This is a genomic window from Sporosarcina ureae DSM 2281 (genome assembly GCF_000425545.1).
GTDB classification, from domain to species: Bacteria; Bacillota; Bacilli; order Bacillales_A; family Planococcaceae; genus Sporosarcina; species Sporosarcina ureae.
Genome location: NZ_AUDQ01000023.1, coordinates 1 through 41,737, shown reverse-complemented (window position 1 = coordinate 41,737; position 41,737 = coordinate 1). Strand labels below are relative to the sequence as shown.

Annotated in this window: 34 protein-coding genes, 1 tRNA gene, 2 rRNA genes, 2 pseudogenes and 1 riboswitch; of the genes and pseudogenes, 30 read left to right on the top strand and 9 right to left on the bottom strand. The window is 40.6% G+C overall.

Translation table 11 applies throughout. The features are described from left to right. The 7 genes from H605_RS0115560 to tsaD all read left to right on the top strand — a co-directional run. A 23S ribosomal RNA gene (locus H605_RS0115560) occupies nt 1-139 on the top strand; the annotation flags it as partial. 73 nt (nt 140-212) lie between these two features. Then, nucleotides 213-328 (top strand): 5S ribosomal RNA (gene rrf, locus H605_RS0115555). A 25-nt stretch (nt 329-353) separates the two neighbouring features. Further along, a tRNA-Asp gene (locus H605_RS0115550) sits at nt 354-429 on the top strand. A 144-nt stretch (nt 430-573) separates the two neighbouring features. Beyond that, nucleotides 574-1,023 (top strand): tRNA (adenosine(37)-N6)-threonylcarbamoyltransferase complex ATPase subunit type 1 TsaE, encoded by a 450-nt coding sequence (gene tsaE / locus H605_RS0115545; protein WP_029055058.1) that lies wholly within the window; start codon nt 574-576, stop codon nt 1,021-1,023. Continuing rightward, nucleotides 1,020-1,721 carry a tRNA (adenosine(37)-N6)-threonylcarbamoyltransferase complex dimerization subunit type 1 TsaB gene (gene tsaB, locus H605_RS0115540; protein ID WP_029055057.1) on the top strand — a complete coding sequence of 234 codons (702 nt, stop codon included), beginning with the start codon at nt 1,020-1,022 and terminating at the stop codon, nt 1,719-1,721. Before tsaE ends, tsaB begins: the two co-directional genes overlap by 4 nt. Further along, nucleotides 1,714-2,163, top strand: a complete 450-nt coding sequence (gene rimI, locus H605_RS0115535; protein ID WP_029055056.1) for a ribosomal protein S18-alanine N-acetyltransferase — start codon at nt 1,714-1,716, stop codon at nt 2,161-2,163. Before tsaB ends, rimI begins: the two co-directional genes overlap by 8 nt. Then, entirely contained in the window at nt 2,163-3,185 is a 1,023-nt protein-coding gene (gene tsaD / locus H605_RS0115530) for a tRNA (adenosine(37)-N6)-threonylcarbamoyltransferase complex transferase subunit TsaD (RefSeq protein WP_029055055.1), read from the top strand. The genes rimI and tsaD overlap by 1 nt, the downstream gene beginning before the upstream one ends. Before the next feature lie 827 nt (nt 3,186-4,012). Here the strand turns inward: tsaD and H605_RS0115525 are convergent. Next, nucleotides 4,013-5,938: an ABC-F family ATP-binding cassette domain-containing protein gene (locus H605_RS0115525; RefSeq protein WP_029055054.1), complete on the bottom strand. Its 1,926-nt coding sequence runs from the start codon at nt 5,936-5,938 to the stop codon at nt 4,013-4,015. 153 nt (nt 5,939-6,091) lie between these two features. Between H605_RS0115525 and H605_RS0115520 the strand changes: the two genes are divergently transcribed. The 4 genes from H605_RS0115520 to dacB all read left to right on the top strand — a co-directional run bounded on the left by H605_RS0115520 (nt 6,092) and on the right by dacB (nt 9,440). Then, nucleotides 6,092-6,739, top strand: a complete 648-nt coding sequence (locus H605_RS0115520) for a redox-sensing transcriptional repressor Rex (protein WP_029055053.1) — start codon at nt 6,092-6,094, stop codon at nt 6,737-6,739. 63 nt (nt 6,740-6,802) lie between these two features. Next, entirely contained in the window at nt 6,803-6,994 is a 192-nt protein-coding gene (locus H605_RS0115515) for a twin-arginine translocase TatA/TatE family subunit (protein WP_029055052.1), read from the top strand. Between the two features lie 17 nt (nt 6,995-7,011). Beyond that, nucleotides 7,012-7,815 (top strand): twin-arginine translocase subunit TatC, encoded by an 804-nt coding sequence (gene tatC / locus H605_RS0115510; RefSeq protein WP_029055051.1) that lies wholly within the window; start codon nt 7,012-7,014, stop codon nt 7,813-7,815. Nucleotides 7,816-7,949: 134 nt separating this feature from the next. Next, on the top strand, nt 7,950-9,440 hold the full coding sequence (gene dacB / locus H605_RS0115505; protein ID WP_029055050.1) for a D-alanyl-D-alanine carboxypeptidase/D-alanyl-D-alanine endopeptidase: 1,491 nt from the start codon (nt 7,950-7,952) through the stop codon (nt 9,438-9,440). Nucleotides 9,441-9,757: 317 nt separating this feature from the next. On the opposite strand, the gene H605_RS0115495 is transcribed toward dacB, so the two are convergent. Then, a complete protein-coding gene (locus H605_RS0115495) occupies nt 9,758-10,489 on the bottom strand; it encodes a CPBP family intramembrane glutamic endopeptidase (protein WP_029055049.1) in 732 nt (243 codons plus the stop codon). A gap of 186 nt (nt 10,490-10,675) precedes the next feature. Between H605_RS0115495 and groES the strand changes: the two genes are divergently transcribed. Both groES and groL read left to right on the top strand, forming a co-directional pair. Beyond that, nucleotides 10,676-10,960, top strand: coding sequence for a co-chaperone GroES (groES, locus tag H605_RS0115490; RefSeq protein ID WP_029055048.1), 285 nt, complete (start codon nt 10,676-10,678; stop codon nt 10,958-10,960). A 57-nt stretch (nt 10,961-11,017) separates the two neighbouring features. Further along, nucleotides 11,018-12,655, top strand: coding sequence for a chaperonin GroEL (gene groL / locus H605_RS0115485; RefSeq protein WP_029055047.1), 1,638 nt, complete (start codon nt 11,018-11,020; stop codon nt 12,653-12,655). 196 nt (nt 12,656-12,851) lie between these two features. On the opposite strand, the gene H605_RS0115480 is transcribed toward groL, so the two are convergent. Both H605_RS0115480 and H605_RS0115475 read right to left on the bottom strand, forming a co-directional pair. Beyond that, the gene (locus tag H605_RS0115480) at nt 12,852-13,487 is read right to left on the bottom strand and encodes a 2OG-Fe(II) oxygenase (protein WP_029055046.1); all 636 of its coding nucleotides are present in this window, start codon (nt 13,485-13,487) and stop codon (nt 12,852-12,854) included. A 680-nt stretch (nt 13,488-14,167) separates the two neighbouring features. Continuing rightward, on the bottom strand, nt 14,168-16,204 hold the full coding sequence (locus tag H605_RS0115475; RefSeq protein WP_029055045.1) for a molybdopterin oxidoreductase family protein: 2,037 nt from the start codon (nt 16,202-16,204) through the stop codon (nt 14,168-14,170). Nucleotides 16,205-16,544: 340 nt separating this feature from the next. Continuing rightward, nucleotides 16,545-16,635: riboswitch (SAM riboswitch) on the top strand. Between the two features lie 122 nt (nt 16,636-16,757). Here H605_RS0115475 and H605_RS0115470 point away from each other — a divergent pair. Continuing rightward, nucleotides 16,758-18,008, top strand: a complete 1,251-nt coding sequence (locus H605_RS0115470; protein WP_029055044.1) for an MFS transporter — start codon at nt 16,758-16,760, stop codon at nt 18,006-18,008. A gap of 313 nt (nt 18,009-18,321) precedes the next feature. Beyond that, nucleotides 18,322-18,852, top strand: coding sequence for a peptide-methionine (S)-S-oxide reductase MsrA (gene msrA, locus H605_RS0115465; protein ID WP_037562243.1), 531 nt, complete (start codon nt 18,322-18,324; stop codon nt 18,850-18,852). Between the two features lie 183 nt (nt 18,853-19,035). Here the strand turns inward: msrA and H605_RS0115460 are convergent, their stop codons facing one another. After that, complete coding sequence (locus H605_RS0115460) at nt 19,036-19,551, bottom strand: DUF421 domain-containing protein (protein ID WP_029055042.1); 516 nt, start codon at nt 19,549-19,551, stop codon at nt 19,036-19,038. A gap of 365 nt (nt 19,552-19,916) precedes the next feature. Between H605_RS0115460 and H605_RS0115455 the strand changes: the two genes are divergently transcribed. Continuing rightward, nucleotides 19,917-22,676, top strand: a complete 2,760-nt coding sequence (locus H605_RS0115455) for a bifunctional diguanylate cyclase/phosphodiesterase (protein WP_029055041.1) — start codon at nt 19,917-19,919, stop codon at nt 22,674-22,676. Continuing rightward, on the top strand, nt 22,673-24,310 hold the full coding sequence (locus H605_RS0115450) for a thiamine pyrophosphate-binding protein (RefSeq protein WP_029055040.1): 1,638 nt from the start codon (nt 22,673-22,675) through the stop codon (nt 24,308-24,310). The genes H605_RS0115455 and H605_RS0115450 overlap by 4 nt, the downstream gene beginning before the upstream one ends. A gap of 61 nt (nt 24,311-24,371) precedes the next feature. On the opposite strand, the gene H605_RS0115445 is transcribed toward H605_RS0115450, so the two are convergent. Both H605_RS0115445 and H605_RS0115440 read right to left on the bottom strand, forming a co-directional pair. Then, on the bottom strand, nt 24,372-25,100 hold the full coding sequence (locus H605_RS0115445) for a hypothetical protein (protein ID WP_051210630.1): 729 nt from the start codon (nt 25,098-25,100) through the stop codon (nt 24,372-24,374). Between the two features lie 212 nt (nt 25,101-25,312). Next, nucleotides 25,313-26,632: an LLM class flavin-dependent oxidoreductase gene (locus H605_RS0115440; protein WP_029055038.1), complete on the bottom strand. Its 1,320-nt coding sequence runs from the start codon at nt 26,630-26,632 to the stop codon at nt 25,313-25,315. A gap of 529 nt (nt 26,633-27,161) precedes the next feature. Between H605_RS0115440 and H605_RS0115435 the strand changes: the two genes are divergently transcribed. The 4 genes from H605_RS0115435 to H605_RS0115420 all read left to right on the top strand — a co-directional run bounded on the left by H605_RS0115435 (nt 27,162) and on the right by H605_RS0115420 (nt 31,687). Next, nucleotides 27,162-27,920 carry a DeoR/GlpR family DNA-binding transcription regulator gene (locus H605_RS0115435; RefSeq protein WP_029055037.1) on the top strand — a complete coding sequence of 253 codons (759 nt, stop codon included), beginning with the start codon at nt 27,162-27,164 and terminating at the stop codon, nt 27,918-27,920. A gap of 8 nt (nt 27,921-27,928) precedes the next feature. Further along, nucleotides 27,929-29,230 (top strand): four-carbon acid sugar kinase family protein, encoded by a 1,302-nt coding sequence (locus tag H605_RS0115430; RefSeq protein WP_029055036.1) that lies wholly within the window; start codon nt 27,929-27,931, stop codon nt 29,228-29,230. A 1-nt stretch (nt 29,231) separates the two neighbouring features. Next, entirely contained in the window at nt 29,232-30,245 is a 1,014-nt protein-coding gene (gene pdxA / locus H605_RS0115425; RefSeq protein WP_029055035.1) for a 4-hydroxythreonine-4-phosphate dehydrogenase PdxA, read from the top strand. Nucleotides 30,246-30,313: 68 nt separating this feature from the next. Beyond that, on the top strand, nt 30,314-31,687 hold the full coding sequence (locus H605_RS0115420) for a GntP family permease (protein WP_029055034.1): 1,374 nt from the start codon (nt 30,314-30,316) through the stop codon (nt 31,685-31,687). A 251-nt stretch (nt 31,688-31,938) separates the two neighbouring features. Here the strand turns inward: H605_RS0115420 and H605_RS18145 are convergent. Further along, a pseudogene (locus H605_RS18145) lies at nt 31,939-32,531 on the bottom strand (IS4 family transposase); the annotation flags it as partial. Between H605_RS18145 and H605_RS19495 the strand changes: the two are divergent. The 9 genes and pseudogenes from H605_RS19495 to H605_RS0115370 form a co-directional block, all read left to right on the top strand. After that, nucleotides 32,526-33,286: pseudogene (locus H605_RS19495) on the top strand (transposase); the annotation flags it as partial. The pseudogenes H605_RS18145 and H605_RS19495 overlap by 6 nt on opposite strands. 436 nt (nt 33,287-33,722) lie before the next feature. Further along, a complete protein-coding gene (locus H605_RS0115405) occupies nt 33,723-34,508 on the top strand; it encodes a dioxygenase family protein (protein ID WP_029055032.1) in 786 nt (261 codons plus the stop codon). Nucleotides 34,509-34,887: 379 nt separating this feature from the next. Continuing rightward, nucleotides 34,888-35,232, top strand: coding sequence for a hypothetical protein (locus H605_RS18140; RefSeq protein ID WP_051210629.1), 345 nt, complete (start codon nt 34,888-34,890; stop codon nt 35,230-35,232). Then, entirely contained in the window at nt 35,222-37,108 is a 1,887-nt protein-coding gene (locus H605_RS0115395; RefSeq protein WP_029055031.1) for a XylR N-terminal domain-containing protein, read from the top strand. Before H605_RS18140 ends, H605_RS0115395 begins: the two co-directional genes overlap by 11 nt. Nucleotides 37,109-37,126: 18 nt before the next feature. Further along, a complete protein-coding gene (locus H605_RS18135) occupies nt 37,127-37,612 on the top strand; it encodes a flavin reductase family protein (RefSeq protein WP_051210628.1) in 486 nt (161 codons plus the stop codon). A 42-nt stretch (nt 37,613-37,654) separates the two neighbouring features. After that, complete coding sequence (locus H605_RS0115385; RefSeq protein WP_029055030.1) at nt 37,655-38,938, top strand: Rieske 2Fe-2S domain-containing protein; 1,284 nt, start codon at nt 37,655-37,657, stop codon at nt 38,936-38,938. 61 nt (nt 38,939-38,999) lie between these two features. Continuing rightward, nucleotides 39,000-39,257 carry a ferredoxin gene (locus H605_RS0115380; RefSeq protein WP_029055029.1) on the top strand — a complete coding sequence of 86 codons (258 nt, stop codon included), beginning with the start codon at nt 39,000-39,002 and terminating at the stop codon, nt 39,255-39,257. 133 nt (nt 39,258-39,390) lie between these two features. Continuing rightward, nucleotides 39,391-40,416 (top strand): NAD(P)/FAD-dependent oxidoreductase, encoded by a 1,026-nt coding sequence (locus H605_RS0115375; protein ID WP_029055028.1) that lies wholly within the window; start codon nt 39,391-39,393, stop codon nt 40,414-40,416. Nucleotides 40,417-40,552: 136 nt separating this feature from the next. Continuing rightward, nucleotides 40,553-40,942: a VOC family protein gene (locus tag H605_RS0115370; RefSeq protein ID WP_029055027.1), complete on the top strand. Its 390-nt coding sequence runs from the start codon at nt 40,553-40,555 to the stop codon at nt 40,940-40,942. Nucleotides 40,943-41,454: 512 nt separating this feature from the next. Here the strand turns inward: H605_RS0115370 and H605_RS0115365 are convergent. Beyond that, nucleotides 41,455-41,737, bottom strand: a 283-nt coding sequence (locus H605_RS0115365; RefSeq protein WP_029055026.1) for an ATP-binding protein, incomplete at its 5' end; no start/stop codon positions are given.

The following is a 41,737-nucleotide window of genomic DNA, read 5'->3' as shown; positions in this document are numbered from 1 at the left end:
ATGAAGCCCCCTTCAAGATGAGATTTCCCATTACGCAAGTAAGTAAGATCCCTCAAAGATGATGAGGTGGATAGGTCTGGGGTGTAAGTACGGCGACGTATGTAGCTGACAGATACTAATCGATCGAGGACTTAACCTATTTTAAAAAGTAGTTACTTGAACTACACAATGTCTTTTATTCAGTTTTGAGTGAACAAGCTTTACTCAAAGAGTCTAGTAACGATGGCGAAGAGGTCACACCCGTTCCCATACCGAACACGGAAGTTAAGCTCTTCAGCGCCGATGGTAGTTGGGGGTTTCCCCCTGTGAGAGTAGGACGTTGCTAGGCTTTATTTTTTTGGTTTCTTTTCAGTGGTCCCGTGGTGTAGCGGTTAACATGCCTGCCTGTCACGCAGGAGATCGCGGGTTCGATTCCCGTCGGGACCGCCATATTTTAACATTCCAAAACGATTTCACCTTAACGGGTGTGATCGTTTTTTTATTGTAAATAAACGAGGCTGTCTTCTTAGCTTTTGTTTTCTAAGGTTTTTCTGTACACTAGTACTATAATAGGAAAAGAAGGGTGAGTTAGCTGTGTGGGAGAAAGAAATTGAGACCGTTGAGGAGATGGAGAAGCTAGCTGCCCAGATCGGTGGGTATCTAAGACCTCCTGACGTGCTGACACTTGAAGGTGATCTTGGAGCTGGTAAGACAACATTCACAAAAGCACTTGCAAAAGCAATTGGTATCACACGGACAGTCAGCAGTCCTACTTTTACGATTATCAAGCAGTATGAAGGGGATTTCCCTTTCAATCATTTGGATGTATATCGATTAGCCAATAGCGAGGAAGACTTAGGTTGGGACGAACTGTTTTATGGAGATGCGATTTCTGTGGTGGAATGGGCTCAATTTATTCATGAAGAGTTGCCTGAACATCGGTTGGAATTAGTCATCCATCATACGGGGCCTGATTCCCGCAGAGTTGAGTGTACGCCAAAAGGTGAACGATTTACACGTATTTGTGAGGAGATTTTTACATGATATGGTTAGGTATAGATACAGCAAATTCACCTTTATCTGTAGCAATTGTTAAAGATGATGGATTACTGATCGAAGAGTCAAGCATGATGAAGGTCAATCATTCGCTTCGCGCGATGCTAGCAGTAGAAGAAGCGTGTCGTAAAGCAGACATTACTCCTTCGGAAATAGATGCGATTGCTGTTTCAGAGGGACCAGGTTCCTATACTGGTGTCCGCATTGGCGTGACAATTGCAAAGACACTAGCCTGGACGCTTGATAAACCACTTTATGGTGTATCGAGTCTGAAGGCTTTAGCGGTGAATGGACAACTGTTTAACGGTCTAATCTGTTCCGTGATTGACGCGAGAAGATCTAACGTCTACGCAGGTGTCTATCGTGCGAAGGGGACTGAACTGATCAATGTTCTAGAAGATCAGCACTGTGCGCTTGCAGAGTTGCTGGAGAAGTTACGAGAGTATAACGAAGCAATCTTATTTGTTGGAGAAGATGTAAAATTGCATGAATCAACTATTCGTGAACATCTTGGAGAGCTAGCACATGTAGCTCCGTTTGCATTGAATGTGCCACGTGCATCTTCTGCTATATTACTGGCTCAAAGTGCAGATCAACCGGAAACAGTGCATACGTTTACGCCACAGTATAAGCGGATAACTGAGGCAGAAGCCAATTTGGTGAAGAAGGGGTCTTCCCATGAGTAATGAAGTACTATTTAGAAAGATGACGCATGATGATATACCGGCAGTTGCAGGTATAGAACTCGAATCATTTGCGACGCCTTGGACAGAAGAGATTTTTGATCATGAATTAACAGGAAATGCATATGCTCATTATATTGTAGCGGAACTTGACGGTGAAGTAATTGGGCATTGCGGTATGTGGATTGTTCTCGATGAATGTCATATTACCAATGTGGCTGTACTCTCGGCTTACCGAGGTAAAGGATACGGAGAAGATCTGATGCGTCAGGCGATGGAGCTGTGCCGCTTGAATGAAGTGAAAACCATGACACTTGAAGTACGTGTGAGCAATGAACCAGCACGGACATTATATCGTAAGCTAGGTTTTCAAGAAGGCAGCATAAGGAAAAACTATTATACAGACGACCATGAAGATGGGCTTGTCATGTGGGTGGAATTCTAATGGATAAAAATCATTATATTTTAGGTATTGAAACGAGCTGTGATGAAACCGCAGCTTCTATAGTCAAAAATGGAACGGAGATTATCTCTTCTATAGTATCGTCACAAATCCAGCAGCAAAAGCAATTCGGCGGTGTGGTTCCCGAAATAGCTTCGCGTCTGCATGTGGAACAAATCACACTGGTGATTCAGGAAGCTTTGAATGAAGCGAAGCTTGTACCAAGTGATTTGGAAGCCGTCACTGTGACAGAAGGACCTGGGTTAGTGGGGGCACTGTTGATCGGTATCAATGCAGCGAAGGCTTTCGCCTTTGCAAATCAGTTACCGTTGATAGGTGTCCATCATATTGCAGGACATGTTTATGCCAATCAATTGATCCATGAGATGGAGTTCCCTTTGCTGGCGCTCATCGTCTCAGGTGGTCATACGGAGCTTGTCGTTATGAAGTCGCATGGGTCATTCGAATTGATTGGTGAAACGCGTGATGACGCAGCAGGTGAAGCCTATGACAAAGTAGCTCGTGTACTTGGTTTGCCTTATCCAGGAGGACCGCAAGTAGATCAGCTAGCACTGGCGAGTGATGAGAGTATTGATTTCCCGCGCGCTTGGCTCGAAAAAGATTCGTATGACTTCAGTTTTAGCGGATTGAAATCTTCGGTTATTAATTATAAGCATAATATCGAGCAAAAAGGCGGAAAGATCAATCATAATCATGTTGCGGCGGGCTTTCAACAAAGTGTTGTCGATGTACTGACTGTCAAGACAGTGAAAGCAGCAAAAGAATATGATGTGAAGCAAGTGATTGCAGCAGGCGGTGTAGCTGCCAATCAAGGACTACGCAAATCGTTAACTACTGCGCTTGAAAAAGAGGGAATTCCTTTTTATGTTCCACCTATTTCATTGTGTACAGATAATGCGGCTATGATTGCTGCGGCTGGCTATGAGATGTGGAAAAGCGGCGTTCGAAGTGATTTAAGTATGAATGGTCGTCCTGGTATGCCATTAAAATCATGGAATTATTGAAGATACACACAGTTTGCTAACTTTCAGCAAATTGTGTGTTTTTTTGTTAGACGAAAATTAGATTGTCAAGAGGGAACATTCGTACTTATGCACAATTTGTGGATAGAATGTGGGTAACATTCGTAACCTGTGAATGGTAAACGGATACATTTTGGATAACTATGTGGACTAATAAACAGGTAATTGTGGATAAGGTGGATAACTATGTTCATATGTGTTCAAATGGGGATTTACTCTGTGGAGAAGATTGTGGAGAAATAAAGTGTGTTTTAGCTTACAATTTTAAGTAAAAGTATGAAAATGACGAATGATAGGAGGAAAGGAATGATTCTTGTCGTAATTTGTCGTGAGATTGTCCGGATAATATAGTTGAAGCATCATATTTTTACACAAGCGCTCTATAGAATGTGACGACCGCTCTATGCGAAGTTGTCACCGCTCATACTTTCTGCGCTACCGCTCTATGCGAAGTCGTCACCGCTCATACTTTCTGCGCTACCGCTCTATGTGAAGCTGTAACCGCTCATACTTTCTGCGCTACCGCTCTATGCGAAGTCGTAACCGCTCATACTTTCTGCGCTACCGCTCTATGCGAAGTCGTAACCGCTCATACTTTCTGCGGGACCGCTCTATGTAATGCCATAACCGCTCATACTTCTCCCGTGACCGCTCTATGTAATGCCGTAACCGCTCATACTTCCCCCGCAACCGCTCTATACAATACCACCATCGCTCATAACCAATGCAATATAAACAAAAAAGCATCAAGAACCAATCAGTTCTCAATGCTCATTTTGTATTACATTAATTCAAAGATCCAGACGTCTTTATAAGTTTTCTAACTCATCTTGAAGTAACAGCCACTCTTCTGATTGTTCGTCATGGACGGCTTGGATTTCATCGATTTGGCGTTGGATATTCATTAGCTCAATATGGTCGTTCGCCAGTTCGGGTTCTAGTAATTTTGCTTGCAACGTTTCAATTTCTTCGTCGAAAGCTTCGAGTTTTTTCTCTAAGTCAGCAATGGATCTCGTTAGCCGGCGTTCATGGCGTTGGTTTTCTTTATTCGCTACTTCTTTCTTGACGATGGGCTTTTTTAATTGTTGTTCAAGTCGTGTGGCAGCTAGTATTTCCTCCATCTCAGTTTTTTTCTCGATGAAGTAATCGTAGTCGCCCAGATACTCAACTGCGCCATCGTCACTCATTTCAATAACTTTGGTTGCGATTCGGTTGATAAAGTATCGATCATGTGACACGAACAGAATCGTTCCAGGGAAATCGTCAAGTGCATTTTCTAATATTTCTTTGCTGTCGAGATCTAAATGATTCGTAGGCTCGTCCAAGATCAGTGTATTGGATTTCTCGAGCATTAGTTGTGCCAATGAAAGACGTGCTTTTTCTCCGCCTGACAAGGAAGAGACGAGTTTTCCTATGTCGTCGCCAGTGAACAAGAAGCGTCCAAGTAATGAGCGTACGTCTTTTTCATTCATTTGTGGCCAGTCATCCCATATTTCTTGCAAGACGGTACCGGAACCGATGAGTGTTGCCTGGTTTTGGTCGTAGTAACCAAATTGAACATTCGTCCCATAACGGATTTCTCCGCCCATTAGTTCATTGCGTTTAACAATGGTTTTAAGTAACGTTGATTTGCCGACGCCGTTCGGACCGATAAATGCTACGCGATCACCTTTATAAATACGCAGATGAATATTCTTCGATACAGGCTCTTCGCCATAGCCAATTTTGACATCGTCTAGCGACAGTACATCGTTACCGCTCGGTCGATCAATCGAGAAGGAGAAGTTCGCGGATTTCTCGTCGCCATCAGGGGAGTCCATCCAGTCTCTGCGCTCTAGTTGTTTACGTCGACTTTTCGCCATTTTGGAAGTGGATGCACGCGCAATATTCTTCTGAATAAACTCTTCCAGTTTAGCGCGTTCATCCTTTTCTTGACTGAACAACTTCTGATCACGTTCGTAGTTTTTCGCTTTCTCGTCTAAGTACGAACTGTAATTACCACTGTACCTTGAGACTTTCCGTCGAGACACTTCATAAACAGTTGTAACTACCTTATCGAGGAAGTACCGGTCATGCGAAACGATTAGAATTGCACCTTCGTAACCCGATAAGTATCGTTCAAGCCAGTTCAGTGTTTCGATATCCAAGTGATTTGTCGGTTCATCAAGTATCAATAAGTCTGGCTTGCTCAGAAGCATCCTTGCAAGCGCTAGACGAGTTTTTTGACCGCCAGATAGTAAATGCACAGGCTTCTCGAAGTCATCTGGGTAAAACCGCATGCCATGCAGCACAGAACGGGCATCGGCTTCAAACTGATAGCCACCCGCTTCCTTAAATTCAATTTGCAGTTCATCGTATTCCGTCATGACGCGAGCATAGCGATCTGCATCTTCATATACTGCAGGATTCGACATTTCATGCTCTAGCGTGCGCAGGCGACTTTCCTTTTCACGAAGGGGTGCGAATACCGTCATCACTTCATCCCAAATCGTCAATTCCGAATCCAGTCCGCTGTGCTGCTCGAGATAGCCCATGCGTACATCTTTCGGAATGATAATATCTCCTTCGTCAGCGGATAGTTCACCTGCAATTATTTTCAATAATGTCGATTTTCCAGCACCGTTCCGTCCAACTAGTGCGACGCGATCTCGATGCTGTACTTCGAGACGGACGTTTTCTAGTAGATCCGTGCCTGAAAAAGACTTGGTCAGTCCATTCACTTGTAAAATAATCAAGCCCCACACCTCTATTCTTTATCAGTTTAATGGAATGAGGCGTCCCATGCAATAATCGGCTTTACAATGAACTCGTTGTGCTGTACGATAAAAGCGGCTATACCCTTGTTTAGGGGTTGGTCATTGAAGTGACAATGGAGGTAGGGCACAGCTGTGAGTAAACCTAGAATTCCACAGGCAACATCAAAACGGTTGCCATTATATTATAGATTTTTACGAAATTATGCAGATAAAGGCGTACAACGTATTTCATCAGGCGAACTAAGTGAAGCGATGAAAATTGATGCGGCGACCATCCGAAGAGATTTCTCACATTTCGGAGCGCTTGGACGTAAAGGATACGGCTATGACGTCGATTCCTTGTTGCAATTCTTCCGCGAAACACTCGATCAAGATGAAGAAACCAATGTGGCATTGATTGGCGTAGGTAGTCTTGGCAACGCCTTTTTGAAATACAATTTCCAAAAGATTCATAACACGAAAATTGTCGTGGCATTCGATCCAAAAGCACCGTATGAGGGTGAATTGAAGAACGATATTCTTATCTATCCACCTGATCGTATTGAAGAGAAAATTAATGAATTAGGTATTGAAATGGTCATTTTGACCGTTCCATCACGTGTGGCACAGGAATTGACCAATCGTCTCGCTACAACGTCTGTGAAAGGGATTTTGAACTTTACTCCTGAACGCTTAGCTGTACCAGATACAATCCGCATTCAGACAATCGACTTGTCTGTTGAGCTGCAAACATTGATTTATCTCATTAAAACGGACGTAAAAGATTCACAAATTACATGACACTGTAATAGTAAAATCATAGGTTTTCATGTAGAATAGACATATTATGAGGAGGTGGCCAACATGGCTCCAGGTATCGGAAGTTTACTGATTATCGCTGTGATTGCATTGCTTATATTTGGTCCTAAGAAATTACCTGAAATCGGTAAAGCGTTCGGTTCTTCATTGCGCGAGTTCAAAAACGCAACTAAAGGCCTTACAGACGACGAAGATGACGTGAAAAAGGTTGAAGACAAGAAAGAAGAAGTGCGCTGAGTTAGGGTGTTATTCTGATGGCAGATAAAGACTTAACAATCATTGAACATATAGATGAAGTTCGAAAACGGCTGATGGTAATCGTCGTTTTCTTTATTGTTGGGGCAATCGGTAGTTTCTTTTTGGCGAAGCCGCTGATTAATTTTATACAGTTCGATACACCGGCTGAACAAGTCACATTGAATGCATTTAACGTCGTAGATCCAGTCGTGATCTATTTGAAGGTCATTGTATTTCTTGCGATTGTTATTATTTCACCGGTCATCATGTATCAATTTTGGGCCTTTATTTCACCGGGACTTCGTGACTTGGAACGGCGTGTCACGCTGTCATATATCCCGTTTGCTTTTCTCCTGTTTTTAGCAGGAATCAGTTTCTCTTATTTTATATTGCTCCCGTATGTCATGAAATTCATGATTAATCTGTCGGGTCAATTAAACATTGAGCAGACAATCGGTATTAACGAATATTTCTCTTTTTTATTCTCGCTACTATTGCCGTTCGGTTTCGTCTTTCAGTTACCGATCGTCATTTTATTTTTATCACGTCTTGGTGTGTTGCAACCTAAAGTACTCGTCAAAATACGAAAAGTTGCGTATTTCGTTTTATTCGTACTGGCTGCGTTCATTACACCACCGGACATCGTATCGCATTTATTCACCACGGTTCCGCTATTCATTTTGTATGAGGTCAGTATCGTGATCTCGCGTCTAGGTTATCGGAAGTTCGAGAAAGCGGAACGTCTACGCCAGATGGAAGAAGTGAAAGCAGAGCAACAGCGTCAGATTGACGAAGTGATGAATAAAACGGACGATAATTAAACCAATTCAGATCCTCTTGCTAAGGCAGGAGGATCTTTTGCGTTTATGGTACCGTGGTCGAATATGGGTTCATTTACCAATACTCCTATGGTAAACTATCTAAGAATAGAATAAGTAGGGGGAAATGAATACAAGTGAATAGTAAAAAGACTCCAACTAGATGGAGCAAGTGGTTACTAGGTGCAATGTTGATTATGGCGAGTGTTACGACTCCAGTTATAGAAGGTCAAGCAGCTGTGGCTCAGCCGTCCTATAAAGGCTTAGAAACAGGGATCAATCAAGTGATTTCAAGCCAGCGTATGCGTGGTACACGAAGCAGTGTCATCGTACGTGAAGCGGATACTCAGCGCATTGTCTATCAATATCGTGGCAATCAAGGTATCACGCCCGCTTCGAACGTAAAAGTATTGACAAGTACAGCAGCTCTTGAAGTATTAGGGAAAGATTATACATTCGATACAGATGTCTTAACGAACGGTACAGTGAAAAACGGTATCCTCGACGGTCATCTATATTTGCGTGGGACAGGCGATCCGACATTACTTGAAGCTGACTTATTGCGCATGGCTCGCCAAATGCGTGAATCAGGTATCAAGTCCGTAACAGGACATATAGTGGCGGACGATACATGGTTTGATACACAGCGTCTATCACCAGGTATTCATAAGTCAGATGAAACTTATTATTACGCAGCGCAAGTTTCGGCACTGACAATCTCGCCGAATAAAGATTACGACGCAGGTACGACAATTGTCCAAGCGAAGCCGACACGAAATGGTAGGGCGGGAGCAGTCACATTGACTCCGCACACAGACATCGTAAAAGTCGTCAATCGCACACGCACTGTACCGAAAAACCAGCGCAACACCGTCACAATGAAACGTCAGCAAGGAACAAACACGATTATCGTTTCGGGAAATATTCCTCTTAACTCAAATGGCAATCGCCAATGGGTGACGGTATCCAATCCGACAGCTTATACAGCAGACGTCTTCAAACGTGCACTAGCTAAAGAAGGGATTAAGCTTCAACCGACTGCTCGTGTAACACGCGGGAAAACTCCCGAGAATACAAAGTTACTTGCAAAGAAAGAATCGATGTCATTGTATTATTTGATGATGCCATTCATGAAGTACAGCAACAACTCTCATGCTGAGATTTTGGCAAAGTCGATGGGACGTGCAGTATACAATGAAGGAAGCTGGAATGCTGGCTTGCGTGTCGTTAGAGAAACGTTAGAAAAAGACGGCATTAGCGCGAAAGGTATGTATGTAGAGGATGGTTCAGGTATGTCGCATAAAAACAAAATTCCTTCTGAGAAGATTGCAGAAGTATTGTATGTCGCTCAATCTAAGGAATGGTATCCAGCGTTTGAGCGTTCGTTGCCAATCGCAGGCGTAAATGACCGCATGTTAGGCGGGACGTTGCGCAACCGTTTGACGAGTCCTGTTGTCAGAGGCAAGGTGCAGGCAAAGACCGGTTCGCTCAACGGCACGGATTCGTTGTCGGGCTATGTGACGACAAAGAGTGGGCAAGAGCTGATCTTTAGTATTTTGACAGAGAACGTGCGAGGGACAGCGAAGCCTGATATTGATAAGATGGTGCAGGTTATGGCAGCTCAGTAAGAAGTAGGGGGCACTATAGGGCTTAGGGTTCGGGGATTGGAGTTCCAGCAGGGGACGCTTTCCTGAGGGCGTGGCCCGAGCCTCCTCGTCACTGCGTTCCTGCGGGGTCTCGAACTCACGCTGATCCTCCAGGAGTCGCCCCTGCTTCCACTCCAATCCCTACAAAGTGACTGCGAGCATTTGGTGACATCATTGAATGTGTACGTGTGATTTTTCTACTTACTAAAATTAGAAATAGCTCAACGGTGCCTTTCCGCTCACAGAAAGCTCTACATATCCACATGAAAAAAATCTCCCCATTAACGGGGAGATTTTTTCTATTGTAGGAATGTTATGATACTCTGTTGCATATCTTGTAATTGTTGCAGTTTATCCGCATTCCATTGCACGACAGTGACGAAACTGTTCATGAGGAAATGGGCAATCATCGGCGTCAGCAAGCGCTTGGTCTTGTAATAGACGAATGCGAATGCGAGACCTGGCATCAAGTACATGAGCAAGTGTTGCAACTCATTATGCACTGCTGCGAAGACGATGGCGCTGACAATCGCAGCGACCCAGAAGTTCGTCTTTGTGTACAAGCCACCGAAGATAATCCGGCGGAACACGACTTCTTCGAGGAACGGTGCAAACAACACCATGGCAAAAATGATAATAGGTGCGGTTTTCGAGATGTTTGACAATAACTCCGTATTCTCGGAGCCAGCGGTCACACCGAACACTGACTCAATCGCAGCGCCTACAATTTGTCCAGCCATGGCGAGGAAGAAACCAAGTACTCCCCATAGAAGAACGCTTCCGAATCCCGATGGCTTTCCTTTAAATACAGGTAAGAACTTTTTATTACGTAACAGGATCACAGCGATTATGAGTGCAGCGATACCTTGCGTGATGAATAATGTCCAAGCGAACCCTTGAGAAACGGCCTCTACTTTGGACAAGTCTTTGCCGGTGAAGTAAACAATTAATTCAGGGGCAAGAAAAATGCTGGTAATCTGGAGCAACACATACGACATGAAGATCATCAGAGCAACAACCCAGTTTTTCACGGTGCACAACCTTTCCTCCATACATGTTGATTAGTTTAACGCGAAAAAAGGCGTTTGGCAAAAGAAGAAAATGTCGAACACTTTTACTTGCAATAATGTATGGAATTCTTTATTATTAGATTTATATTAGCACTCGATATAAGTGAGTGCTAAAAATTACACATTATCTCGAGGAGGTTGTTTCATTTGTTGAAACCACTAGGTGACCGTATCATTATCGAATTAATCGAAGCAGAAGAAAAAACATCAAGCGGTATTGTTCTACCGGACTCTGCGAAAGAGAAGCCACAAGAAGGAAAAGTGATCGCTGCTGGTACAGGCCGTGTTCTTGAGAACGGACAGCGCGTTGAACTAGAAGTATCTGAAGGCGACCGCATCATCTTCTCTAAATACGCAGGCACTGAAGTGAAGTATGAAGGTACAGAATACTTAATCCTTCGTGAAAGTGATATTCTTGCAATTATTGGATAATTAATTAAAACGTAAATATAGTAGACAAATAGAAAACTCTGGAGGGAATCATTTACAATGGCTAAAGAACTTAAATTTAACGAAGAAGCACGTTCCGCAATGCTCCGCGGTGTAGATACACTAGCAGATGCTGTAAAAGTAACACTTGGGCCAAAAGGTCGTAACGTCGTACTTGAGCGCAAATTCGGTTCACCACTCATCACGAATGATGGTGTAACCATTGCAAAAGAAATCGAGCTTGAGAATGCATTCGAAAACATGGGCGCAAAGCTTGTAGCAGAAGTTGCATCGAAGACAAATGACATCGCAGGTGACGGTACAACAACAGCAACTGTCCTTGCTCAAGCTATGATCCGTGAAGGCTTGAAGAACGTAACAGCTGGCGCAAACCCAGTCGGTATCCGTAAAGGAATCGAAAAAGCAGTAGTCGCAGCCGTGGAAGGTCTTCAAAGCGTTTCAGATGAAATCGAAAGCAGACAAGAAATTGCACAAGTTGCGGCAATCTCTTCTGGAGACGAAGAAGTCGGAGAGTTAATTTCACAAGCAATGGAGCGCGTAGGCAACGACGGTGTTATCACAATTGAAGAATCTAAAGGCTTTATTACAGAGCTCGATGTAGTAGAAGGTATGCAATTCGACCGTGGTTACGCATCTGCTTATATGGCAACAGATACAGACAAAATGGAAGCAGTGCTTGAAAATCCATATGTCTTAATTACAGATAAGAAAATCAACAATATCCAGGAAATTCTTCCAGTGCTTGAACAAGTTGTTCAGCAAGGTAAACCATTGTTGATCATCGCAGAAGATGTTGAAGGTGAAGCTTTAGCTACACTAGTGGTCAACAAACTACGCGGTACATTCAACGCAGTGGCTGTTAAAGCACCAGGCTTCGGTGATCGCCGTAAAGCTATGCTTGAAGACATCGCAATCCTAACTGGTGGACAGGTAATCACAGAAGATCTAGGACTTGATCTGAAATCTGCTGACCTGACATCACTAGGACGCGCTGCGAAAATCGTCGTTACAAAAGACAACACAACAATCGTTGAAGGTAACGGTGACGCAGGTTCTATCGAGTCACGTGTAGGCCAAATTCGTTCACAGTTGGAAGAAACAACTTCTGAATTCGACAAAGAGAAATTGCAAGAACGTCTAGCTAAACTAGCTGGCGGTGTAGCAGTCATCAAGGTCGGAGCTGCAACTGAAACAGAGTTGAAAGAGCGAAAACTTCGTATCGAAGACGCATTGAACTCAACACGTGCGGCAGTAGAAGAAGGAATCGTATCGGGTGGGGGTACTGCACTCGTGAACGTCTATAAGCAAGTAGAAACATTACTTGAAGACACGGAAGGCGACGTAGCAACAGGTATTAAGATTGTACTTCGTGCACTCGAAGAACCAGTACGTCAAATCGCAACAAACGCGGGTCTTGAAGGTTCTATCGTAGTAGACCGCTTGAAGCGCGAAGAAGTCGGCGTCGGCTTTAACGCAGCAGAAGGCACATGGGTTAACATGGTGGAAGCTGGAATCGTGGATCCAACGAAAGTAACTCGTTATGCTCTTCAAAACGCAGCATCTGTAGCAGCTATGTTCTTAACTACTGAAGCTGTTGTTGCAGACCTACCAGAACCAGCAGGTGCAGCAGGAATGCCTGATATGGGCGGTATGGGTGGAATGGGCGGCATGATGTAAGTCAAGCTGTTCTAATTTAAAAGCGTCAACTCCTAATTATTTAGGAGTTGACGCTTTTTGTAGTTTATTTACGTAAGAAATAATGACCATCTCGATTAACGAGAATACTTAAATTTTTGGATCCGTTTTATATAATAGCTATCATGAACTAAACACTCATCTACGGATACTGACTGATCAGGTTTAGCCAAGCTCCTCACCGCACTCTTTGCTTCCTCATCCACTGCGTCGCTACAAATTTCTCTCCGATTTCCAACGGTGCACCGCCATGCAACGTCAAGTCGTTCAACAGTGGATCGTTATAGAAATACTCGAAATAGACGGCCATTCCTTTTTGGGGAGTGACAGACAGTTTCAGGTGGGGGAAGAACGTTTCGCCGCCTTGTTCGACATCGTTCAAGTACATGACGAGCGTACTAATTCGGTTATTGGTAACGTTGCTCGCTGCTGAGAAGAAGTCATGATGTGCTTTATATTCCTGGCCTGGCAGATAGCGCAAAACTTGAAGTCTTTCACCGTGTTCGATTGGGATATTCATAACCGCTTCAATCCGTTTTTCAATTCTCGTGATAATTAGGTTATCAGGTTCTTCAATGAACATACCGCTGCTAGTTCTAATCTCGTTTTCTGCATGTACTGTTCCGATTTTGGATCGTTTCATCTTGTCTGTCGACAGCCGGATCAGTTCGTCACATTCTTCATCGCTTAGCATATTGCCTAAGACAACAACTAATGGTTCATCGACTTTCGCAATAATTTCGATGTCACGGTCTGCTACGATTTTCTTTCCTCTATGATTAAATATGGTTTGTTCTCTATTTTCCGCTATCAACTTTGAGCACCTCTTTACTAGTTTGATTTCTATAAATCAAATACAGTGTTACGTAGTGAGTGTACAGCGAATATAGAACTTCTCTTGAGTTTCACACTTCCTCTAGTAAAATGAATTCAATATATTTTAGCATGCTAGATTACTTGTCGTAAATTCAGAATGTAGTCAAAAAGGTAGTGATATATAACTGTTTTTTACAATCAATTATCTATTGCTGAAATACCTGTACAGGGAATAGGTTTTAATAGTTGGAAAAAGCGTTCTGGCAATAGTAGTTTAAACGGATTAAAGAACTGAACTTGTTATTATACGCAACCTCTTGGAAAGATGAGGATTTCCCGAATGATGGGAAGGGTTAATTAAGTCATAGTGTAAAAAGCCGTCATAAGTGTTTTTATACACTTGTGAAAAGCAAACTTGATTGTTTAAACATTCATGAAATTTCGTGCGCAGCGTTTAATATTTGAAAGACTTTGGAGATCATTTTGTTGTGAATTCCGGGCAGCAATTAACGCCAATGACAAATGAATCGAATAAATAGCAAAAACGTCAGAGACTTTGAAGCGCGCCATCGACCAATGGCGTATTGTTGTGACAGTATAAGAACGAAATGAGCCTCTTGGGATAGTTCATGAGAGGCTCATTTTTATACAGCAGAAATTCTGATCCGTTTCTTTAAGTTATAAACTTTCCACTTCAACACGTCCTGAGAAAAACGTTGCGCCACCTCCCATGTCAGCAATTCGGTCTGGTGTTAAAGCGTTCACAAGGTGTTTTTGGCCTGAACTATCTCCCAAAATACCTTGACTGACAACAACTCCGGGAAGGACTTGCTCGCCGACAGAGACAGTGAATATACATTCCCCGCGCTCGTTCCATATTCGGACAGTCGATTTATCTTCGATTCCTCGTCTTTCCGCATCGTGCCGATTGATGAACAATTTAGGGGCTTTTTCAAGTTGGATATGTTTTTCATTGTTCGAAAAAATCGTGTTCATAAAATTATGGTTAGTTGCAGGTACATACAGTAAAGGATAATCGGAATCTTGAACAATCGGAATATACGTAGGAAGGGCCGGTAATCCTGCTGATTTCATTTGTTCTGAATACAACTCGATTTTTCCGCTCGGTGTCTTTAAATGGTTCAATAAATCGCCTGTCCCACTCGCCTTCATAAAGCGTCGCTCCTTTAATGCAGCATACGATACTTCAGATAAATGAGGATTGGACAAATCGCTTAACGCTTGATCGATCATTTCAGCGTCATTATCTAGGAAGGGTTGCTCGTCAAAGCCCATTGCTTGCGCCAACAATCTGAAAACGTCCGGGTTAGATTTACTGTCCCCGTATGTTTCGATGACAGGTTCCTGCAAATGGATGTAGTGATGCCAGAAAGATGTATAAAAGTCTGTATTTTCAAAAGCGGATGTCGCAGGCAGAACAATGTCCGCAAACAAGGCAGTATCCGTCAAAAACAAATCATGGACCACCGTAAACAAATCCTCGCGTGCTAAGCCATCCTGGACCTTATTGGCATCCGGTGCGACAACGGCGGGGTTGCTATTATAGACATACAAAGAGCGAATCGGTTGTTGTTCCTTCAGTAATGCTTGTCCCAATAAATTCATATTGAATTTCCGCGTTGGTTTTTTCTGAAGTTCAGGCCGTTCTAATGCGGCAATATTATGCGTCAAATAGTCGGAATTTGATTTGACTGCTCCTCCGCCCTTTAATTCCCATTGCCCAGTCAAAGCAGGCAAGCAAGTAATGGTCCGGACGATCATGCCGCCATTATCATGATGCTGCAATCCATTGCCAATGCGTATCATGGAAGGAGAGATGTTACCGTACATTCGTGCCAATTTATAAATATCTTCTTCCGGCACGCCCGTAATAGTGGAAACCTTTTGCGGATTGTAGTACTTTACATGTTCGCTGAGCGCTTCATGGCCGATTGTGTACTGTTCCAAAAAAGCTTGATGGACTAGCTTTTCTTTATAAAGAACGTGCATAATTCCGAGTGCAAGCGCTCCGTCAGTTCCAGGTAAAATGGGGATGAACCAATCAGCCATGCGTCCAGTTTGGTTTTTATGGACGTCAATGACAATAGTTTTCGCGCCGTTTTTTTTCGCCTTTTGGGCAATCATGATTTGGTGCATATTGGTACTGACCGCATTGATCCCCCAAAAAATAAATAATTTCGTTTCCGTCATCTCTTCTGGATCCGTTCCATAACGCCCGCCCATTGTGTAATTGTAGCCGGCCTCGCCGGCGACTGAACAAATCGTCCGGTCCAGTTGACTCGAACCAAGGCGATTAAAGAAACGACGATCCATTCCTTTAGAACTGAGTTTTCCCATATTTGCATAAAAGCTGTAAGGAAGAATCGATTCTGGACCTTCTTCAGAAATTATTTTATTCCACTGATTTGTAATAGTTGTAATGGCCTCTTCCCAACTGATTGGAACAAATTGACCATCGCCTTTTTCGCCAATGCGTTTTAAAGGGGTTGTAATTCGATTTTGATCATAAATCCTTTCAGCCATATGCCGAACTTTGTTGCAAATACTTCCTTTTGTGACTGGATGTTCAGGATCACCTTCAATTTTAACAATTTTCCCGGCTTCTTTATGAATAAGCAATCCACATTGGTCTGGACAATCAAGAGAACAAACCGAGGGAACGATACCATTTTTTACATCAATATACGATTGCATTACACAAGTCCTTTCTAACAGATTAATTTTGCAATTGCAAAGTTTACTATGAAATCCTAATATTATTGAAGCTTAATAATAGAATAATTATTAAAAATAGAGAACTTCCGTTGGGTGTAAAGGAAAGCGTATGTTGAAGTGTGAATCAACCTTTTTCTGATTTTGATGAAAAATACTCTATTATTAAATTGACTTAAACAAATAGTTTATGTTATTTAGTATACCATATTGGAGATAGTATATTTAGAAAGTTCCGATAATAGATTGACTTTGAATTGATTATTATGTACAGTAACTTCATTAGTTCAATTTTAATAACTTTCTACCAATTTCATATTATTTTCTATTGAGAGAAGTTGAGGGACTGGCCCAATGAAACTTCGGCAACATAATTGTGCCAAATCCAGCAAGCGTAGCTTGAGAGATAGAAAGAGGATCGCATATTTATATTGTTCTAGTGATAATTGCCAACTACTCTTTCCGTCTTTACGGGAAGGTTTTTTATTTTCTAAAGAAAATGCAAAATACATAAGCAGGAATGGAGAGTATTGATATGTTGGAGAAAATAGGGATTACAAAAAACTTAGGATGGGGCTTTTTCGGTGTTATGTTGTTCATGATGGGAGATGGAATTGAAGCGGGTTGGTTAAGTCCATTCTTAATTGAAAGTGGATTAACCATTCAACAATCAGCAGCTATATTCACAGTATACGGAGTCTCGATTGCGCTGTCTTCCTGGTTTTCAGGCGTCTGCGTAGATGTTTTTGGGCCGAAACGTACAATGGCAATTGGGTTAGCCGTCTATATTATCGGTACAGCAGGGTTTATTACATATGGTTTTTCAACGATGAATTATCCGGTTATGCTTCTGACTTATTTTATTAAAGGTTTTGGTTATCCGCTATTTGCTTATTCCTTCTTAACATGGGTTATTTATAAAACACCACAAAGTAAATTGAGTTCTGCTGTTGGTTGGTTCTGGTTTGTTTTTTGTGCGGGAATGATGGTACTTGGCGCGTGGTATTCAAGTGTTGCAATCCAACATTTCGGTTACATCAATACTATGTGGACATCTATATTCTGGGTATGTCTTGGTGCAGTTTTAGCTATAGTGGTCAATAAAGACAAGTTTGAAAAGAAAAAACTCGCAAACAAAAAAGAAGCAGTCAAAGAATTATTGAAAGGTATCACCATTTTGAAATCGAATCCGAGGGTTGCTGCAGGTGGGATTGTCCGCGTTATTAATAGCTTAAGCGTTTATGGATTCCCAGTATTCTTACCAATGCATATGGCACAGCACGGTATTGAAACAACTGCTTGGCTACAATTATGGGGTACATTTTTCTTAGGAAACATTATCTTTAATTTAGTGTTCGGCTTCATTGGAGATAAATTCGGCTGGAAAAACACAATTATTTGGTTTGGTGGTATCGGTTGTGCGATATTCACGCCACTATTATTTTATATACCAGTAATTACAAATGGCAGCATTGTTATGACGAGCATTGTCGGATTCATTTGGGGCGGTTTAGTAGCAGGCTATGTTCCGATTGGTGCACTAGTACCATCCGTGGCGGGTGAAGATAAAGGCGCGGCAATGTCCGTGTTGAATTTTTCTGCAGGTCTATCGACATTCGTAGCTCCTGCGATTGCCTTGACATTTATCGGGCTTGTTGGAGCAGAAGGGGTCGTGTGGATTTTCAGTGCTCTCTACCTAGTGAGTGCGATTATCGTTAAATTCATTCGTATACCGGATGAAGAGGGTGGAAAGGTAAAGGAGAAAACTTTGCTAGTTACCTCGTAAAATCACCTTGGGTAGCCGGTGATTGACAAAGTCGTCGATAGATGAAATACTCACATTCAATTAAAAAAATAACATGCTATTGATCTAGATTGTAGGATATGTGGATAATTCTTTCTATCTTTTTGTTATAGATTAGAGGGACTTTTATTAATAGATGGAAAGAGATAAAAGATGATAGTATGGCGTAACAGGTGCCCAATCAAAAGAGGTTAAAAACTATTTGGATTGTTTTCAACTTCCTTTAAAAAAGCAGATGTGTCGTTGGTTTTAGGGAAGTTGGGCACGCGCATTCATAATAAAGGAGATGTTAGCAATGGTTGAAAAGAATTTTGAAAAAGCAGCATTTGCAGGCGGATGCTTCTGGTGCATGGTGAAACCGTTTAAAGAATGGCCAGGCGTTCAAGATATCGTGTCAGGGTATATGGGCGGACATCTCGATAATCCAACGTATGAAGATGTAAAAAAAGGCACATCCGGTCATGTAGAAGTTGTTGAAATTACGTTTGATCCTGCCTTATTCTCATATGAGAAATTGCTCGAAGTATTCTGGCAACAAATCGATCCGACAGACGCAGAAGGTCAATTTCACGATCGCGGATCATCCTATACAACCGCCATTTTCCATTACACAGATGCACAACGGGAAATTGCCGAGAGATCGAAAGCCAATTTAGCTGCAAGCGGCATTTTTACTAAGCCTATCGTCACGACAATCCGCCCCGCAGAAACTTTCTACCGAGCAGAAGAATACCATCAAGACTATTACATAAAAGAAAAGGAACATTACACAGATAACCGTGCACGTTCAGGGCGCAATGAATTCATAGCCAAGCACTGGGGATAATAATAGGAATGATAAAGTGGGCATGCGTTTTCATAAAGCGCTGCCTTTTTTGTTTGAAATGGGGGAATTAATAAAAAATACCCGTACAACATTGAACTCTGAATTCAAAAAACAAGCAACCCTTTTTAGTAGTAAGTACTATGGAAACACTTATGAATGTTTCAAGCAGACACTTTTAAGTAATTATTTCTTATCCTTTATAAGATTGGACAGTGTAGAAAAAGAGGTTTGGCTTTCAGATTGAATGACAGAAATACTGCCATCAGTTTCTAGTATGACGGCCGACACATCATCAAGAGAGCCTAAGCCACTGGAACGTGCGGCTTGGAATATTTCCTCTTCCAAAATTCGTCCTGATTTCATTGTCTCCTTCAAAAAACTACCTTCATAAAACAATAGTTTTGGCTCTGATTTAATCAGTTTGCTAATAATTCGAAATCGAACAGATGACCAGGCAACTATATATTGCATACCTATCAGAACAATGAAAGCGGTCAAACCTTCCGAAAGAGCTACGTCTTTACTTAATAAAATGGTGGCTAAGATTGACCCGAGTGCGACTGTCACAACCAAGTCGAATGCATTCATCTTGGAAAGCGTACGTTTACCTGATATACGCAAAATGAAAATTAATCCTATATAGCTCAAAACACCGACTACAACAGTTCGTAGAAGAGTTTCCCATCCATTAAAGAACATAATACACCTCGAATATTTGACTTAGTTAATTTATCATTCCCCTACAACATTGTGATGAAACTTTCTTTCGTGGGTACTTTGCACCTGTTTGGGAGTAGGAGGTGTAATATACTTGCTCAGAAACTAAAAATCTAAACTTATATCCTTTTGGTAACCACTTTACTGCTGAGGGAGTATTTTATGAATGCTACTTTATGCTTATACAAAATATTCCTGTTCGTTATATATTTAATATAGATGGTTCACATCTATTGAAAGGCTATTTGAATATCTTTTCGAATAATAGAGTAAGATGTTATTTCTCGATTCAGATGAGGGTATCTACTACACTATAAATAAAGAATACTTGAGCAGAGGAGGTACGAATAGTGAAGGATCAAACAAGATATCTTCGTCTAGCGAATATAACAAAGTTAATCAATTCAAAGTTAGAGTTAAGAGAAGTACTGAATCACGTGGTTACTGCTATATCAGAAGAGATTGTCCGATGTGACTCGGTTGGAATTTATTTGCCACAACAAGACGGATCATTTAGGGGGTTCGTAGGAAAGCCCGAAGTGATCAACGGCATGACACTCGATATGCATATAATTGATACCGACTTCGATTTATTGGCGAAAGAAGTAATTGAAACGAAAAGAACGATATATATACCGGATACATCCAAAGATCATCGACCCGATCCAAGAGCAGTTGAAGGATTTAAGATAAAATCTCTATTAGTTTTACCCATTACTGTAGAGACAGAATTATTTGGATTAGTGTTCTTGTTCGACTATGGAATACCAATGAATCTAACGGAGCTTGAGATTCAAACAGTTCAGTCCTATGTCAATATGGCTGCTGTTGCTATTCAAAATGCCAAGCTGCTAACGAATAAAGAAGAACTTATTCAGGAAAAGCAATTATTGTTAGATATAACTCGGGATTTATCACTGTGCTCTACCATGCAGGAGGCACTGGATATATGTTTTCTATATATAGAAAGAGTGCTTGGAAACAATAATATAGGTGTACATTTGATCGATCCATCAGTGCATATGAAGATTAAGCCTGCAACCATTAATCGTAATAGTAATTGGTCTGCAGAAGCGTGGGTAAAATCCCATGACGAGATAAAGTTTGACGATGAAAATGATAAGGTGTTCCAGGAAGTCATTGCATCTAGAAAAGCAGAACACATTCCCGATGTCTATGCAGATGATCGAGTGAACCATAAAGTATGTCGGTACTTCGGTATTCAATCGATGTTTATTCTTCCTATCGTTTCCATGGGGAAAGTATTGGGTTTAATAGTTATTGCAGATCTTCAACAAAGGAGTCCGAATTACTCCCAGGCCAGTCAGCAACTGACACAATCTATTGTAGATACGACGGCTTCCACTTTATTGAACTTATTGAATATGGAAAAGCAAGAGTTGATCATAGAACAGCGGACCGCAGAGATAACGGAAAAGAATAACGAACTTGAAACGGCCATGAAAGAATTACAGCGGATTAGCCGAGAGAAAGAACTGATTCTTCATTCGGCAGGTGAAGGGATATTCGGGCTGGATCTACATGGCGTTATTACTTTTTGTAATCCAGCTGCAGCCATGATGCTAGGGTATAAGATTAAGAACGAGCTAATAGGTAAACCTGTCAATATTATTTACAATGAAAACAATACGAACAATGATGAAGTTATATTCTTTAGGCAAGATCAATCCAGCTTCCCTGTAGAATATGTTAGATCATCCATCAAAGAAGGAGAGAGGATCGTTGGGGATGTCGTTACATTTAAAGATATCTCTGAAAGAAAGAAGATGGAGAAAGAAATTAGATACCATGCGTATTATGATAGCTTAACCAATTTACCCAACCGGGTGCTTTTAAAAGATCGCATGGAACAGGGTTTGAGTTTTGCTCATACTCTTAAAGAAAAAGCAGCTGTACTGTTCATGGACTTGGATCGTTTCAAATCAGTTAATGATTTATTAGGGCATAGCTATGGTGATATTTTATTGACACATGTAGCAAGACGTATATGTGTATGCCTCCCCGAGGGCGGTACAGCTTCTCGTCAAGGCGGGGACGAATTTATTATTTACTTGCCTTGTATTGAATCCGAAGCAGAAGTGATAGAGGTGGCGGAAAAGATTGTTGATCAATTCAACAAGCCCTTCAACCTAAAAGGACATGAAATGCATATCCATAGCAGTATAGGGATCAGTTTATATCCGCAAGATGGGCAGACGGCGGAATTATTAATAAAAAATGCCGATATCGCAATGTATCAGTCTAAAACCGTATCAGGCAGCAGTTATCAATTTTATCATTTGGCGATGGATATCAGGACATTTGAAAATGTAAAGTTTGAAAATGCTTTATATAAAGCGCTTGATCATGGGGAGTTGGAACTTTATTTTCAACCTCAAATTGATTATAGTACACGTTCTATCATTGGAACAGAAGCGTTATTGAGATGGAATCATTCAACAGAAGGATTGATCTCGCCGGATAGGTTTATTGCGCTGGCGGAGGAGACGGGATTAATCGTTCCTATCGGAGAGTGGGTGATCAGAAGTGCGTGTAACCAAATAAAGAAGTGGCAAGAAAAAGGATATCCACCAATTGTAGTATCCGTAAATTTATCGGCCCGTCAGTTTGAACAAAATAATTTATTCCAAACAGTTAAAGGCATATTAGATGAAGTAGGTGTATCACCGGAACTTTTATGTCTTGAAATTACGGAGAACCAAATCATTAAAAATACAGAACTGACTATCCAGACGATGAAAGAATTACAGGCAATCGGCATCAACATGTCCATTGACGACTTTGGTACAGGCTATTCATCTTTAGGCTATTTAAAAAACTTGCCAATCAATGCATTGAAAATAGATAAATCCTTTATTCAAGAATTGAAAAGTAATGACGACAATTCAGCCATCGCGAATACAATTATTACATTGGCAAAAAACCTGGACCTGGATTTAGTTGCTGAAGGTGTCGAAACGCTAGAACAAGCCGAATTTTTAGCTTCGAGAGAATGTTACATTATGCAAGGTTATTACTTTAATGTGCCGCTGAAGGTTAATGAATTCGAAAGCACATATCTGGCTACTAAAGGAGAGTTTTTATGAAAGCTATTCGAGCAGTATTGGATTATTTAAGAGCTAGTGGGGTAAAACACGTTTTTGGCATCCCGGCAGGTTCGGTCAATGCATTTTTTGATGAGTTGTATGAAATACCAGAACTAACGCCAATTGTGACGAAGCATGAAGGTGCGGCTTCCTATATGGCAGTTGCATATGCCAAATATACGGCTACTATGAGCGTTTGTATTGGATGCAGTGGACCTGGTGGTACTAATCTGCTAACGGGCGCCGCAAATGCCATGCGTGAACATGTCCCTGTTTTATTTTTGACAGGCGCGGTTCCAGTTAATACTGTCGGTTTAAATGCCTCTCAAGAATTGGATGCTGAACCGCTTTTCAAATCAGTGACGAAATATAGTGTAACTGTAACGGATTCGAAGGATTTACTTGGAGAAGTGGCAAAGGCATGTGAAATAGCGATTTCTGGTGTACCAGGTCCTGTCCATATCGCCATGCCGATAGATATTCAAATCAATCAAATTGAACCTCCTGAAATACCGGCTCCGCCAAAAAGAGCGCCGATTGTTCCAGATCAAAACACCATACAGTCTGTTGCAAGAGAGCTTGCCAATAAAAAGGATGGATATATCTTTATAGGGCAAGGTATTAGGCACTCTGTGGCTCAGTTACTTGATTTAGCGGAGGTGCTTGGTTGGCCGATCATTACAACACCGCAGGCAAAAGGTTATATTACAGATGATCATCCACTCCTCGCCGGCGTATTCGGTTTTGCCGGTCATGATGACGCTTCTTCATTGATTAATGGAAAAGATGGTGAAGCTTTGCTGGTAGTAGGCTCCAGTTTAGGCGAGACGGCTACGAATAACTGGAACGTCAATCTCACTAAAAATCGGTACACTATTCAATTGGATCACGATTCATCCGTTTTTAATCGTAAATATGAAGTGAATGCCGCTGTTTTAGGAGACATAGATTTAAGCTTGACTGCGTTACTAAATGAATTACAAAGTTTGAACTTGCCGACCAAAGATCAAGCGTTTAGTAAACAGGAAATAGGAATGGTAGATAGTGAAGAGTACAACACGAAAAATATATTGATGCGTCTACAAGAATACGCTCCCCGCAAAACTAGATATACCGTTGATATAGGTGAGTTCATGGCGTATATCATTCATGATATGAACGTAGTGGAGACCGATTCATTTGATATTAATGTGCATTTTGGGGCGATGGGGAGCGGAATAGGTTCTGCAATTGGCTCGAAGCTTGCTGAACCTGAACGTCCAGTAGTTTGCGTTACGGGTGATGGGTGTTTCTTCATGCACGGTATGGAAATCCTGACCGCCAAAGAACATAAGTTGCCTATTTTATTTGTTGTAATGAATAATTCGCGCTTAGGAATGGTCTATCATGGACATTCATTGCAATATAAACGCTCCCATCCATCATTCGAACAACAACCGGTGAATATTGCAGCTATGGCTACGGCCATGAACATACCGAGTAAACGAATTGAAGCGATGGAGGATCTGACTAAAGAAGTGGTAGACGAGCTCATGAACGTCCAGGGACCGTCAATCCTTGAAGTTTCCTTAATAGATAATACAATACCTCCAATGGGAGATCGTGTGAAGTTTCTATCTTCTTTTGGAAAGTGAATAACCCGGATAAGGGGGCTTGTTTGCCTCCTCTCCGGGTTATTTTTCATAGTCAGATAGATCAGTATAATGCATTTGTTACTTCAATGATTGCATTTATTGTTTTACCTTTAAATGCATTGGACACGGAAAGTCCAGAAGGATTTGAAAAGTAATACGCATCCAATCGTGGGTTATACCTATATCCCATGTCAGTTAAAGAGCGCTGTAATTCAGTCGGTAAGTTTTTTGATCCAGTACGCTTCATAAAGTAGTTTGTGCCGTATATTTTCACGTCTACATCCTTGGTTCCGGTATGGATTACAAATAAGTCTTTTTCATCTTTCACCAACCACTGGCCTTTTGAATACAAAGAGATCTTAGTCTTTCCCAATCCGTCAATTCCAGCTAAATTCATGCCGAAATAGTGGTTAATCATTGTACGCACATTGTCACCTGTCACATGATAATGATGATGTGCCAAATATAAATCTAGAATAATTTGTGAAGGAAAACTGTCGCGATTTTTCGAATTCGTTGATGGTGGAATCTCAAAAGTACCGATTTTCTCATTTGTCAACACGGGAACTTGTTCTAAGTGGAACTTGAAAGCTTGTGCAATTGCTTCGTAAATAACTGGACTAGTTACTTTATTCTTATATTGATCAATATACATATCCATTATATCAATCTTTGCCAACTTGCTGATGTAATGAATTACTTCTGCTTCCGAAAAGCATGTATCCAATTGATGCGAACGTTTAACCATGTCCTGAATTTCATAGGAATACGTTATCGGGGCAATTTTCATGCGAAGCCTCCTCATTGTAGAACACACTTATATTTATTAGATAAGTATACAGCAAAATATGTGTAAAGTATTAAATTGTTAGAAAAAAATGTCATCCGATAGTTGCTAGCCGGATTCTGACAACACGGCTGTTCCCTACTATTCTATACAACCACTAATCCGTTTCAACGAAAGCATGATAGTAACCCGTACCTGTGTGGGAATTGTATCTATTAATGTGAATAGTGGTTTTCCGCATAAGGCAACTCCAAGTTCTCCCGTAAAGTAGTCCCTTCATAATCCGTCCGGAAAATCCCGCGCTTTTGAAGGATGGGTACAACTTGTTCAACAAATAATTCTAATTCGCTTGGCAGATTAGCGATGAGCACAAAGCCGTCTGCTGCGTTCTGTTCGTACCAGGCTTCGATAAGATTGGCGACTTGCTCCGGTGTACCCATAAAAGGCGTTCTCGGTGTGGCTTCTCTTAAAGCAACTTGACGCAAGGTTAAGTTTTTCTTGCGTGCTTCAGACTTAATGCGATCCGTATCGCTTCTGAAACTATTTTGACCGATGCCTCCTATATCAGGAAAAGGTTCATCCAATGGATATTGGGAAAAATCATGATGTTCAAAAAGACGACCTAAAAAAGCGAGTGCTTGCTCTATCGTCACCAAACCGGCAAGTTCTTCGTATTTCCGCTCCGCTACCTCTATCGTATCTCCAATAATCGGACTGATACCTTGTAGAACCAAAACATCATCGGGGTTACGTTCAAGAGCGGCTGTTTGCTCTTTCACGTCTATGTAATAGCGCTGCGCTTCTTCTAAAGTAGGAATAATGGCAAAAACTGCATCTGCTTCTTGTGCAGAAAACGCAATGCCTGCTTTTGAGGAACCAGCCTGAAATATTACCGGCTGACCTTGTAGCGAACGACCGATATTCAGTGGTCCCTGTACAGAAAAGAATTCGCCTTCATAATTCAATGTATGTAATTTATTTGGCTCGAAAAATTGCCCGGTCTTTTTATTGCGTATAAAAGCATCATCTTCCCATGAATTCCATAAGCCTTTCATGACTTTTACGAACTCGGCAGCCATCCGGTAACGTGCAGCATGATTTGGATGAACTTTAACTTCCTTACTAAAGTTTAATGCCGTCTTTTCCAATCCGGACGTCACCGCATTCCATCCCGCGCGTCCACCGCTTAACATATCAAGTGAAGCAAACTGCCGTGCTGCAGAAAAAGGTTCACTGTAGGTAGTCGATAATGTGCCGACTAATCCGATATTCGACGTCACTACTGCCAGTGCAGAAAGTATCGTGAGTGGTTCGAATCGATTCAGGTAATGTGGATTCGATTTTTCATTGATGTACAATGCATCTGCGATGAAAACAAAATCAAATTTACCTCGTTCTGACGTTTGGGCTTGTTGTTTATAAAATTCAAAGCTTACACTTGCGTCCGATGGCATAGCAGGATGCCGCCAGTCCGAAATTTTCTCACCGACACCGTGGATCATTGTTCCTAGTTTCAACTTCTTCCTCACATGCATCGTCCTCTCTTTAGTCATGTGGATTGTTGTGTATGTATCATCCAGTGTCTTAAATTATTGCGCGTGTCATGTCTGATGTCAAGACAGGATTTCATTTACCTGTACGTGATGCATTATGGCCAGGCGTTCAACTACTGAAGTCCAATAGGGGGATTATTGCTGATGGATAGTATGATAAATGGGTAATTCCTAGATCCTCCTTAATTGTGAAATTTAGATTATTTGAGCATTGAGATTTCGTGTGTGTTTAAACAAAGGTACTTCTCGATGATGTTGAAGGGTGAGCCTTTGACATTAACGGCAGTTTTCATACCGTCTCTTTATACTGTGCGGAAATATTGACTTCATACGAAATACTAACTAATCCAAATACATTGTCACGTTATATTTTAAAGTTTTATGCGAATACTATAAATGTTAAAGAACATAACAATAAATGATTGACTTACTTGTTCGAAAGGAACATAATAATGTTTATATAGAACATATTAATGATTCTGATGAACATTGCATGTAGGAGGTCATTGGATTGTCTCCAAAAGAACGAAGATCGAAAATAATGGAATCGCTTGCAACTGAAGGACGAGTGGACATCATCCAACTCTCGGTGGTATTGAATGTAACGCCTATGACGATACGAAGGGATTTCGATGTTCTAGAGAAGCAAAACAAGCTGATTCGCACACATGGCGGAGCAGTTCCATCACAAGCACTGATTCACGAAAAGACGTTTGAATTAAAGTCTAATATTTCTGTCCAGGAAAAGAAGATGATTGCAAAACATGCTGTCTCTTTTGTATCGGACGGTATGACAGTGCTCATCGATTCAGGAACTACGACGCTAGAAATTGCACGGTTATTAAAAACACATGAACAGATCACAGTGATTACGAATGATATAAAAATAGCAGCTGAGCTTATGGGCAGCAAATTAGAAGTAATCATTCTTGGCGGTCGCTTACAGACAGAAACGGGAACTCTGTATGGTTCTTTGACAGAAAATATCTTGAAATCAATTCATGTCGACCTGTTCTTTTTGGGTGCAAATGCGATTCACAGTTCGTTTGGTATTACTACACCCACAATCGATAAGTCATCCTTGAAACGCGAGATGATCAGAACAGCCACAGAAACAATACTCGTAGCAGATTCAACAAAGTTTAATCAGAAAGCCTTCTCAAAGGTCTGTGATCTGGAAGACGTTTCTACGATTATTACAGATCAGCAATTATCGGAAGAACTGATGGAGAAATATAGCGAATTGGCAGAAATCATTATTGCAGAGTAGGTGAGTATATGAAGATCGGAATAATCGCAGATGATTTGACAGGTGCGAACGCAACGGGCGTACGTCTTGCGAAAGTAGGATTTAAAAGCGCCACGATAATTTTTGGTGCACAGGTACCGAAATCGGACAAGTTCACATCGATTTGTGTAGATACGGACAGTAGGTATGTAGATGCTACTGTTGCAAAAGAGAGGGTTCAAGACACGTTCAAACAGCTTCGATTGTGGGGAGCTGATGTTATCGCAAAGCGGATTGACAGTACGATTCGGGGCAATATTGGTTCCGAGATTGATGCATTGCTTACCAGTACAGGGGAAGAAAGTATCGCTATTGTCGTTGCTTCTTATCCTGACTCAGGACGGGTTACATCTGGCGGCTATCTGTTAGTGGAAGGCGTGCCAGTTCAGGAAACAGATGTGGCAAAAGATCCGATGAACCCAATATCCAAATCATTTGTGCCCGCAGTGATTGCGGAGCAAAGCCAACATGAAATCGGACATATTGGACTAGGGGATGTCTTACAAGGAAAAACTAAAATTACCGCTTCTTTGTTGGAGCAAATCAATGCAGGTAAGAGAATCATTGTGATCGATGCAGTTACGAATGAAGAAATAAGCAATATTGCGGAATCAATGGCGATGATGGAAGAACATACGTTGTTTCCGGTGGATCCAGGTCCGCTAACAGCAGCTTTTGCGCGTGTATTGACTAGGCGAAGACTGTACAGGAATAGATATATTGTCACAGTAGGTAGTGTTACCAGTCTTACCGGCCGACAATTGCGCTATTTAATGGATAAAACTAATTCTTCCCCGGTTTATGTGGATGCTTCGCAATTGGCAACGACAACAGATAGATGGGACGTTGAAGTGAAGCGTGCAACTGACGAAGGAATGAGGAAGTTGAAAGAGCAGGAAGTTTTAATTGTAACGACACTGTCTCCGACTTCAAAAATTCTGTCTCTGACAAGTATTGCAAAAGAAGAAGGTACCACCGAGGAATTGCTCGCGAAGCGGATTACTTCGGGTCTTGCGAAAGTAACGCATTCAATCATACAAAATTGTAATATGAAAATCGACGGTACATTTTCCAGTGGCGGCGATGTTACGGCAGCATTGTTTACAATCAGTGGTGCTGAAGCAATTCAACTTGATGAGGAAGTAATACCGCTTTCTGCGTATGGTAAATTCATCGGGGGGACATTTGATGGCATACCGGTTGTGACAAAAGGCGGCATGGTCGGTGAAAAGCAATCAATCTATAAATGCCTTATTTATCTTCAAACAAAAAATGATGAAGGACGTGTTTAATATGACAAACGAACGTAAAATTATAGCAATCCCAATGGGTGACGCAGCAGGAATCGGACCGGAAATTACCGTTAAATCATTAGCGAAACAAGAGATTTATGAAATGTGTAATCCACTCGTTGTCGGTGATGCAGACGTTATGAAAAAAGCAATCGGCGTAACAGGAACGAATTTACAGGTGAACATTGTTTCGGATCCAAAGGAAGGAAAGTATGAATTTGGAACAGTGGACGTGTTAGATATGAACAATATTGACATCGATGCATTGCAACCTGGAAAAGTACAGGCGCAATGCGGACAAGCTGCTTTTGAATTCATCAAGAAATCAGTGGAACTCGCAATGGCAGATGAAGTAGCGGCAATAGCTACAACACCTATCAATAAAGAATCATTAAAAGCTGCAAACGTTCCGTATATCGGTCATACTGAAATGCTTGAAGATTTGGGTGGAGCACCTGATCCCTTAACCATGTTCCAAGTAAACGGAATGAGAATCTTCTTCTTGACGCGTCACGTTTCTTTAAAAGAAGCAATTTCCCAAATGACGAAAGAACGTGTTCGTGATTACTTGAGCCGTTGTGACCAAGCGTTGCAACGTCTAGGTGTAGAAGATCGTAAGTTGGCGGTCGCCGGTCTGAATCCGCATAGTGGAGAAGGCGGTCTGTTCGGCATGGAAGAAGTAAATGAAATCGCACCGGGTGTCGAAGCAGCTAAAGCGGACGGCATTGATGCATACGGTCCTGTTCCAGCAGATTCTGTATTCTTCCAGGCGTTGAATGGTAAATATGATGCGGTCCTTTCCCTTTATCATGATCAAGGGCATATTGCTGCAAAAATGACAGATTTTCACCGCACGATTTCTATCACGAATGGACTTCCGTTCTTACGTACCTCAGTTGACCATGGTACAGCATTTGATATTGCTTGGAAGAACATTGCAGCAAGTGTGAGCATGGAAGAATGTATTAAGTTAGCAGCTGAGTATGCACCTAAGTTTACTAGAGAATCACTATAATATAATCCGTTGAAAGAGGGGAGACCCTCTTTCAATAACTTAATTTAATCAGAAATTGGGGGATACAGATGACACCAGAGATGCAAATGATTGTAGGCCTTGTAATAGGTGTGGCTGCACTAATTTTACTTGTTTTAAAAACGAAGATTCATGCATTTTTAGCTTTGATTATTGCAGCTTCATTAACGGGTTTAATCGGTGGAATGAATCCGATTGAGGTTTCTACTACAATATCTAAAGGTTTCGGGAACACTCTTGGCTCTATCGGTATTGTTGTCGGATTTGGGGTAATGATCGGTAGAATTCTAGAAGTGTCAGGAGCAGCAGAGCGTCTGGCTTATAGTCTTATACGTTTTGTTGGCAAACGCAAAGAAGAATGGGCTATGGCGATTGCGGGATATATTGTCTCGATTCCTATATTTGTTGACTCGGCATTTGTGATTTTAAACCCATTAGTGAAAGCGCTATCAAGAAAGACAGGGAAATCTGTCATCACCCTCGGCATTGCGCTTGCTGTTGGCTTAGTTGCAACGCATCATGCAGTCCCGCCAACACCAGGCCCACTTGGCGTAGCAGGTATATTCGGCGTTGATATTGGTCTGATGATAGCATGGGGACTGTTGTTCTCAATTCCAATTATCATTTCTGGTGTGTTATACGCAAAATGGGTCGGTAAACGAATTTATCAGATTCCGACAGAAGACGGTCTCGACTTCGAAAGGCCTGATGCGCCTATGGCATATCAGGAACTTGTGAGATTGACTGATGAACGAAATAAGGAACTACCTTCTTTGTTCCGCTCAATGATTCCGATTTTATTACCTATTATTCTTATATTCTTGAATACAACACTCGTTGCTATGGAATTAACAGGTGGATGGATCGATTATCTATTATTCCTAGGTCAGCCGATTATTGCTGTTGGTTTATCTTTAATTGCTGCGATATATTTGTTGGCAGGTCACTTAAAGAGAGAGGAAGCACTTGATCGTATGGAGGAAGGAATGGTTACAGCGGGTATTATCCTACTCGTAACTGGAGCTGGTGGTGCGCTAGGACAAGTCCTTCGTGACAGTGGAGCAGGAGACTACATTGCACAGCAAGTAGCATTACTTCCTTTACCAGCAGTACTTGTGCCATTCTTCATCGCTACACTTGTTCGCTTAATCCAAGGAAGTGGAACAGTAGCAATGATTACAGCAGCATCGATTTCTGCACCGATTGTCGTTAATCTGGATGTTAATATGGCCCTTGCTGCGCAAGCCGCTGCATTAGGTGCAATGATTTTCTCGTACTTCAATGATAGCATGTTTTGGGTTGTCAACCGTATGCTTGGTGTGAAGGAAGTGAAGGAGCAAGTCATGGTTTGGTCGGTTCCAACGACCATTGCATGGGCCGTGTCGTTAGTGTGTATTTTGATTGCTAATGTGTTTGTAGGGTGAGTAAAGTCAAAAACAGCCAACCTTTCATCGGGCGGCTGTTTTTACTATTAAAATAGTACTTGTGTGAAAAACAAACGTGAATCTTTAAACTATATAACTTGAACCACTAGCGTTGCATAAACATGTTTTTAATATTCAGTCTACATTTTTCTGTCCACATGGAAAAAAATGAAGATAGCTGACCAGAGATAGTCAACATCCTTTTTTTTACTATGCCTTTTGGCTACTGTGACAGAAACGGATTGTCCGCGTTACGGTACGCCTTTTCCTTTGATTCTTCGAAGCCAGATATGCGCGGACTTCAATAAGGATGCCTTTATATAGCGGCTGATCTGTAGGTATGTTCGCTCACTTTTTTCGTAACTGCGTCTGCACATTCAAGCAGTAGACGATCATCGCAAGATACACTTGGTTGCTGACTTTGTGCGTAGAATTTATTGATGTTTAAATGTTGTTTCATCCATTAGAAGAACAGTTCAATGGCCCAGCGAGACTTATACAGGTCTGCGATTTCGTCGGCAGACAAGTCAAACCGATTCGTAATCAGGTTTAGTTGATTACCTTTGGAATCCAGTACTTTCAAAAGACGGAAAACATTTTCCGAACGGTTTTGGGACGTACCGATGACCACCATTTCGTCGGATAATGCGCCAGTGTCTTCAGGCAGTTTGTAGTGGTCAAATGACCGGACAACCGTATTCTTTCGCAGCCGGGAGACAAAGAAATAGCCTTCATCCGTCATACAGTCGAACCGTTCGTAATCCAAATAGCCTCGATCGAACACATACAGGCATTCCTTATCATCAAACAGACCCTCTAGTTGACCGCGACCATGTTCTTTGGCGAGAAATTGGGGTTCTCCCAAACCATCGCAGATCAGCTTCAACTCTCCGATGAACGCACGTTTTGCATTTATGAAAACAACAAGTTGCTTCAACAGAAAATCTACCAGCTGATTGCCCGATATCACGAAGACGATGCAGCGGGTCATTTAACGACAGATCCCGTTTTCACCCAGATCCCCGATAAGCCAGCATTGGCTTCCCAGCTATCCTTGTCCAGTTTTTTCATCGATTTGATTTGGAAGCGCTCGATCGCCTTCAAACGGCGAATCAGACGTTACTAGACCGGGTTCATCGTGAACGTCAGGCAGGTGCTATAAATATGGACCTTGATTCCTCGCATGCCGATACATACACTCAACAAGAAAAGGCTGCTTATAATGCGCGTTATCAGACTATTGAGCTTCATCCGTTAGTCGCTTTCGACCGCTTGACCGGAGATCTTCTGAAAGCAAAGTTGCGTCTAGGAAATGTCTATACTTCCAATGGCGTCGTCGATTTCATCCGTCCAGTCAACCTAGCCCGCATGACGGTCAGTCTGCTTACTTATAACCTGACCAATTGGCTGCTCACGCTCAGCTTTCCGGCTGCCTCCAAAGGCATTTAAAAGGGAACGATTCGTACCCGATTAGTGAAAGTTACGAGTAAGTTGGTAAAGTCCGGTCGTTACTTGCATATGAAGATTACTTCAAGCTTCATCTACGACCGATTTTTCTGGGATGTGTTGGTACGTGTCCAGCGCATCCAATTGAGGTGAAGCAGAATAACTGATTTTTATAAACAGCTTAGACCAAGGGAGAAGTATGCCAAAAAATCACGAAGTATTCCAAACCCTACCAAACACATAGGCGAAATTGCTGGTAAACCTACAAAGCTAGCTTAGAGCTATAAACTTATGATCATATTTCGGTTTTTCATCTGGCTATTGAATAATTCAGAACTAATACTATCTTTAATCTGTATTGATAATGTCTATAGAATGACGCTAATTAAAGAATTATAATTAGTACTAATAGGTCTAATAAATGGATATAGTCAGTCCTAAAAGTATATTGATTTCGTTTTTACATTGGAATAAGATAAAAGTGTAGATCAAATATTCTAACTTTTCACAGACTTATAAAGTTAAGAACGTATTTTATTAAAGCTGAGTGAAAATGTTAGTATAACAACTAATTAGGGGGAATTTAACCATGCAAAAAGAAGCTATTAAAAAAAATGATCGAGTTGTAGAAGTATTCGACTTATTCATTAAACATATCCAAGGCTTTTTGGAAGAAGCAGAACTAAATCATGAAGAATATACAAACTTCGTAAACTGGGCAGATCGTTTAGGGCGTACTGGAGAACTACCCCTATTTGCAGATGTATTCCTAGAGACACATTTGTTGCGTGCAATGTATACAGAGATGCCTGGTACACAACCGTCACTTTTAGGACCTTATTTTATTGAGGGAACTCCATTGCTAGAAGCAGAAGATGGAAAACCTGTTGTGTTGACGCAACGACCTAATGAAGCAGGAGATGTATTGTATTTCAAAGGGAATGTAAGCAGTGTTGATGGCGAAGCACTTGGCAATATCAAAGTTGAAATGTGGCAAAATGATGCAGATGCTACTTACTCTGCATTTGACTCGGTTGCGCCAAAATATAATCTAAGAGGTCACTTCTATACGGATGAAAATGGAAACTTTGAAGTGAAAACTATTCTACCAACACCTTATCCAATTCCAACAAACGGTCCTACAGGTGAATTCCTGGAATTTACGGATAAACAACCAATGCGTCCTGCGCACCTACACTTAATGTTTGAAGCTGAAGGTCATGAAACACTGATTACACAAGTATTCCCAGACGATGACAAATGGCTTGAAAATGATGTGGCAGATGGTGTTCGTTTGGATCTTCTAACAAAGTTTGAAAATAAAGGTGACCATTATGAGGCTGCTTTAAACTTTGTAATGCGTAAAGAACAATAATAGCGGCTAACATACAGTGATAGTGTATTTATTATTGGATTCAGACTAAATGTTTTAGGTACTAAATACCTAAGAAAACTAGTTATTCAACTCTGGAATATGATTGTTCTATTTACAAGTGTAGTGTTAAAAGTATTTGCCACCCTTTGGAAGCGCTATCATGAGATAATGTAATGAAGTATCAGAATTTAATTGAGATACGGCTTTATATTTAGAAAATGCTTGCGAAAGAACAGAAAGAGAAAGATAGCCTTTCATTTAACATGATAGTTATTTTGAAAGGATATACGGAGATGAATATATTTGCATAAAAGGAAGTAATCACTTCCTTCTATGCAAAATCCGTTTCTTGGATAGTAAATAAAAAGGGGTGTCAAATATGTATGCAATAGATATAAATATTGTCTCTACGCACCAGCAAATGGAAGATCTTTTTCATTTACCTGACAGACGTTTTTTTGATTGGTGTGCTAAAAGTTATTTTATAAATCGAGGCGTATTTAATGTTATTGATAGTTGGCTTTTTGACTATGGAATGAAGGATATTGTGTTACGACGTAAAGTAATGGATCACTATTTGCGCTACTTGCTTTCACATGGCTTCTACAATGAAAAAAAACATTTTTTACAATTTGGTAAAAAAGGTGTGACGGAAAGTCTTTCTAGTTTCGTAGAAAGACACTTACCTGAACAGTGTTGTGATGGTGATTTATATGAAGCTTAAAGCAAGTGAACTTACACTTAATGATTTGCTCACTAATTCAACAAAGCCAGGCGAAAGACTCCAAGACTTAAACTTTGCACTAACAAGTATGGATGCATGGGCAGTCCTACGAACAGATTTAATCAATGCGCTGGGAATTCAAAGAGCTAAAAGATTTATATTAAGATATGCATACCGATCCGGAATGCATGAAGCTCGTATTTTGAAAGAAAAGATTCAATGGAATGATGATCTTGAATGGCTGCTTGCAGGTTCTAAAATGCATAATTTAACAGGCCGGTCTTTATCTTATCCTGAAGATTTCAATGTAGATATGGAGAAGGGACAATTCAATGTTTCTGGATACTGGATTGATTCCTCAGAAGTCAAACAACACTTAGAATACTTTCCGATGCATGTAGAACCAATTTGTTACTTCTTAATTGGTTACGCAAGTGGTTATACAAGCGAATGTTTAGGAAAGCAAATAGTTTTTAAAGAAATAAAATGTAAAGGCAAAGGTGATGATCACTGTAGCTATACCGGAAAAACAGTAGAAGAATGGGGAGATGATATCTCTGAAGAACTTCTCTACTATGAAGATGAAGATATGTCTGGTGAACTTGATCAGATGTATCAGCAAATTGAACGCCAGAAGGATAGACTTGAAACGGGTTACTCATTAAGTCGTAATTTAACAAAAGTAATGCTTCAAGGAGGCGGATTTAAAGAATTTGCCGAACTATTAGGGAAAAGCTTACATTGTGAAGTTTTAATTGAAAATGTGAATTATGAAGTGATAGGTAAATACGGAGATAATCCCGGTATGGAAAGAAATATGTCAGCGAATAAATTCTGGGACATAAGTAATGAAAACATACCCGAATTCCTTGAAACTGAGCTTAAAGATAAAACATTTAAGTTATTAACGGCACCAATCTTGCTTGAAAATGAGGTTTATGGATTTATTACAATAGCTCTAAATCGAAAGAGCGATAGTTTTCATAGAGACTTACTAGAACGAGTGGCCGTAGTGGTTGCATTGTATATGCAAAATCAACGTGTTGCTATTGAAACAGAACAAAGACTCAAGGGTGAATTACTTGAGCAATTACTTAATGAGAAAAGTGCAGATGTTTTGGAAATTTATAATCGATTTTCTTATCTCGGTTATGATCTAAAGCAACCCCATTACATTATTTACATTGAAATAAATGATCAAACAATAAATGAAGATATCAAAACAAATAATGATTTTTTGAAAATCAGAAGACAACTGACAAACTTTTTTCAAGGTGAAAATAAGTATAACTACAATATTCCAGTCCTGACCAAACTAAATGCTATTCAAACAATTGTGCCTAAACAATTTCTATATGATGAAAAAATGACTATACAAGATTTTGGTGACAGATTGCTAAGGCAATTTGACGATGAAGGTAAACAAATTTGTATCGGCATAAGTGATACAACTGAAAACCTTACAGATTTTAATAATAGATCGAAAGAAGCTAAGAAGGCTGTAGAACTAGCGAAGTTTCGCTCGCGGGAGTCAGGAGTTATTTTATCAAGTGAATTAGGTAACTTAACATTATTCTTAAATGCGAGAGAACCAGAAGAATTAGAGTCATTTGCAAGTGAAAAGTTACATGAAATACTTAATTATGATACAAAAAAGAATTCGGAGTTATTAGAAACACTATTTTATTACACGCAAAATGAATTTAATTTGCATAAAACAGCACGTGAGATGTCTATTTCAATAAGTGGGATGAGATATAGAATACTAAAGATTGAGGAATTACTTTTGATTAATCTTTCAAATTCTAATAGCCGCTTTGAAATTCAAATGGCGCTTCAAATTTACTTGTTACTTGGAAAGATAAAACCTATTTAAATAAAAGGAGGAGTAAGTATGGATCCACGAGAATTTAGAAATACACTTGGACACTTCGCGACAGGGGTAACGGTAATAACAACTACTACAGGTGAAGGTGAGAAAATTGGGTTAACAGCAAATGCGTTTTCATCTGTTTCATTAGAACCACCACTAGTGTTGGTTTGTATCGATAAAAAATCAGGTAGTTTGCAGACATTAAAGAAAGGTATCCCATTCGCAATTAACATTCTTCAAAAAGAACAGGAAGAGGATTGCTGGCGATTTGCAAAAAGAACTGAGGACAAGTTTGCTGGCGCTTCCTATACATTATCCACAGACAAAGTTCCAATATTAAATGAAAATCTGGCTACAATTGAATGTGATGTAGCAGAGGTTATTGAAGGCGGAGATCATTATATTGTGACAGGTCACGTGAAAAGGGTTGCCTACGATGACCAAGCCGAGCCTTTACTTTTCTTCCGTGGGAAAATCGAACAGGTTATGCAAGCAGAATTGGCATAAGAGTAAATTTAGAATGTTAGTAAATTAGGAGGGTTTTTATTTATGTTAACACCAGAAGATAATCAGTTACTGACTCAGACCGATGCAGGCACGCCGATGGGCGATGTATTTAGGAGATATTGGATTCCAGCCCTCCAAACAGAAGAGTTGATTAGTGACGGAAAGCCTCAACGCGTGAAATTATTGGGTGAGGACCTGGTCGCATTTCGCGATACGGAAGGAAAAGTAGGCCTAGTTGATGAGCGCTGTCCGCACCGTGGAACCTCACTTTATTATGGAATTAATGACGGCTGTGGCCTAAGGTGTATGTATCATGGCTGGAAGTTCAATACAGACGGGGAGTGCACGGAAATTCCATCAGAGCCAACGGATGGGAAATTCAGAGAATCAGTTCAATTAAAAAGTTATCCGACAAAAGAAGTAAGTGGCATTATCTGGACGTATATGGGGCCGAAAGAATCGGAACCGGCTTTCCCAGACTTTTATTGGATGAACCTTCCGAGGGAAAATAATTTAGTAGAACGGGTATGGCAGGAATGTAACTATGCACAAGCGATGGAAAATGATCTGGACTTTGTTCACGCTGCGTTCTTACATAAAGCGCATGCGACACAAGAAGTGGAAGATGGAATTTTGAGCAGTGATTTGGGAATTGACCCGAATCATCCACTTGTTAAAAACCCTCCGGTGAAACAATCGGTTCAAGATACGAACTTTGGGAAGCGTTGCATTGCAGTGGGCATTGGAACAGAGGAAGAGAATGCCTTTATGGAAATTCATTATATCTTCCCGTTCTACACATACCCACCACGCTTTGGTGGTGAAGATGGTATGTGGCATGCCTTTGTTCCGCGAGATGATCATAGTACGTGGACATGGGATGTGCAGTTCGCTCATGATCGAGCGATTGACGTGGAAGCACAACACGCTCGCCGAGGACTGAAGTTGGATGAGGACCTAAGAAAAGTTGTCAACGCAGATGTTGAATATAATCAAGACCGTGACTTACAGAAAACAGGGAACTTTACAGGTATCCGTGGGATTGCGAACCAAGACCATGCGGCAACTGAAACAATGGGAACAATCGTAGATCGAACACGCGAGAAATTAGGAACGAGCGACCTACCCATTATTCATATGCGCCGGATCTTATTACAACAAGCAAAAGCGTTCCAAGAGGGTCAAGAGCCGTTATTATTGGAAAATCAATCGTTAAAAACGCTGTATAGTGAAGGACTTTATGATGACAAAGAGAAAAAGTGGCAGGAAGCATTTCCACTTAAAGAACAATTTGAAAAGAAAAATCAACATGTTGAGCAATCATAGAAATTTAGCAAAGCACAAAAAAATTAAGGCTTATCAAGTCTGCGATAAGGAGTGGAGAACAATGGCAAAATATACGATTGTTGATCAAGACACTTGCATAGCCTGTGGAGCATGTAGTGGAGTTGCACCTGACATATATGATCATACCGATGATGGGATATCCTACGTGACAATTGATCAAAATGAGGGAATGGTAGAAGTGCCAGCGGAGTTGCATGATGATGTAGAAGATGCATATGAAGGATGCCCAAGCGATTCAATTAAAATTTCAGATGAACCATTCCATGGAAATGCACTAAAATATAGCGAAGCGATGTAATGTTAAAGATCTATACAAGTAAGAAATAGAAGAGGTACTAAAGAAACGCTTCATTTTTAAAGGGCGCAACAAGATATAGAAACATATAGATTCTATATCTTATAGATAGACAATAGTGAACGGAGTGGGTTAGATGAACGTAGAAGATGAAGTATTCGATATTACGATTATTGGGGGAGGGCCAGTTGGATTATTTACAGCATTTTATGCTGGACTCCGTCAAGCGCGAGTAAAAGTTATTGAAAGCTTACCACAACTTGGCGGTCAACTTTCTGCGCTATATCCTGAAAAGTATATTTATGATGTAGCAGGTTTCCCAAAGATTACCGGTCAAAAGTTGATTGATAACTTAACGGAGCAAATGAATCAGTTCAATCCAGTAGTTGCTTTGGATGAGGGGGTTGAAAAATTAGAAAAACAGTCTGATGGTATTTTTAAGATAACAACAAATAGCGCAGAACACTTCTCAAAAACTATTATTATAACAGCAGGAAACGGTGCATTTAATCCAAGAAAGCTTGGATTAGAAACAGCTGATAAATTTGAAGGAAAGAATCTGCATTACTTCGTTAGTGATATGCAGAAGTTCGCCGGAAAGAAAGTTCAGTTGTTTGGAGGGGGGGATTCAGCAGTTGATTGGGCACTTATGCTTGAACCAATAGCTGATGAGGTAACACTCACCCATAGACGTGATAAATTCCGTGCACATGAACATAGCGTAGAATTGCTTAAAAACTCCAAAGTGAAAGTTATGACTCCTTATGTACCGCTAGAGTTTATTGGAGAAGATCATATTGAACATGTCATTCTCGATCATGTGAAAGGTGAAGGGACAAAGAGCATTGAAGTTGATGATGTAATCGTAAACTATGGTTTTATTTCCTCTCTTGGCTCAATAAAAGATTGGGGACTGGAAATTGAGAAGAATAGCATAGTTGTTAATTCGAAAATGGAGACAAATATTGCCGGGATTTATGCGGCTGGGGATATTTGTACATATGAAGGGAAAGTAAAGCTTATTGCAACTGGTTTTGGTGAAGCACCTACAGCAGTAGGTAATGCAAAAGTTTATATTGATCCTAGCTCAAAAGTACAAGCACCGCACAGCACAAGTGTAATGGGTGAGAGTGAAGATAAGATAGTTTCTGTTTCACTTTAATTGAAGCAACAAGAAAAGATTAATCGAAACGAGATACATCTCGATTTTGATTGATTTTTTTTGGTAATTCTACTTACAAATCAAGCATTTATACAAGGTGTTGGGTTTTTAAGTTAATCAAAGGAGAGAGCTATTAATGATTACTAAAATAGAACATATAGCTATTGTTGTGAAAGACATGGAAGAATCTATTGCATTTTACTCGAAAGTATTTGGTTGTAAAGTACGTTTAAGAGGAGAAAATTCAAGTCGGGAAATGGCGTTTTTATATGTGAAATCACATCCAGATACAGAAATAGAATTAATCAAAGACATTGATACGGTAGGACAATACAATCAAAGTGGAATCGTCAATCATCTTGCTTTTACAGTTGAAGATATTGATAAGTCTATTAAATATTTCAAGGAGCATGGGATTATTTTCAATTCTATTGAACCTCAACCGACGCTTGAAGGTGGGCGCATGATTTTATTTAATGGACCCAATGACGAGCTTCTTCAATTGGTCGAACGCTTAAAGGCATGATCAACGGTGATGATAGCAGGTTTAAAGTTAAGAAAGTTGCTGGTTATATAAGAGAAGGCAGTTAATTTTTTTAAGAACGACAGATAGTTCAAGATTTATTATAGATTTATTGTAAAAGTGTCTAGAATCCTAGTAGCGATTTTAAGTATCCTCATGAAGGTACTTAAATTCGTTTCATGATGACAGACGCTTTTTTAGTTTCATTAAATCACTTCAACCTATGTATACTAATAGGACGGAATATTGTATATTTTCAGACCTAATAGGTAGTAGTTTAAATATTGCAAATGCTTTAGTATAAAAATAGATAAAATACCTAATGCCAATTTTTAATGAAATTTGGGGTTAGGAGTTAAAGGTAGGATTTTACTCGATGTAACTCATTTTTCAAGTCTATAGACTAGTTAAGTCTTGTTATTCCCAAACAGATGATCATCTGTAACCGTCAAGTAGAATTCAACAGTTTTCGATAAATAACTTTCAACAGTTTTCATCAATTAAGACTCAACACTTCATTCTGTAAAAAGGGTTTTTCTGTATTTCATCCGAATGCTATCCTGCTCTTCACTAAATGTAAGAATTTCGCTGCGATGAAGAAGACGATCAAGGATTGCTGTAGTCAGAGTAGGATCACCCAAGAACTTTCCCCATTCACCTGGCCCCTTATTTGATGTCAGAATAAAGGCTGCCCTGTCATATAGTTCGTAAATGAATTGGAAGAATAGATGGGCCTCCTGTGGCTCATAAGCCATATACATGACATCATCGATGATAATCAAGTCAGATTTCTCAATT

Excerpts from the sequence above, each read along its gene's own strand:
- tsaB (WP_029055057.1), top strand. The coding sequence starts at position 1,020 with ATGATATGGTTAGGTATAGATACAGCAAATTCACCTTTATCTGTAGCA.
- H605_RS0115440 (WP_029055038.1), bottom strand. The coding sequence starts at position 26,632 with ATGCATGTGAGGAAGAAGTTGAAACTAGGAACAATGATCCACGGTGTC.
- H605_RS18135 (WP_051210628.1), top strand. The coding sequence starts at position 37,127 with ATGGATCCACGAGAATTTAGAAATACACTTGGACACTTCGCGACAGGG.
- H605_RS0115395 (WP_029055031.1), top strand. The coding sequence starts at position 35,222 with ATGAAGCTTAAAGCAAGTGAACTTACACTTAATGATTTGCTCACTAAT.
- H605_RS0115515 (WP_029055052.1), top strand. The coding sequence starts at position 6,803 with ATGGCTCCAGGTATCGGAAGTTTACTGATTATCGCTGTGATTGCATTG.
- H605_RS0115380 (WP_029055029.1), top strand. The coding sequence starts at position 39,000 with ATGGCAAAATATACGATTGTTGATCAAGACACTTGCATAGCCTGTGGA.
- pdxA (WP_029055035.1), top strand. The coding sequence starts at position 29,232 with ATGACAAACGAACGTAAAATTATAGCAATCCCAATGGGTGACGCAGCA.
- tatC (WP_029055051.1), top strand. The coding sequence starts at position 7,012 with ATGGCAGATAAAGACTTAACAATCATTGAACATATAGATGAAGTTCGA.
- H605_RS0115430 (WP_029055036.1), top strand. The coding sequence starts at position 27,929 with ATGAAGATCGGAATAATCGCAGATGATTTGACAGGTGCGAACGCAACG.
- H605_RS0115420 (WP_029055034.1), top strand. The coding sequence starts at position 30,314 with ATGACACCAGAGATGCAAATGATTGTAGGCCTTGTAATAGGTGTGGCT.
- groL (WP_029055047.1), top strand. The coding sequence starts at position 11,018 with ATGGCTAAAGAACTTAAATTTAACGAAGAAGCACGTTCCGCAATGCTC.
- H605_RS0115450 (WP_029055040.1), top strand. The coding sequence starts at position 22,673 with ATGAAAGCTATTCGAGCAGTATTGGATTATTTAAGAGCTAGTGGGGTA.
- H605_RS18140 (WP_051210629.1), top strand. The coding sequence starts at position 34,888 with ATGTATGCAATAGATATAAATATTGTCTCTACGCACCAGCAAATGGAA.
- H605_RS0115445 (WP_051210630.1), bottom strand. The coding sequence starts at position 25,100 with ATGAAAATTGCCCCGATAACGTATTCCTATGAAATTCAGGACATGGTT.
- H605_RS0115405 (WP_029055032.1), top strand. The coding sequence starts at position 33,723 with ATGCAAAAAGAAGCTATTAAAAAAAATGATCGAGTTGTAGAAGTATTC.
- H605_RS0115460 (WP_029055042.1), bottom strand. The coding sequence starts at position 19,551 with ATGTTCTTTAATGGATGGGAAACTCTTCTACGAACTGTTGTAGTCGGT.
- msrA (WP_037562243.1), top strand. The coding sequence starts at position 18,322 with ATGGTTGAAAAGAATTTTGAAAAAGCAGCATTTGCAGGCGGATGCTTC.
- H605_RS0115375 (WP_029055028.1), top strand. The coding sequence starts at position 39,391 with ATGAACGTAGAAGATGAAGTATTCGATATTACGATTATTGGGGGAGGG.
- H605_RS0115470 (WP_029055044.1), top strand. The coding sequence starts at position 16,758 with ATGTTGGAGAAAATAGGGATTACAAAAAACTTAGGATGGGGCTTTTTC.
- rimI (WP_029055056.1), top strand. The coding sequence starts at position 1,714 with ATGAGTAATGAAGTACTATTTAGAAAGATGACGCATGATGATATACCG.
- tsaD (WP_029055055.1), top strand. The coding sequence starts at position 2,163 with ATGGATAAAAATCATTATATTTTAGGTATTGAAACGAGCTGTGATGAA.
- H605_RS0115370 (WP_029055027.1), top strand. The coding sequence starts at position 40,553 with ATGATTACTAAAATAGAACATATAGCTATTGTTGTGAAAGACATGGAA.
- H605_RS0115475 (WP_029055045.1), bottom strand. The coding sequence starts at position 16,204 with ATGCAATCGTATATTGATGTAAAAAATGGTATCGTTCCCTCGGTTTGT.
- H605_RS0115385 (WP_029055030.1), top strand. The coding sequence starts at position 37,655 with ATGTTAACACCAGAAGATAATCAGTTACTGACTCAGACCGATGCAGGC.